Raw genomic sequence first — 57,671 nt, forward strand, 5'->3', positions numbered from 1 at the left:
ATGCGTTCGCTGCCTGTTCATCTCACCCACCTTTTCGAAAGTGAACGCATCTGCCAGAACGTTGCCCGTACTGTCGGCCGAGGATTGTGGCGATACTGTTCATGCACTTCGCTTCGCAAGTTATTGTCTTACATAGAACTATTACTGCGCGAAAAATGTTCCACCATAGCCAGATAGCGCGTCCATGAGATTACTTCTGGCTAAGCTTTGTGGCAGAACCCGGTTTTTGGCGGGTTGAAGCAGCCAAGGTGGCCGTTTTGATGGTTCCGTTGGCGATTTTGATCAGCCTTCGTACAATTGCTAAGATTGTGAGTATGGTATTTTGGTTTGATTGATCTTCGAATACATTAACGGGTTCTACAATCCGCGCCGCCGTAATCCAACATTGAAATAGAAAAGCCCTGTCGTTTTCGAACGGAAGGCGACTTAAACGAGCACTAGGGGCGGCACGAAACCATGACAGGACCAGTCAGGAGCGTCAGAACAAGGAAATTAAACTTCGGGCTAATGTCCTGGGTGTTTTCCAAACAAGGCCGCGTTCACACGGTTGGTGGGCGCTCTGATGTTAGAGCAGAATAATGAGTGGGTGATCATACGGCGCTACATGATACTAGAAACCGTCGCCACTATTTGCGACACTCTCCCCATGGACCCGGCAGCAATCGCCGCTCCGAAACTGCGGTCGAGCCGAAGCGGACGAGCAAAATTACACTATTCCGTCGGACATTATCAGAATTGCAAGGCATGTTGGACAGATGACAAGGCTTCAAATGGGATTATGGGCGGTGGTGGCCATTGTCGCTCTTGGCGCAACGGTAGTCGTCGTTTGCGGGTAAGTGCGGCGGACAAAATGCTGCATCTTCGGCGGTGGCCGAGTTGGGGTTCTCAGAACATGATATGGTCCTCTACCCAGCGATGAACGAAATTGCAAAAACCTTCTCGTTGTGAAAACCGCGCATCAGATACAGCTTGCTGAGATCAGGATGAGCCGATCTTCTTCTATGCTGCGGCGGGCGTATTCTTTAAGGTATGGGCTTGGGTCCGCTGATTAGCCTTGAACGACTTCCCTTAACGATTTTTCAATCTCTCCGCCGCACCAGACGTTACCGAAGCGCTCCCGGCTTTCCTCGGCTTGCGCAAAAAGCGCGCCCTGGGACCGGGCCTGTTTCACAAGCGTGGCAACATTCGGTGCCTCCGTGCTAAGAAGTGCGCGAATCTGGGGTAACCGCTCGGTCATCGTTCCCCAGAGTGTAGCGGTTGCGATATAACCGAGCTCGTTCTGGTTTACAGAAAGAAGATCCTGCACGACCGCTGCCTCCCAGATCCTCATCCAGCGACGTAAGCGAGGACGAAAGTGTGTCCAAGACTCTGTCGTCCACATCGTCTTGCCGCCATTGAGCGTCATTTCGTCCAAGACGTCATTGGCATCGTTTATAACCTTCAGCGCGAGCGCTTTCTGATGCGGCGCGCTTGGAGTCAAGTTGAATTGCTCGGCCAACCAAAGGCAGATCGCAGGCATTTCAGCGATCCCTTTGCCAGATGCATTGTCTACCAACAATGGCGGTGCCATGTGCGGGACGGGCTGATCGCTTGGGTCCATATCCATCATCGCACTGACCGCGTCGCTATCAGGCTCGTTAACTGTTGCACCAGTATGGGCGAGAAGCGCACGGACGAATTCACCGCGAAACGGCACAGGCCAGTAATAGAGGGTGAAGTTTGACATATTTAGCAGTTCCTTTTGATGAATGTGCGAATGGAATTCTGTTCAGCTAACCATTCAGAAAAATGGTCTGTTCAAACCTTGATCAAGTTGCCGCACATACATGGTTTGGCGTCTGAACCAACTCGTCTGACATGTTCGCCAGCTTACTGGGTGCGTTCAGTGAGTTCTCCGCAAGCGATCCGGTCTCCTGCATCACCAGCCGGCTGACTTTCGTAATCATCCAAGCCTTGGTGCATAACGAAGGCAGAGCCATCTGAGTCTAACAGGTCATTCTGCACGGATAAGAATGGCATAAAAACTTCTATTTCGCCAACTCCATTGGATTTTACGGTTAAGTTTGGCATGTCACCAGGGTGGGGGCCGCCGTCAACCATCACACCATGTTTGCGATCACCTGCAACATGCCCGCCAGCGGATTTAAAGTCCTCTGAGGAACAATCGCCAGTTTCATGTAAGTGAATGCCATGCACGCCTTCGGGCAAGCTGTTTAAAGTGAGCGTCGCCAAGGCCATGCCAGAGGGCAGGTCTTGTATGATTACGGCACCAAGCCTCTTGCCATCGCGATCATGTACAGTTGCAGTGACCTCCGCAGCGGCCACAGCTGCAGCTGACAAGCTAAGAGAGATTGCAGTTCCGATAAAAACTTTCATGGTTTCCTCCTTTTATTTAGCCAACGAGAACCGGCACACTAGTGATTTATCTATGTACGTTCATCCTTTCCCGGGTATTCGTTCTTCTCTGTCAAGGTGTAGACTTTAGAAACTCGTTTAAGGTTTTTGTTCGCATCTACCCCGCTTGAAACGACCATCAAACCATGTCCCGAGGGATCGTTTCGTTCCAGCTTTGACATCGCACCCGCGCCCCATTTTCCCAAGCGTCTAACTCGGCCGTAAGATAGAAATTTTCTTGGTCTGAAGTCAGGCAAGTGCGGGTGCGTGTTTCGATCAGCCATCCGTCGCGTTGCAGGGTCCGATACCATTCGGTTTCGCCAGTAGCAGACGTGAAATCTCCCGGTCTTGCACCATAGATTTCTACCGCCCGCGCCCCGACCGTTAGGTCAATTCGGTCCAGTCGCATCTTTCCTCGGTCGTCGGTGACGCGTAACTCCGTCCATTGTCGCCCTAGATCCTGATGGATGACCCATTCGTGCGCGGGTGGTGCCAATGAGGTTACCGAAGGAGCCGGTGATTGGATTGGCGCTCCGAATTCCAGCGCTTCATCGCTGACTTTGGGAGTACGACAGGGCAGTGTCAGCATGCTTTTTTCTGTGCGGATCGTCAAGCGCACAGAGGCGGGCGGAGTCCATGCCAAGGGCCAGTAAACGGTCGAGATCGACAGACGTACACGGTGACCTTTAGGTATCTTCTGCGCAACGTAGCACATTGGTACTCGGACTCGATAAAAGCATCCCGGTTTCAGCTCTTCAGGATGTTCACGGCTGTCACGGTGGGTTAGATTTAACATTCCATATGTGATGCGGGTTACTTGATGATCAGGCCGCATGTCGGACAGCCTCACCGCGACCATGGCTACGGGACAATCACTGGCCAGCTCCAATTCGACCTCTGGCGGCCCCAAAATATACATATCTTCTGTTAATGGATCGGACTGGAAAACCAACGCACCACCGTCGTCTGCGCGCTGATCGCTTGCCAGATCGGGACCATTGGCATAGGAACACCACTTGCCGGAATGTAGACCCAAAGTCACCGGCGACTGCACATCCAGGTTAACTTCTTCTTCCTTCTGCGATGGTATTTTCTTTTCGGGACGCAGATTTCGTCCTTCAGCGATCGTAAATCGTTCGAATGTGATATCTGGCGCGGGCCAAATGGTTTCTCCAACCCAGTGGCCCGGGCGATGATCGTATTCCGGATTAGGCGGAGCGCTATCCAGCATCCACGCAGTGATCATCGGGTCGTCCTCCACGCCGGTGTCTTTGCCCTTGAGCCAGCGGTCCCACCAACGCAACAACTCGGATAGAAAATCAATGGCCGGGCCCGGACGGCCGAAATGTGGATAGATATGGCCCCACGGGCCAACCATCCCTTGCGGGGAACGTCAAGGTTTTCCATGAGTCGGAAAACAGAGTTGGTATAGCCGTCCGCCCAGCCACTAACCGCAAAGACCGGTACCTTGATGGCGGAATAGTCCTCACGCACAGAGCCATGTCGCCAATAGGCATCGCGCCGTTGGTGTTGCAGCCAATTCTTCAGCCATAGGTCGGAGTTATCTAAACGTTCCAGCCACATGTCGCGCCAGCGACTGCCGACCAGCGCAGGGTCCGGGGGCATGGTGTTATAGGAGAACATTACCGACGCCCATGATAGGTTGTCGCCCAGCAAACAGCCGCCCATGTGGTGGATATCATCCGAATAACGATCATCAGTTGAAGACATCGTAACGATGGCCTTTAGTGATTCCGGCTGCATCGCGGCAATCTGCAAGGCGTTAAAGCCGCCCCATGAGATTCCCATCATACCAATATTACCATCGCACCAAGGTTGATCGGCGATCCAATGCAGTGCGGCAACGCCGTCGTCCAACTCGCTTTGCAAATACTCATCCCTCAGCACACCTTCACTTTCACCGCTGCCGCGAATGTCCAACCGGATACAGGCATAGCCGTGTCCAGCTAGATATGGATGGGTGTGTTCATCGCGAATAGCCGTGCCAAACCTTTTACGGTAGGGGATGTATTCTAGGATAGCCGGTACTGGGACGTTCTCCGAATTTTTGGGCCGCCAAATTCGAGCGGCTAGTCGGATCCCATCGGTTGAGGGAATGAACACATTTTCTTCTTCGATCACCTCGTTCGGAAATGTGCTTATCGTTTTCATCAATGCCTCCTGTTCGCGGCTTAGTCCGTGTCGTCCATTGGCTTAATCAGGAACACCAGCGAGTCCCGGCAACGTCTATATGCATCCTCAATGAACTCGGCGCTCTCGCCCCCAGAAAGACATCCATTAACTCGAACGAATAGCTGTCCTGATCGACTAGTTCAGAGAGGTTCTGACCCTCATTAACCAACAATTGTACCTTCAGGTCGGGCATCAATGCGCAGAGCTTGTCGATCTCTTCTTGGCACGGGACAGTGTGAACAACACCATTTGCTTCGTGGCTACGGACCATGAACTTGGCGGCCATAGGGCTAGTGCCCTTACGTTTAGGTCTGTCGGGCGTCTGCCCGAGCGCCAACTCAATGATTTGTTTGTGATGGGAGCAGCCATCGACGATTTCAAAAAGCGGAGCATGGGATTTTGAAAGCCGGGTGTTGATTTCCAGCAGGTTTAATGCACCGGTTTCGGGATCATGGAAAAACTCCACATTGAAAGGACCGTTGTCGAATCCCACCTGCGTGAGCACCTTGGTCACTTGTTGTTGCGCTGCTTCAACCACTTCCCCGGGCAACTCGGCGGGGTAGTAATAGCTTGATAAACTAGACATGTGGCGCCCGGACCGCCTGCTTTCGATGGCCCCGTAAATCGTTGTTTCGCCTTTGTGCCTATAGCCCTCGAGGGTGAAAAGCTGATCTTCCGAGATCAATTCTTCAGCAACAGCGTAATTACCATCAATTTTGTCTGTGGGAAGTTCTGCCGGATCAAGGTGCTTGAGAAAGGCGTTGAACGGTTCACCGTACCTATGAATGGCCCTGCGGCAAGCGCTGAGTGCTTGGGTTAGTTCCGAAGCTTCACGTACGCGATACCCAAGCATGGATGAATGACCCTTCACCGGCTTTAGCCAGAATGGAAACGGCAGCGGCGGCTTTCGCACGATATCTGGATCGAAAGGATTGATGGCAACCACGCGAGGCGTGTGATCTGGCAGAGCATCCTGCTGATATTGACGCATCCAGTATTTATGCTCGCAGCGTGCCACTGCTTCGGGCGATGCGGCAATCAATCCATGGTCACGGCACAGAAGACTCACCAATGCGGAGACGGGGAAATCAAGATGGCCAATTATAGCGTCCGGCGGGCGATCGAAACCGCTGATGATTGCCCGGGCTTCATTCAGCAAGGTGTCAAAATCGAAGGTACCGTTAGGTTGAACATCGGTACGGTGCAGAACCTGTTCCAACTGCCAGTCTTTTGCCTCAGGTATTCGACCAATCATTTCCTGATGAAAAGCGTCGGAGCCTACGATGCAAACAAGCTTCTTCGCGGTCTGGTTTCTCGTTGCACTCGCCATGATCGACGCCCTCTTTCGTACCCCCACATATCAAAACAACAGCCCGCGAATGAGAATGTTCCTTGCGGATTGCTTTCGTTCGCCGGGGGCAGCAGAACTCGGAAAAAAGAAGTTAGACGAAACAACAGCTTGATCCTCGCCAGGAACTCTTCGCAAAGATAAGGGTTTTCGTACATAGGAGTTCTGAGGTCAAAGTATCTAAGTTCCACTGAGGTCGCCTCACTGCGCAGAGGATTGTTTAAAAAGGGCGAAACATAGGTGAGGGTGAAGTTTGGGGTGCGAGGCCACCCGGGCTTGCTGGGAGGATTTGAGACCGAGACCTCGCACCCATGGTTAAGATTTTTGGTGCGCCAAGATGCTTGGTTGCACCTCTAACGCAATCTACAGGATATCTGTATTTATGGAGCGGGAAGACGAAGCCGATACCATTGCGCAGCAACTGTACGAGTCTACAGGCGGCGAGATTAGGTTAGCTCTTCCATTAGGTTTGGGCAAACCACTGACGCTGGTAGACGCTCTGGTACGTGGCGCCCGCAACGTACCAGAGCGGAAGCTGTCTATTTTTACGGCGCTCACCCTGGAGCGACCTCCATTGTCATCGGACATGGAACAGCGATTTCTTGAGCCAGCGCTCGACCGACTTTTCGGTGCCTATCCCGGCCCCCTCTATGTGAGGATGCTGCGCGAAGGGACTTTGCCGAGCAACGTCACGGTAAATGAATTTTTCCTGTTTGCTGGTCGATGGCTGGGGGTGGACGCAATGCAGCAAGCCTATATCGCAGCGAATTACACCCATGCCCGCGACGTTCTGTTGGATCGACAGCCCAATGTTCTGCTCCAACTGGTCGCAGAGAAAGGTGGTCAGTTTTCGCTGTCGTCCAACACCGATATTTCCGCCGATCTGTTTGCATTTCGCGCCGCGGGTAAGGTCGATTTCCAAGTGGCATTCGAGGTGCATCCCGAGATGCCTTTCATGCAGGGCGATGGTGCCGTAATGAACGCAAATGAGGCGGATCACGTCCTGCATGGCGTTCCCGACTACAATCTTTTTTCGGCAGTACGCCGCCCGGTCGAGGACGCCGCGCATGCGATCGGGCTGCACGTGAGCGGCCTCATCAGAGACGGGGGGACGCTGCAGATCGGCATCGGGGGCATCGGCGACGCTGTGGCGCATGCTTTGATACTCCGCGATGAAGGAAAAATGCACACCATCCAACGTGGTTGCCCATTCCCGCAAGGGGATCGACACGAGGCGCCGTTTCAAGAGGGCCTTTACGCTGTCACTGAAATGCTGGTTGGCGGGCTACTAGCACTTTTCGAGGCTGGGATTTTAAGGCGCGAAGTCGATGGCGCCGTGATTGATGCAGGTTTTTTTGTCGAAACGCGCGATTTTTACAAACGCTTGCGATGCTTGCCCGAAGATCAACGCGCGAAAATCACGATGCGGCCCGTGAGTTTCACCAATTCCCTTTATGGCGATGAGGAGGCGAAACGTGCTGCGCGCGTGAACGCTAGGTTCGTCAATGGGGCCATGCAAGTGAGCCTTTTGGGCGACGTCATGTCTGACACGTTGGACGACGGACAGGTGGTCAGCGGTGTCGGCGGGCAATTCAATTTCGTCGAACAGGCCTTTGCGCTGGAGGGGGGGCGTTCCATCATCACGCTTCCTGCCTGGCGAATGAGCAAAGGCAGACCGTGCAGCAACATTCGCTGGGCGATCGATACCGTGACAGTGCCGCGTCACATGCGCGATCTGGTTGTGACCGAATATGGTGCCGCCGACCTGCGCGGATTATCCGACGCGCAGGTGATCGGCGCTCTGCTGAACATATCCGATAGTCGTTTCCAGGACAAATTGATGGCCCAGGCCAAATCAGCGGGGAAACTTCCCGATGATTATGAAATCCCGAAAGCCCACCGCCAGAACTATCCTAAGCGGGTCCATGCATGGATTGAGGAGCATCGTAGGACGCTTCCAGCTTTCCCGCTCGGCAGTGACTTCGATGATATCGAGCGCGTTTTGCTGCCTGCGCTGGAAGAGCTCAAGATGCTTTCATCAACATGGCGAGGCAAAGCGCAGTTGTTGGCCGCATCGTTGTGTCTTCCGCCGCATGTGAAGGAGCGCGAGGCATTGTTGCGTATGGGGTTCCAGACCAACAAGAGCGTCGCCGCACGCGCCTTGCAAGGTGCGTTGAGACGGACGGTGCGCTGACTTCGCCTGTGCAGAGCTTCGAATTCATTCTCTGCTAAAGTCGCAGAACGGTAATTCGGCAACATCATGCTGCTCTCGAATGAACCTGGAACAAGCCAGCAAACCGGCTGTTGGGCCTACAGTACCAAGAGAAAGGAGAACGCCATGACTATTGCACGAGTAACCGAGATATCTGCAACGTCACCGGATAGTTTCGACGACGCCGCCAAGCAGGGTATTGAACGTGCTTCAAAGACGCTGCGAGGGATCAAGAGTGCTTGGATAAAAGATCAGAATGTAATGGTCGAGGATGGAAAGATTACGGAATTCAAGGTCAATTTGTCCGTAACTTTTGTCTTGGACGACTGACAGCTACTATCGTAGCTTGTCCGGGTTAGCATCTGAATAGATGCCTGGGCCATCTGACACTATTCTGGTGCCAGATGGCACCGTTTTTATGCGGACCGGAATTTTCCCGCCCGCTGCGTTTCTTCATTTGGGTCACTCGCAATATAAGTTCAATAAAGAATAAACATTCCGATCAGACACTACACTGATCAGCCTGCGACCATCATCGCATTGAAAAGGAGTAATACGGGGACAAGAGATCTGGTCGACGGTCACACAAGAGCTCTCCGACGTACAAGACATTGCCACCATAACCCGTGTCACGTTGCGCTTAACTCTCGCTGCCTTGCTGGGTGGCATGCTGGGCTAGAGCGCGAACTCAAGGAGCGCAATGCAGGGGTGCGCACCCATATGTTGGTGGCGGTGGGCGCAGCATTATTTTTGATCGGGCCGCTGCAAAGCGGCATGGAGATCGCCGATCTATCACGGGTCTTGCAAGGCATTGTTCAAGGCATCGGCTTTCTCGGAGCGGGTGCAATCATCGTGCGTACCGCAGAGCGAAAGATCCAAGGACTGACCACTGCTGCCAGTATTTGGGCGACCGCCGGGATCGGGATCGTAGCTGGTCTGGGTCTCGAGGCAATGGCCGTGCTGTCGACTGTTGTAGTATTGATTATCTTGGCCGTAATTCCTCAGATGACCCGACGCTGACACCCCGATGCGGCGGACATCAGCCATTGTCGAAGGCTAAGCGGAACAGAGCACTTCTGTGGGAAGTTTAGCTGTTGCAAGGGAAAAAAACCTGAATGTTCGTTCCCAAGAACAGGTGCCGGCGCTGACAGTCAACAGCGCGGCGTCGGGCCATAGCAAGAAGGCATGACTCACATGGACACTCCTTTGGAAATCGCTTGGCACAATGTCGAAAAATCGGAACCGCTTGAAGCGCGCATTCGTGAGCGGGTCCAGAAATTGCATCGCTACTTTGATCGTATCAACAGTTGCCATATCGTCGTGGAACGGCAGCATCGAAGCCAACATCACGACAAAGAATTCCATCTGCGGATCGAAGTCCGCGTGCCTGAACATGAAATTGTCATCAGCAATGATCCCGGTGACCGGCGGGATCATTTCGACCCCAATATCGTCATCCGCGACGCGTTCGACGCGATGGAGCGAAGGTTGGAAGGGCATTCCCAGAAGATGCGGGGGGATACCAAAACTCTCTCCGGTCCGCCCCAGGGCATCGTCGTGCGGATGTTCGACAACTATGGGTTTGTGCGAATAAGCGATGGTCAGGAAATCTATTTTGCGCCCAATGCTGTACTGAACTATGGATTTGAGGCTCTCAAGGTCGGATCGGCGGTAGAGTTGAGCGTAGCCGAAGGGGAGGGGGCCATGGGTCCCCAGGCCTCAATGGTACGGCCCATCAGTGAGGTGAGCCTCGAATCCGAACGGCGCGCAGCGCCCTGACAGATCCGCAGAACCATGGGTAGACCGTGCCTTGGGTCCGCCTTCGGTTCGCAAAAACTTTTGGGCGGAGCTGGCGTGAGGTTTCAGCCGAGAAAAGCCCCCTTCCTGTGTTGCAGGGATCTTTGAGCGAGGGCCCATGGCCCGCCTAGGCTGCAAAGAGGGAGCAACAGTAAAAAGGAGCAAGTATAAAGCTTATGAACAACTTCAAGGAAATGTATGTCGCCGAACTGCAGGAGGCCCGGTCGTTGGAGGCCCAACTGGTCAAGGCGTTGCCCGGTATGATCGACGACGTCAATGAAATTGACCTGAAACAGGTTTTGGAAGTCCACCTTACGGAAACGCAAGGTCATCTCGAGCGGGTAGAGGCTATCCTTCGGCGCCATGAGGCCGCGTCGGAAGAACATAAGGATCACTCCATGCAGCGGCTGGTGTCAGAAGCCGACAAATGGGCGGGCATGATCGAAGATCGCGATCAACGGGATGCGGGTATCATCGCCTCAGCGCAGCGGATCGAACACTATGAAATGGCAGTGTACGGCACCTTGGCCGCTTGGGCGAAGCAACTCGGCCTGGGCGAGGATGAGAAGGATCTGCGGGCGATTCTGAAGGAAGAGCAAGCTGTGGATCACAAGCTTACCGTGCTTGCTGAAAAGGAAATTAATCCCTTAGCAACATAGTCCGGCCAACTTGCCATGAGAGGATGACGTGAGCGTTGGTGCATTTTGCAGCGACTTAGCCCTTCTCGGTGTTGACCGCGCGAATGTAGGTGGACGCAAGATCTGCCCGGTCGGGGCGATGTACTGTCGGCGTGGCATTGGAACAATGCGTCCCGCCAATGGTTGTCGTCCTAGGTGACCTGTTCACCAAAGTTCTGGACAGCTTGCCTATGTGCATCGTCAGCAAGGACGCTGGACATAACTAAAATAACGCAAGGAAGGGGCACATCATGACTCCGCCAGACGCAAATCTCAAAAAGCAGGAACGTCGCCATATCGGCCCTTTGATTGGAATGGCCGCGGTGGTGATCTTTGGCATTGGTATTATTGTTTACTGGATGGGCGAGGAAGTCGCCACGGCACCCGAAGAGGCTGATACCGCAATCGAGGCACCCTCGACAGAGGATGGCGTCAGAAATATAGAGCCTGCCCCAGCTGAATAATCGGGAGCACTTTCCATGTGGCCCCTACGGGAGCGACGCCGCGAAATTTTGTTGCCCCAGCGTCGGAGCGACTTTCTCAGGACCGCTGCTTGCCAAATGCGATGAAGCGTTCGTTGCACATGAGGAATTTAGGAACTGTGCTGTGCGACAGCGCGTTGGCCCAAAAGTATGGAGGTCCATTCTGCACATGCCCAAATTCCGTCGGAACTATATCACTCGCCCCATTCACAAGTGGGCACGCAATGTATTACCCCAACTGAGCGCGACTGAAGCCGAAGCCTTGGAAGCGGGCGAGGTATGGTGGGAAGCGGAGTTGTTTTCCGGTCATCCCGACTGGTCCAAGCTTTTTTCGGTCACGGCACCCGAGCTGACCGAAGAAGAACAGGCATTCCTTGACGGTCCCTGTCAGGAATTGTGCAGCATGATCGATGACTGGGCGATCAATGAACAGGATGCCGATCTGTCGCCCGATGTCTGGCAATTCATGAGGGACAAGAAATTCTTCGGCATGATCATTCCGAAAAAGTATGGCGGACTTGGGTTCTCGGCCTTTGCCCATTCCGAGGTTGTGCGTTTCATTTCTACTCGTTCTGTTGCCGCGGCCGTCACGGTGATGGTTCCGAATTCGCTTGGACCGGGCGAGCTTTTGCACATGTTCGGGACCGACGCGCAGCAGGAGCACTGGCTGCCGCGTCTGGCCGACGGACGCGAATTGCCCGCATTCGGCCTGACCAGTGACGAGGCCGGATCGGACGCCAGCGCGATGATCGACAACGGCGTGATCGAAACGGGCACCTGGAAGGGCGAAGAGGTGCTGGGAATCCGACTGAACTGGGCCAAGCGGTACATCACGTTGGCCCCCGTCTGTACGGTACTGGGCCTCGCATTCAAGCTGCGTGACCCCCATGGCCATCTGGGCGGCGAAGAAGACATCGGCATCACCTGTGCGTTGATACCGGCTGATCTGCCCGGAGTCGAAACCGGGCGGCGGCACATTCCCAGCCAGACCATGTTTATGAACGGGCCGACAACGGGCAAGGATGTCTTCGTGCCGCTCGACAATATCATTGGCGGCAAAGAATACGCCGGTCGCGGCTGGATGATGCTAATGAGCGCGCTCGCCGCCGGGCGGGGGATTTCGCTGCCGTCGATGGGATGCGCCGCGATTGCGTTGTCGGCGCATACGACCGGAGCCTATTCCCGTATCCGCCAGCAATTCGGGCTGCCGATCGGTAAGTTCGGCGGCATTCAAACGCGGCTGGGACGGCTGGCTGCGGACAGCTATTCGATGGATGCTGCACGGCGGCTGACCTGTGCAGGCTTGGATGAGGGGCGTTCTCTTTCCGTCATATCTGCTATCATGAAGGCACATGCCACATACCGCATGCGCGACGCTATCAATGATGCAATGGACGTGCATTCCGGCAAGGCAGTGATCGATGGTCCATCGAATTACCTGCAAGCGCTTTACCGCGCCGTTCCCATCGGGATAACCGTCGAAGGAGCAAATATCGTCACTCGCTCGCTGATCATCTTCGGTCAGGGCTCAATCCGAGCGCATCCGCACCTGCTGGATGAGATGAAAGCGCTGAATATCGAGGACCCCGAGGAAAGCCTGACGGCGTTCGACAAACACTTCTGGAGACATGTCGGACATTCGACCAAGACCTTCTTCCGCGCTCTCGGTCGCGCATGGACCGGCGGGTTTCTGGCCCCTGCGCCCGACGCCGGCGCGGCAAAACGGCACTACCGCCAGATGGCACGCTGGTCCGCGGCCTATGCCTTGACCGCCGATATGGCATTTTTGACCATGGGCGGCGATTTGAAGCGCAAGGAGATGATCTCGGGTCGGATGGGCGACATTCTCTCCGAGCTCTATATCCTCAGCGCTACGTTGAAACGCTGGGACGACGAAGGACGGCAGAGCGGGGATCTGCCGGCTGTGGAGTATGCCGCCGAACGCGGCTTTGCGCGGATACGGCTGGCGCTGGACGAAGTTTTGATGAACTTTCCGGCCCGCTGGGCTGCATGGCTGCTGCGGACAGTGACCCTGCCGAGGGGCGGCGCGCCGGGTCCGGATGATGCTCTGACCGAAAAGGCCGCGGATCTGATCTATGAACCCTCCGCCACGCGCAGCCGGATCGTGGGCCGCCTGCACGGTGGCTGCAACCGCGACGGCATCGTGTTGCTGAACGACTGCTATGATGCCGTGATGGACACCGCCCCCCTGATGAAGCGCCTGCGCGAAGCAGACCAGACCCCGGATGAGGCCCTGGAGCACGGTACCATCAGCCAGGAGGATCGCGACCGTATCGCGAAGATGGAAGACCTTGTCCACAAAGTGGTTGCCGTTGACAATTTCACCCACGAAGAGCTGGCCGGGCTTTATCCCGGATTGGATGCGCAGGTGTCGCAAAAGGAGGCAGCAGAATGAATCGCCGGGTTTACCTTGTTGATGGCGCACGCACGCCATTCCTGAAAGCAAAAGGAAAGCCGGGCCCCTTCACACCCGTCGATCTGGCGGTGCAGGCGGGACGGCCACTGCTCGCGCGGCAGAGCTTTGACCGAAAGCTTTTGGATTTGGTGATCCTGGGCTGCGTCAACGTCGTCCAAGATGAGATGAACCCCGCCCGTGTGGCTGCCCTGCGGTTAGGATTGGGTGAAGAAATGGTCGCCTTCTCGATGCAGATCAACTGTGGTTCGGGCATGCAGTCGATCGACACGGCCTACCGCTATATCCGCGATGGCTTTCACGACATGATCCTTGCTGGCGGCGCAGAGGCGCTCAGCCACGCGCCGCTGGTATTGCGGCAATCCGCGGTCGAATGGTTCGCGCAGATGTCCCAGGCCAAGGGGCCCGTCGTCCGGGCTAAGGCGATAATCGGGCTGCGGCCCGAGTTCTTCAAGCCTGTCGTCGGTCTGGAGCGCGGGCTGACAGATCCAATCACGACGCTGAATATGGGCCAGACGGCGGAAGTGCTGGCGCATCGGTTCAATATTTCGCGGCGGAGCGCCGACGAATACGCCAACGACAGCCATCACCGTTTGGCCCTAGCCCAGAAGGAAGGCTGGCTAAAGGATGAAGTCATGCCTGCCTTTGACCGAAGCGGCAATGCCTACGAACACGACGATGGCGTGCGCCCGGACAGCGATCTGGAGGGGTTGGCAAAACCCAAGCCCGCGTTTGAAAAACCTTACGGCAAGGTCACGGCCGGCAACTCCAGTCAGATTACGGATGGCGCAAGCTGGGTGATCGTCGCCTCAGAGGAGGCCGTCGAGAAGCACAAGCTCGAGCCACTCGCGCGGATCGTGGACAGTGAATGGGCCGGTCTGAACCCATCCGTGATGGGCTTGGGGCCGGTACTGGCCTCGACGCCTTTGGCGCAGCGCAACGATATGGCGCGCGATGATGTGGATTTGTGGGAGCTGAACGAGGCTTTCGCCGCACAGGTGCTGTCCTGTATTGCCGCCTGGGATGATGCGGATTTCTGTCGTGAAGTGTTGGGACTAGAGGGGGCCTTTGGGCGTATCGACCGCAACCGGTTGAACATCGACGGAGGGGCGATAAGCCTTGGCCATCCGGTCGGCACTTCGGGCAATCGGATTGTGCTGCATCTGGTCAACGCTCTGCGCCGCCGGGAATTGAAACGCGGCATCGCAACCGAGTGTATCGGTGGCGGCTTGGGCGGTGCGATGCTGCTGGAGGTGGCATGATGACGGGACCTGTAATGGAACATCTGGGCGAAACGAAACTTGAGCTGGGCCCTGTGACGCGCGGCGAAGGCCCTTGGCTGCATGGAGAGGCAGACGGTATCGTCTGGCTGGCACTGGATCGGGGTGAGGGGCCGTGAACACGATCGGGCAGGACGTGATCGAAGGGTTGCAAAGCCACATCGAAGCGCTGGAACGTGACCAGCCTCGTGCGGTGGTGATCCGCTCGGCCAAGATCGCGGGCTTTGCCGTCGGCGCCGATATCACCGGTTTTGATGACATGGCTAATGAGGGGGCGGCCGAGATGCTCACGCATGGGCACGACGTGCTGGACCGATTGGAGGCGCTCGATTGCCCCACGATCTGCATTGTGCACGGCGCGGCCTTGGGGGCGGGGTTCGAACTGGCCTTGGCATGTGACTGGCGCATCGCGGTCGAGGGCGCGTCTTTCGGTTTTCCCGAAGTCCAGCTGGGCCTGCACCCCGGCCTAGGCGGGACGTTCCGCCTGCCGGCGTTGATCGACCCGGTTAAAGCGATGACTCTGATGCTGACGGGCAAGACCGCGCATACCGGCAAGGCCCGCAAGCTGGGCATCGCCGATGTGGTCACCCAAGAGCGGCATGTGGCGGCGGCGGTCGATGCGATCAAGGCGGGCGAGGTCGAGCGTGATGCCCCCGGCCTTAAGGCCCGCGCGATGGGATTTGATCAGGCGCGCAGCCTGGCCGCGCGGCAGATGCGCAAGGAGACCGGGCAGAAGGCCCCGGAGCAACACTACCCCGCGCCGCATCGTTTGATCGACATGTGGGAAGAGCATGGCGACGACCGGGCCGCCATGCAGCGCGCGGAGAACCAGAGTTTCGCGAAGTTGCTGGACAGCGACACCTCGAAGAACCTGCGCCGCGTGTTTTTTCTGCGACAGGACATGAAGAATGACAGCCGGGGCGAGGACGGGATCGATCATGTACACGTCATCGGGGCCGGTGCGATGGGGGCGAGATCGCCGCTTGGGCGGCAATCAAGGGCAAGACCGTGACGCTGGGCGATGTCGCACTGGATCCCTTGGCCGAGGCCGTCAAACAGGCGCGGGCCGTCTGCAAGAACAAGCATCTCTCCAACATTGAGACACGCGATGCGCTGGATCGCATGATGCCCGACCCGCACGGCTATGGCATCGCCCGTGCAGATCTGATCATCGAAGCGGTGCCGGAGAAGCCTGATCTGAAAGAGAAGATCTACAACGGATTGAAGGGCCGGATGAAACAGGGGGCGATCCTTGCCAGCAACACCTCCAGCTTGCGCCTAACCGAGTTGAAGGAGGGCGTAGCCGATCCATCGCGCTTTGCGGGGCTGCATTTCTTCAATCCGGTCAGCAAAATGGATCTGGTCGAAGTCGTGCGCCACGCCGATACCGCCGAGGATGTCATCTGCAGACTTGCCGCCTTCTGTGGCGAGATCGGCAAGCTCCCCGTTCAGGTCACCGACTCTTTCGGTTTTCTGGTCAACCGCGCGCTGATGCCATACCTGATGGAAGCGATGATGTTGATGGACGAAGGGGTGGACAAGGAGGTCATCGACACGGCTGCCATCCGCTTTGGCATGCCGATGGGTCCTGTCGCCCTGGCCGACCAGGTGGGCTTGGATATTTGCCTGCATGTCGCGGAGAGCCTTAAGGACGGGCTGGACAAACCGATGGCGGACATCAGCAACGGTCTTCGCAAGAAAGTCAAGCGGGGTGATACCGGTAAAAAGGCGGGGCAGGGGTTCTATGATTGGTCACAGGGCGCGCCGCACCCAAATGCCGATCTGGACAATGCCCCCGATGATCTGACAGACCGGCTGATACTGCCGATGCTGAACGCCTGTGTGGAATGTCTGCGGAAGAATGTAGTGAAGGATGCCAATGCCATAGATGGCGCAATGATTTTCGCCACCGGGTTCGCGCCCTTCCGGGGTGGTCCGATGCGTTACGCCCGCGCGCGCGGTGCCAAAGAAATACGCGAGCGACTAGAGGAACTGGCCGGGAAGCACGGAGAGCGTCTCACCCCTGACGTCGGTTGGCAAGACCTTTGAGCGCGCGAGACTACCGGAAGAAGCCGACGAGAACTTTGTTATGTCCGCTGAGATGGGGCTGACGCGCTTTTGTTGAGCGGCACTCAACAAGCCAGCGATGCCGAGCATCGAATAGACGAAATTTGAACTTGACCTCACCTATGATGCCTACTCGTTTGTAATTGATGTAGCTCCGTTAATGGGTGTGATCCTTTCAATGCCGCCCGAGATCGTCTCGACCGATCATAGGAATCGCAGGTTCCGGATGGTTTGTTTCGTTTGCGCCGGCGAGTTTTGAAAGCAGCATGCGCCGCAATGCGTGGTATCGGTATATTATGCGGCTGCATAAGAGGGGGCATAGAAGAGTTCGGCGCGCGTTTGGACGCAAAGCTCGGTAGGCTTTACCCGACGGTGCTCGTGATCAGAACCGTCAGCATAGTCGAAGTTGGCAAACCAAATTAATAAGCTACGTTGCAAGCAAAACTATTGACGTTTATCGAATTGGAAAAGTTTGGGACTATTCGATTAAAGTCGTTGCGGTATCCACGTCTGGCTATGACAATAGTAGACCAACAATTAATCTCCAAACTTGGACTAAAGCCGGCAACCCATCAAGTTCAACGAACTCCTTCCCTTGCTTGAACATAATTAACCCTATGGGCGTCTTTCGTAGCGAAGGGTGGATTCACAAACGAAGTGCAAATTCTGTACGAATACAGAGAGTTGCATGGAGTATGAAGAATGTGAACCCACTACTGTCACCTGAAGCTGGACGAACGTCGCAAGCTTGCAAAGTGGCTTGAAGCCAAAATGTCGATTTCAGAGATCGCGGATCGACTGGGTCGCGCCCCCTCCACGATCTACCGAGACATTAAGCGTAATCGGTACACGGACGGCGAACTGCCTGAGCTAAACGGGTATCACGCGCTCGTCGCTCAGGACAAATATGAGCAGCGCCGCGCGATTCATCGCAAGATGATCATTCACCCTGATTTGAAAGCCGCCATCGAAGACCGCTTGAAGGCTGGCTGGTCGCCCGAACAGATAGCCGGCAGGATGCGGCTCGAACGGCACCCGATCCGCGTGAGCCACGAGACGATCTATCGCTTTGCCTATTCCAAAGACGGTCGCGAGGAACAGTTCTACCGCCATCTCCCCGAGCATCGCCGCCGCCGTCGGCCGCGTGGTTACCGCAGGCACAACAGAGCCCACATATTCGACATTCAAAGCCTGTCACACAGGCCTGAGCGTGTCTCAGAACGCTTAGAATTCGGCCATTGGGAGTGCGACTTGATGATGTTCCGTAAGGAGCAGGGGAAGGTAAACGTGACGTCATTGGTGGAGCGCGTCAGCCGCTATGCCGTCGTGATACGCAATGAAGATCGACAATCCAAACCGATCATGGAGTCCCTGATCAACGGGTTGGTTCCCCTGCCCGCCGACGCGCGCAAGTCAATCACCTTCGACCGCGGCACCGAGTTCTCGGCCTGGAAATATCTCAAGGCTGGGATTGGAGCGGATGCCTGGTTGTCTAATCGCCGACCCACAGTCAAGCTTTTGATGCTAGAAAACAGTGGGCGTTGAAACGCCCTACAATGCCTTTCCCATTTCCACTCTTCGTTCAGCCGTCCACGACAGGGACGCCTCCTCGCATCTACCTATGACGCGCTGAGTTCGGTGTGCGAAGTCCTTTCCTTAGGCGACGACTTCGCGAGTCGGGATGAATTCTTGGCCGGTTCTAAGCATGGAATGCATGATGACGGCGAGTTTACGGGCAACGGCCACCGCCGCGCGCTTGAACCCAATGCGTTCCCTCAACTGAAGGCCCCAAGTTTTGAGATCACTAACGGTATCTGCCCGTGTCCTCGTAAGTAGCGAGGTCGCGGCCTCGTAGAGAAGCCCGCGAAGCCGATGATCTCCCCGGCGCGAAATGTGGCCGTCGAAGTCTACCTCCCCGGATTGGTAGCGGCGTGTGGTAAGGCCGAGCCACGCTCCCACAGACCTTGATCTCGGGAAATTTTTCGGGTTTTCGATGGCGGCCACATAGGAGATCGCCGTGATCGCCCCGATGCCAGGTATCGTCATCAGCAGACGAGTGCTTGGGCTGTGGCGCGCCGCATGTCGGAGTTGACGATTGAGTGCGGATACACGTTTGCGTATCGCGCGCCAAGTCTCGAGTAGCGGCAAAATGATCTGTGCCAACTCGACATACCCCTCCAGCAGTCTCTCTACGTTTGCTTCAAACACGACCAGGCCGAATGTCTTCATCAGGCCACGGATCTGGTTGGTCAACTGTGTTGTCATGGACAGGAGCTGCGTACGAGCTGCCACCAAAGACCGGATCAGCATCGACTCGAAAGACTTGACCCTGACGGCCTTGTAGAAGCCGGTTTCGGCAAGTCTGGCCAACCCTTCGGCATCGTTTGCGTCGGTCTTGTTCAACGTCGCGCCCAGGATCTTCTGCGCGTGACGTGCCTCAATGCAGATCGCTGGAAGCCCCTCCCCCTTTCAAGACATGAAAGAACCAAGTGGCAAGGGGGCCAGTCTCGAACACAACGGACTGGGGTTCCGGAGCATGTTTGCGTACTGTCTGTGCAATAGACGCAGGATCCGAGCGGCATTTTCCACGCCATATTCGATGGCCGTCTTCCCGGATGGCAATGGCAGTGTCCTTCAACGAAACGTCGAGCCCAATATGCTGACCCATTCTCAGTCTCCATCAGTTGCTTCAAACAAAACCCCTTTTGGGTCACGCTCTGGATCATACCGAAGGAAAGACATTCCGATGCCATGACGGGCCACGGTCGAAGCAGGGCGATTACCCCATGTTCTGCGACCCCTCCAGCCCCTGGCAGAAAGGCACAGTCGAGAACACTAACCGACGCCTTCGAAGGTGGCTGCCCCGCAAACGCGACATCCGGCAATGCACAGATCACGATATGAAGGTGATCTGTGATCGCCTCAACAACACGCCACGAAAGTGCCTTGGATGGAAGACCCCAGCCGAGGTCTTCCGCGAAAAGATATTGGAGGAAATGCGATAACATCCCTACCCTGATCCCAACAAGAGTCGCGGTTCACGTATCGCTCACACCCATAGCGCGCACTGCAAAGGTTTAAGCAGAGGGACGGACGAGCGCTTGTCTCACGGTCTTTAGAACGCACAAATTGCTCTTGCAACCAGCACGGTCCTGTTCTCTAGTATTTTCACATTCATGAACAACGGTGTTATCCATATGCAGGTCAGCGTCCGCGATAATAATGTCGATCAGGCTCTTCGGGTTTTAAAGAAAAAGCTTCAACGCGAAGGCGTTTTCCGCGAAATGAAGCTCAAGCAGCACTTCGAGAAGCCTTCTGAGAAGAAAGTTCGCCAACAGGCCGAAGCGATCCGCCGAGCTCGCAAAGCGGCGCGCAAGCGCTTGGAGCGTGAAGGCGTGATGTAGCTCTACCGAAACACATAACTTAGAAAATTGCCTTTAGGCGTGAGTTCCCATTTAAAGCAAATGGCTTTTTTTCCCGAGTGGGCTCAGTAGTTGACCTGCTCGTAGCCATATCTGCCCTCGTAATCCCGCCACTCGACGAACACCGAACGGTGGCGGACGCTCGGACAATTGTCGCCCCATCTCTCCAGCCCTACATGATCTTTCGGCAAGGTTCCAATTGATGAACGCTGCCAAGAGAAGTCTCCTTGTACTCCATAAGTTCCAAGTACAACGATCGCGCTCCGCTCGCAGTCCCCCTCGCTGCCTGCCTCGTATTGTCGAGCGTGACGCACATCAAAGATTCGTATCGAACGCACGAATTTAAACTCCGGACCGCTGATGTCGATGTCGGCGCGTTCTTGACCAAGCGTAATAGAAAAGTCACTCCTCTTATCAGCCGTTTCAACCCTTTCCGCCGGGAACACGCTCGTCGATGACAGGCCGACTTCCTGAGATGGGGCAACGGTAATCGTCTGGAGCAGCGGATGACGCGGTCTATCGAACAGAATGTCGAAGATACGGCCGCCATCTTTACCAGTGCCATTGATGTCATGGGATGCTCTCATCGGACAACGCCATATCTGCAACGGAGGCTCTACCGGCCAGGGTGTTATTCTTCGAATGAATTTAGCGCGGGCTCGTGAGCATGGCGCTGACGCGGGCCAGCCGCCCGAGAGACAAAGCAGGATCGCGCAATCGATCGGATAAGTTTGCGCCCTACTCCGCTCGACCGTTCCGAAAAAAGATGTGGAGCCAAGAGCGACAAGGACGACGAAACGAGTAAGCGCTTTGGGCATGAGTACTCTCCTACAGTTTTGGCAGGTTGACGGTCTCTCTGGATATTTTATATTCATTACACCAATAGTATATTTTTGAAAGACCTGCTCCGATGACTATCAAGGCCTGCTAGTTTGGGTATGCTCGCCGCCACTCGAAAGCGCTTCGAGGTACTCGATCACTTTCACTGGTGTCGACGATTTTGCCTCTGCCAGCACTTCGGGATGAAGCGGCGGCTCGATAGAACCGGCAGGTACCTGCTCGTCCAGCCAGAGCACCGACAACTCAGAGGAATTCCACAGGTATACCCATCCAACCGTGCGCTCCCGATCATTTCCAAACAATCGGGCTATGGGCTCTGCTTCTTCTTTCAACAGTCTCACCACGTTCTTCATTCCAGTTTGCAACGACCGAGCAGGATTTCGATCACGTCAGCCATTTTCTGGCCCAGTGGATGGCGATCGAATCACACTGCCTGTAGTTGCACTGTCGTGAGCCGCGAATTCACGATACGAAGCGAACGCCAGCGAAATAGAACGAAACGAACAACGGTACGCCCTTGATAAAAAATGGAAAATACTTTGTTCCTCCGTTGGATGACGGAAGTGACTTTAAGGAGTTGTTCAGACGGTTGAGCGCGGCCGGAGCGGGTCGGCCTACTGACAAAGATGGGATACCCTTGGGACCGTGGACACCCGAGCTTCTTGCTACCGCAATCACTCAGATCGAAGCCAACCGGTCCGGGATCGAGCTGCGAACAGTGCAGCTTTGGTACCAAGACAACGAGAAAGGAATCAGCGCCGAGAACATTCGATGGCTGGCAAGGGTGTTTGGGTGTGATGATCCGAAGGCGACCAGCGAGTGGCAGACGGAACTTAGTGTGGCCCGGGCCCGATTGGTAGCCAGGAGGCGAGCGCTGCGTGCGGGGTCAGACGGCCACGATGCGCATAGTCCTCCAGATACGGTTCAGAACGCGGCAATCGATGTTGGTACCGTGGTTCCGTCACCGTTGGCGCACAAAAGTGATGTTATTTCGCCGAGGCCGGGATTTAGCCTGGCGAGGACATCGGAGGCCGTGTTCAACCGGGGATCCCCTTTGGATTTGTCGGCATCGGTGTTCGCAGGGGCCGTGGCCCTTGGATTTTCCTCTTATTTTTTGGGCATTCACAGCATTGTTTATCCGCAGGCGAATGGTGTGATTAAGCAGGTTGGATACCTATGGGCGCCGAACTGGACACTCCTCTTCATGGTGCTCATGCCGCTATACTTCGTATTCGTGCGCGATTTAGTGGTCTTTTGGAGAGGCGCAAGGCGGTCACAGTTAAACCTTGAAGGTGAAGGGATCGCGAATGACGACATGTGGATGCGAAAAGTCGTGGCCTTTTCGGTGACGTATTGGGCAGCCTTTCTTGTTTGCTTACCTATAGCTACTGTTCTTCAGTGGATCGATAGGTGTTTAACCCCATTACTGACTCGCGATGCTGGCAATTACCCGGTGGAATGGGCTCGGTTGGCGATTGAGCGCCCCCACGTCATTTCGATACCGGAGGCGGTTGCGTTCACCGGGTTCGCCTATCTCTACATGGGTGTGGTATTTTATCTCTTCTTTGCGGGCTCATTTTGCTCTTCACAATTGTATACGATTTTTGGGAACTTGGACGAGATCCTGAACCTGGGGTAGATGGAGAATATCACTGGCAGTCCAATCAACTCGAACTCAAAATCATGCGCGGGATTTTCCGGTGCTGTATTCTGGGACTCTTGATTGCCTTATGCATGAAGCTCCAAAGCACTTTTATGCTTTCAAGTGAATCGACCATGGCGGGTTGGTTGACTCGCGATTTCCTGTCAGTCTTGGGAAATCATGAGAAGGCAAGCGACTGGTTCGAATACAGCATGCCGACGAACTATAGCAGCCTGCTGATCGTATTGGCGACCTGCACTGTGTTTTATATGGGCTTGTTCGAGTCCACGCCGCGTTGCGTCAGCAAGGAGACATTGGACATGGTCGAAATCAGAGAGAATTGGAATCATGTTGGCGCTCGTCGCCCTGCTGACCATCGTCTACGTCCTGATCGGTGCAATCGCTGGTTTCTCGATCTTGCTGTGCATCGGGCTGCTGTCTGCAATCTACGGCCTGATTTATCCAAGCATCGATACATGACGGGCGACTGACCAAGGAGACAAACAAAGTGTATCATAGCTGGCTCGATCGTTGGGATGAGCGACGCGCAGAGCGGGGGACGAAGTAAAGAGGCGGACAGATTTCGCTCTGGACACTGAACTTGCCTTCCCTGGCTCCGGACATCCGGCAGGTATCGAGGCCTTCTGTCAACTTGCAGACCAGGCTGTTGAGGACCCAACCTATTTCGATGAACCGGGTAACAACGACTTGGTCGTCGAACGCAAAGGAGATTGGGCCAAATTTCCTTCAGGAATTTCTACTGACGTCGCAGAGAACAATCTCGTCTGGGCGAAAGTAACAGAAAGCAGATCATTCGATAAAGCTTTGGTTGTGTTTCACCATTGGAATGCAAGCGCGCGGTATCAACAGATGGCGAACTTTTTCTCCCGGCGTGGGATCACGGTAGTCGAGATGGCACTGCCGTATCACTTCGAACGTAGCCGTCCCGGCGCCGATTATGCCGACTACATGCTAAGCCCGAATCTCGGACGGACGACTCAATCCGTGAGACAGGCGGTATGGGATGGTCGAAAGCTTATACGGTGGCTAAAGGAGCAAGGTTATAAAGAGATTTCTGTACTCGGAATGAGTCTGGGTTCCTGGGTTGCCGGGTTGATTGCCGCCCATGACAAAACTGTTTCAAAAGCTGCGCTATTTCTCACGGCCGGAAGTCTTGCGGACATGGTGTGGACCGGGCGCGCAACGCGAACGATTTGCGAGAGCCTTCAACCCGTGATCGAATTGGGCGACCTCAGAAGGGCTTGGGGACCACTAAACTTGGTAAACCATGCGCATCATCTGGCGCGGGACAATCTCGAACTTCAGGTAGTATTGGCCAAACGAGACAAGGTGGTGCTGCCGGAGCTTTCTGATAGGCTGATTCAAGGGCTGAAGCACGCCGGGGCCGCGCCCAGCATATTGAAACTGAATTGCGGCCACTATTCACTGTCCATGCCGCCCTACATTGTGTCGGCCGGCCGAAGCGTGGCTCGCATGTTGAAACCCGGCCCCTAAGCCGCTGACGTCGAGACTGGAACGGGTTCTCGGCTGAATTGAGCCCGTAGCCCAGTTATCGAATTCGGAACCCGCGACTCGGGCCAAAAGTTTCGCCCCGAAGTTATCGGTGAAGCGAGCCCAAGAAGCGCCCATATTCCTCGCTGACTTCGCGCGCTTCCTCGAAGGCGCGAGCACGCTCCTCGTCGAGGCAGCGAAAATAGTTCTGTATGTCGCGGAAGTAGAGCTCGAAGTCATGACGGAGGATGGTCACAAATTCCGCGACAACCTTCTGATCTCTTGGAACAAATGGCCGAGGCGGAGGGATGCATGGTTCGGCGAGCGCCGGACAACCGACAAGCGAAAGCAGACCGAATGTGCGCATCAAAGGCAGGATGCGCAACCGAAGATAGCCAAAGCCGCTTAAATCCTTGAACGAGCGCATGTTACGTGCCTAAAGGTATCGGATCAACGTATACCGCAAAAATTGTAATATACTATTGCGGTCATAAGTATACTATCGTAACTCTGGGCTTCAAGTAGGAATGCCTAGGGTCGCGCCATTGGAGAAAGCGTGAGCCGGGCCATGAACTGGGACATTGAAGCACCAAATGTGGTTACGGAAGCCAGGTTCCGCGAGCTCGTGGAAAGCGGCTACGGCGCAGAAATCCTGTGCCAAGAATCGGCACACAAGAAAGGCCCCAGCTATTACGGGGTCTGGATCATGCGTGTGGTCTCCAACGAAGGCGTGGAGAAGCTGCTGGTCACGGCCCGTACTCGGACGACCTATAACGACATCAAGATCCGCGAGTTCAAGACGATCTCTGGCGTGGTGTCTTTCTTCATTGGCCTTGGTTTTGCGCATGTCGATCTGCCGCTTGAGGCGGGACAAGCCGTACGCACAAACTTGCGCCGTCAGACAAAGACCCATCAGACAAGGGCGCTGGCAACTAGTCTCGTCTGTCTCTGGCTGGTCGCAGCACCTGCCTCAGCGCAAATGGTTCTTATCATGGAAAGCGACGGCTCTCTGACCCCGTCGCGGTCTCAGAGCGGTTTTGCCCGAAACTACAATGACGGCATCGGTCAGGGTTCGGCCTCCGATGGGATCGCGATCTACGGAGAGGTAGAGGCCGAGCAAGAGGGCGTCCAAGTCGCGGCCCTTGCCCGCCCGACTCCGCTGCCCCGCGCCGATGTCCTCTCCGGGATTCAGACCACGGCTTTGCGCTATGCCCGCCATCCTGGCCTGCGTCGCGCCGGGCTTTCCGTGACGGATTGGCTGGCTCTCTATCGAGCCAATATCGAGGTTGAGAGCGCCTATCGGCAGAATGCGATTTCAAGTGCAGGTGCCATTGGCCTTGGCCAATTGATGCCAGCGACGGCGCGCGATCTGGGCGTTGACCCGCGCGATCCGATGCAGAACCTCGACGGCTCCGCCCGCTATCTTGCGATGATGCTGGAGACGTTCGGCGATCCGCGGCTCGCGCTCGCAGCCTACAACGCTGGCCCGGATGCGGTCCGCCAGTATGACGGCATTCCCCCTACCGAGAAACCCTGAACCACGTGGCCCGTGTCATGGCCGTCGTGGCCCGATTGGAAGGATCAAATTCATGATGTCCCAACCTTTTTGGAATTCATTCCTCAAAACACTTATCGGCAATGTCACGAGAGCGCGCAGCGCGGCAGTGCATTGGCGATACCGCTTTTTCCAAACAAGTTGGATTTCAAACCTATTCGTCGCTGCGCTCGCCTCTTCCTGCTCGTTGCGGAACCGCCCTCGCGCAAAGCATCGATCTCTCACCGATCCAGAGCCTGTTGCAAGGGATCGTGGATGCGCTGACCGGCCCGCTTGGCGTTGTCATCGCGACGCTCGCTGTGCTCGGCGTCTTCTTGAGCTGGTTCTTCAACATCATCGATCTGCGTCAGGCGCTCTGGGTGCTTGTCGGCATCGCCGGTGTTGCTGCCGCTCCCACCATCGTTGCCGCGGTCTTTGCCGGTGGCTGAGCGCTCGCCCCTCTTTCTCGGCCTCGTGCGCCCGCCCAAGCTTCTGGGCCTACCCATCATGTACGCCATGGTCTGGCTCTTCGGCTCGGTGCTGCTCTTTGTCTGGGTCCAGCACATCGCGGTGCTGGGGGTGGCCGCCCTGCTCTACCCCGTGCTGTGGAAGGCCGCGGACTGGGACCCGCGCTTCATCGACGTGATGATGACAGCGCTGCAGGAAACCCCACCGACGCGCAACCGCTCCATTCACGGCGGTGACAGCTATGCGCCCTAACAATGCCTTGGATGAAGCAATCGATCTCCGCACCATGACGCCGGACTGGTATGCGCGCGAAACACGCCTCGCGCATATGCTGCCCTATGTCAGCCTAGTCGATGACCGCACCGTGCGAACGCGGGTGAATGAGCTTTTTCAGTGCATCCGGCTCGATGGGGTCAATAGCTACACGACGGATGATGCCTATCTCGACAAGGTGACGGCGCTTTTCGCCCGGATCATCGCGCAGCTGGGGCCGGAGTTCAGCTATTACGTCCACAAGGTCTCCAAGGCGATCACGCCGGAGCTCGAGCCCATACGCGAGGAGAGTTTTGCAGGAGTCGTTGACCGTCTCTGGCGCACGAAACTCGAAACCAGCGGGTTGCGCGACAAAACCCTGACGCTCACGGTCATCCATCGCCCACCTCCCAAAAGCGTCCTGCCCTTCCTCAATCGCAGCGCCCCTAATCGCCTCAAGGAAGCAACCGAGAAACGCCTGCGCCGTCTCGGCGAGGCCGTAAGCGTGTTTGTGTCAGGCCTGACCGAGCTGAACCCGCGCGTGCTGACTTCCGAGAGCGGCGAACTCATCGGCTTTCTGGGCGCGCTGAATACCGGCCAGGAATTGCCGCTCTACCCCGCAAACACCTACGGTTTTCTGTCCTTCAATGTCGCCAATACCCGCGTGACGTTTCAGGGGGATCACTTCGAGCTCTCGGAAGGGGTCGTCGGACATCGCTACGGCAAGAGCTTCACCATCGGAGAATACTCGGAAGGCACCTCCTGCACCATGTTCGACATGCTGAACCTGCCGGTCGACATGATCGTCACGCATTCCTTCACGCCGATCAATTCGAACCTCATGGCGGGCCGCATCAAGCGGCAAAAGCGCCAGATGCAAGCGTCTCAGGACGCGGCGCTCTCGCTGATGGAAGCCCTCGACATCGCCGCCGATGATCTCGAAGCCAAGCGCCAAAGCTTCGGCGAGCATCACATGGTCGTGACGCTCTTTTGCGACACGTTCGAAGAGCTGCAGACCCTCAGCGCGGAGATCGTGAACGCCGCCGCAACCGAAGGCGTGAAGATGATCGGCGAGCGGGTCGCCGCAAAGGCCCATTACCTCAGCCAGCATCCCGGCAACCAGCCCAAGCGCGTGCGTGCCAGCGCCGTCACCAACCGCAACTTCGCGGATTTTGCGGCCTTCCACCGAACACAACTCGGCAAACCCGCAGCACTTACCCCCTGGGGCCGGGTCGTCACATATTTGCCCACGCCCGAGCAAAGCGCCTACCGGTTTTCCTATCACGAGCAGGGCTCGCCCGACAAAGAACCGACCAGCGGCCATACCCTGATCATGGGACGGCCTGGGTCGGGCAAATCGGTGCTTTCGGCCTTTCTAATGACGCAAGCCCGTCGCGCAGGTGCCCGGATCTTCGTCTTCGATTACCGTCTTGGTATGGAGATGGCGGTCCGCGCCAATGGCGGGCGCTACGCGTCTCTGAACGCCGGTCAGCCCACGGGCCTCAACCCGCTCTGGACAGAGACCGATGCCCGCGGCACCGCCTGGCTCTCGGACTGGCTTGCCACCTTGCTCTACCGCGCTGACAAGCCCCTGACCCCGGCGCAGACCAACCGTATCCAGGAGGTCGTGCGCCAGAATGCCCAGGCCACCAATCCGGCCCTGCGGAACTGGCGGGATTTCGCGTCGCTTTTTGTGTCCACCGATGATGGCGGCGATCTGCACCAGCGCCTGCTCGAGTGGACCGAAGACGGCCGCTACGGCTGGATCTTCGGGCAGAGCCTCGAGGACACGTTCTCGCTCAAAGGCGATGTGGTGGGCTTCGATCTGACAGGCATTCTCGACAGCGAAGCCGACAAGGAGCGGATGGCGGTCCTGTCCTATCTCTTCCGCCGGGTCGAACGCGAGATCGAGGACCGCCGCCCCACCATCATCGTGATCGACGAGGCCTGGAAGGCGCTCGACAACGCATATTTCGCCGAACGGCTGTCGAACTGGCTCGTGACTGCGCGCAAGCAGAACACCGTAGCGGTGATGATGACGCAATATGCCAGCCAGCTTGAGCGCACCCGGACCGGCAAGACCATCGTCGAAGCCGTTCCGACGCAGATCCTGCTGCCCAATATCCGCGCCAGTGCCTCGGATTACGCCATGCTGAACCTCACGGAGAAGGAGCTCGACGTCCTTCTCAACACGGGCAGCAACAGCCGCCTCGCACTGATCCGCGACGATCAGGGCTCAATCGTCGTTGATGCCGATCTGAGCGCCCTTGGGCCCAATCTCACGATCCTTGGCGGCATGGAAAAGGGCGAAGCGCTCGTCGGCTCCGATTACCGCGACCGCCCAGATTTTTGGAGGCTTTCATGATTCGTATTCTTATCGCTTTGGCTGCGCTCGGCGCGCTGGCCTCCTGCACCCAGTATCGGGAGCCGCAGGCCAATTGCTTTTCCTTTCTCGCCTCGACGGGAGCGACAGCCCAGGATTGCCACTTCGCACCGCTCGGCGCGCCGGAGGGCGACGTTGAAGTCTAGCCTGCCTCATATCCTCGCATTTTGCCTGCTGCCCGGTCTCGCCTTGTCTCAAGGCGTGCCGACCAATGACAGTGGGCTGACCGCGCGTGACATCGTCGAGACTGGCGATCGCGAGGCTGACTTGGCCGTTCAGGCCGACAAGCTTGCCGTGCGCGAACTCATCGCCGAGATCGAACGGGAGCAACTGGAAACCCTCCGACGCATCCTCGATGCCCAGACCAGCTTCGGCGGTCAGGGATTGCCGGCTATGGTCTCGGGGCTGGAAAGCGGCAGCGGGGATCCGGACCGTTCCGTCGAGGCCGTCTATGGCAATGCCGAAATCGATCCCAACCCCGGCGGCGCACAGATGTTCGGGGATGCCGCCGAAAACATTGAGCAACTCATCATCCGCGTCGCCCAGGAAACCAGCGGTTTCGCGGGCGTGGGCCGCGCGGGCCTCTCCCCCGTTCAATGGCGCGCGTTGTTGCAGGCGCTCATCTGGCAGGAAAGCCGCTTCACCATCGGTGCGCGCTCGCCTGTCGGGGCCTTTGGCCTCACCCAGATCATGCCCGGCACGGCCAGCGATCTCGGGATCAACCCGGAATATTATGACAGCCCCTACCTGCAGGTGCATGGCGGCGCGCGCTATCTCGCAACGCAACTGAACACCTTCGACGGCAACATCATCAACGCGCTCGCGGCCTATAACGCCGGACCCGGTCGCGTGTTCGAATATGGTGGGGTGCCGCCCTTTGCCGAGACCCAGCACTACGTCCAAGTCATCCCCGAACGCTACAATCTCTACCTGAGCCGCATCGGCGGGATCGAAGCGCTTGGCACGATCGACCCCGCGCTTCTGGCCAATGCCAACCTCTCAATCACGGGTCATGGGGCGGCCTTCTATGGCAACAACTCGCCCGCCGCGATCCGCCAAGCCGCCCTACGCATTTCCGACATCGTCGAACGGATTTCCGAAACCGAGGACGTGCAGGAGAGCGTCGCGCTCAACACCTATGCCCGCGCCGAACTCGTGCGCCTCGTCGCTGCACGCATCCGGCTTCAGGCGGCACGCACCCGCGTCCTTTCTGCCGAGGAGCTGGCCCAGGCCAGCGCTCGCATGGCCGAAGGCGCGTTCATGGATTTTACGATCAGGGAGATTGAATGATGGGACATCTGCTCTTGAGGACAGCTTTGGCCACGACATTTGGCGTTGGCTTGCAGTTCAGCGTCCTACCCCTGCCGCAGCACAAGGTGTACCGGTCGTCGACACCCAGAACATCGCGCAAAACATCCAGCAGCTGCGGCAGATGATCGACGACGAGATCCTGCAGAACGAGCAGCTGACGCAGCTCCGTGAACAGCTCGGCCTGCTCACGGACCAACTCGCGGAGCTGCAAAGAACCTACGAGGCCCTCACCCGCCTCGCCGAGCTTCCAGAAATCATCCGCACCGAGATGGAAGACGAACTCAATGGCCTACTCGACCAGGAGTTCGGGGACATCCTCGCCACAATTGAGGCGATCAAGACGGGGGATTTCTCGGGCCTCTCGGGCTCCGGCGCAGGCGAGATCGAAACCCAGATGGACCGGGTGCTGGCCGACCTCGGCTTTGACGAAGACACCCTCTCGGAAATGGCCGCGAGCGGCAATCCCGGGGCCAACCGCGTGGCGACGCAGGCCACCACCGGCGCGCTCGTATCAGCCGCCGCCCAGAACAGCTATGAAGATGCGGGCCAATCGCTCGAGCGGGTAGACCGCCTTGTCGGGCTCATCGACGACATGGAAGAGCTCAAGCAAAGCGTCGATCTCAACACGCGCGTGACAGCTGAATTGGCCATCGCCCTGGTGGCAATGTGGCAGCTGGAAGCGATTCAAACGGTGGGCGATGGCACGGGCGGCGTGATCGATGCCGCCACAATCGCCGAGGAGCAGCGCTTCATGGATTTCACCTTGCCGGACCTGCGGGCCGAGTGATCGCGGAGGCATGACGGGTGGCGACTGAACAGGAAATCATCGAGGAAGAACTGGTCTACGGTGCCCTGCGCCGTGAACGGCTCTGGCAGCGTCTTGGCCTGATAGGCCTTGTCTTCGGCATCATCGGCTGTCTGAGCGCGGCAGCTGTCTCGATCCTCGATGTCGATCCGCCCCCCGTCGTTGTCCCCTATGATCCCGCCACCGGCTTTGCACTCCCCGAAGCCTCGGTGGGCGCTTCCTCGGTGACCGCCAACCAGGCGATCATCGAGGCGGAAGTGTTCCGCTATGTGACCGACCGCGAGGTCTACAACCAGCTCGACAACGACCTGCGCATCCGCAGCGTCCTGCGCCGCTCTGACGGGGCTGCCGAGAGCGGGCTACGCCAGATCTGGAACAGCGCAAATGAAAACTATCCGCCGACCGTCTATGGCCCCAATGCCCGGCTCGACGTGGAGATCCTCAGCATCAACCGGATCGGAACCAACCGCGCGACGGTCCGCCTGCGCAAGCAGCTGACCTCCATCAACGGCACCCAGACCGGGCTCTTCACCGCCACGCTTCTCTTCGAGTTCCGCCCCGAAACCCGTCGCTCCATCGATGAGGTCTGGACCAATCCCTTCGGCTTCACCGTCCTCGAATATTCCATCCGCTCCGACAGATTGGAGAACTGACGTTGTTGTTTATAAGATCGCTTATTTTTGTCATTGCCCTGTTGCCCGGCCTCGCCTCTGCCGAAGCCATCCCGCGCGGCGGTCCCAACGACAGCCGGGTGCGCTTGGCCACCTACCAGGAGGGTCAGGTCTACCGTCTCAGCGTGTCGCTCACCCATGTGACCACCATCGAGTTCGGCGAGGGCGAAAGCATCCGCTCGATCATCGCGGGCGACACCGAGGGCTTCGAGATCGACGGCGTCCCGGGCGGTCAGGCCTTCGCGATCAAGCCTGTGGCGCGCGGGGTGCATACCAATGTGACAGTCTATACGAACCGCCGGAGCTACTACTTCAACGTCCAGGAGGTCCGCAGCCCAACCTTCTACGTGGTGCAGTTCCGCTATCCGGAGGACGATGCGCGCCCGACCCGGGCCATCGCCGCCCAAGCGCCGAACTACAACTACGGCGCCAGCGCGCGGACCGAGTTCACGCCAACCCGCATCTGGGATGACGGGACGTTCACGTATTTCGCCTTTCCGAGAAACGCACCTGTGCCAGCGATCTTCCGCTACGCGGGCGACCGTGAACGCACGGTCAACACGCAAACCCCTGAGGACGGCGTGATCCGCGTCAGCGGCGTAAACCGCCAATGGGTCCTGCGACTTGGCGAAGAGGTGGTCTGCATCGAGGCGATCCCGCCCGCGGAGGCCGCCTCATGAGCGATACCGAGAATACCGAGCTGGAAAAGCGCCTCGCCGCCCTTGAGAAAGGCAGTGCCCGCGCCCCCACGGCGGCACAGCGCCGGTCGCCCCTTCTCGCGCTGATCGTGGTCCTCGTCATCGGCGCAGGTGGTGCCCTGTTCTATCTCCTCTCACAGCCCGACGAAGAGGAAGCCTTGCCGACGGCCACTCCGGACGTCTTCCAAAACGAAGGGGACGGCTTTGGCGCTATCGAGACCTTGCCCCCGCCCGAGCCCGAGGTTGTGTTCGTCGGACCAGACCCCGTCGAGCCCAACGCGGAGCTTCTGGCGCAGATCACCGCCCTGCAGGCTCAGATCGAGGAATTGCGCAACGCCCCTGAACCGGTCGTCGAGGAAGACACCGCCGCCGCAGAGGCGATCGACGCGCTGACCGCTCAGATCGCTGCGCTACAAGCCGCCTCGGAAGCCGCACAGCAACGGTTCCAGGACGAACTGACGGCCCGGGATCGCAACCTTGAGCAATTACGCATGGATCTGGAACTGGCCCAACTCGAGGCCAGCAGACCCCAACCCGCCCCAGCGGGTCCTACGGAGGATGAGCTGCGCGCACGCGAGCAAGAGCGACTGCGCCGTGAGGAAGAAGCCCGGCGCATGGCCGAACTGGAGCGCCGCGCCGCGGAGGAACGCGCTTTTCAGGAGCGGCGCATCGTCTCGCCCACCATCGCGTTTGGGGGCACGTCCGGAGCGAATGAAACGGCTCTGACCGAACGCACTTTTGGCGAGGTGACGGATTTCGTGCTGAACGGGGCGCTGCCCTCGACGGTGACGCAGGCTGAAGTGATCGCCAATCCCTCCAACACCATCATCCAAGGCACCATGATCCAGGCCGTCATGGAAACCGCCCTCGACAGCTCCCTGCCCGGCCAGACCCGTGCCGTGGTGTCCGAGGATGTCTACAGCGTCGATGGTGCGCGCCTCTTGATCCCGCGCGGATCCCGTCTCATCGGGCGCTACCGCTCGGGCGTCGATATCGCGCAGCGCCGGGTCACCATCGCTTGGGACCGGATCATCCTGCCCGCGGGCCAGACCGTCCAGATCAGCTCTTTCGGGGGCGATGAACTGGGACGTTCCGGTGTCACGGGGCTCATAGACACGCGCTTTGCCGAGCGTTTCGGGTCGGCCGCCCTGATCTCGCTGATTTCCGCAGCACCTGGTGCCGCCGCCTCCGAGGTCCAGGATGAGACTGCCGCCGACGTTCTTGAGGACGTTGGCGATGATCTGGCAGATGCGACGGACAGCGTCATCGGCGATTACCTCTCCATCGGCTCCGTCATCTATGTCGACCAGGGCGCCCGCGTCACGGTCATGGTCGACCGCGATCTGGAGATATTCTGAGCCCATGTCGCTGAGCTATCTCGAAACCTCGCTTGACGGGATCCACGCCGCCGCTCGCGACGATGTCATCGAGATCTGCATCAACCCTGATGGCACCTGCTGGGGAGAATTCCAGGGCGATCACTTCATGCGCGCGCTGGACCAGAGGCTGACCGGCGTTCAGGTCAGGGACCTCGGCAACCAGATCGCCTCATCAGCCAATACCACGATGAGCAAGGACCGCCCCATCGTCTCGGTTTCGATCACCTACAAGGGGCGCCCGATCCGCGCACAGGTCATCACCCCGCCCGCCGTGCTCTCGGCCATGTCGATCAGCCTGCGGTTCTTCTCAAGCCTGCCACTCGAGGGCATCGCGCTCGACTTTCTCTACGGAAAAGAGCGCAAGCTCGAAGACCTGCGCGTGGAAAAGAAGCGCGCCTTGCGCGCAGTGGTGGCCGCGGGTTTGATCGATGATGCGCTCGCCTTCTGCGTCGAGAACAAACTCAACATGATCGTCTCGGGCGGCACCTCCACCGGCAAGACCGTGGCCGCGCGCAAGATCCTCTCTCACGTACCGGCCGAGGAACGCATCGTCACCATCGAAGAAGCCGCCGAGCTTCTGCCGACCCAACCAAATGCCGTGACCCTCATCGCCAATCGCGACGCGGAGTTCCAAACTGCTGACGTGCTTCTGACCGCTACCCTGCGCATGCGGCCTGACCGGATCATCCTCGGCGAGGTACGTGGCAAGGAAGCCATGACATTCCTAGAAGCAATTAATACCGGCCACGGCGGGTCCATGACCACGTTGCATGCAGAGACACCACAGCTTGCGGTTCAGCGCCTCGCGATCGCAGCGCTCAAGACCGAGATCCCGATGACCTATGCCGACATGATCCAGTACATCGAGAATTCCATCGACGTGATCATCCAGGCCGGTCGCCATGACGGCAAACGCGGCATCACCGAATTCTACCTCCCCGGCGCAACTGAGATTGGAATTTCCCCATGAAGACGTTTGAATACAATATCCTGTCCTTTCCCATGACCCGCAAGACCAGCCTCTCCGACATGCAGGCCAGCCTGAACGAGAAGGGCGCAGACGGGTGGGAGGTGGTGTCGATCAGCTCCTCGGAATTCGCCAATATCGGGCACACCGTTTTCCTGAAACGCGAAACCACACCCGCTGAAGCCACGGCATGAGGCAGGCGGGCTGTACTCTCGTACTGACTGCGCTGGTCTTGGGCCTAACGTCGGCACCCGGCTTCGCTGAGCGCAATCTCGTGCCGACCCTCGAGCGCAACTTCACCGTCTGTCCAGACCGGCCCGCTGAACCTGTCTGGATGCAGGAGATCCCCTTGCGCCAAGCCTATCAGCGCGTGTTAGTTCAAGACATTTACCGCGCACAGAACCTCGAGCGGATTGTTGAGATCGGCAACTGCGACTGCGCGACCCGGTTCCCGTCCTGGGACGCGGCCGAGGCCGTGTTTAGTGAGCGCCACGAGAGCAACGAACGATGGGAGATGCTGCAAGCCTCGGAGGGCTACAACCGCCGCGCCAACGCCGCCCGCCCTGCAGCGAAGGCAATCTGCGACGCCGCAGGCAATTGGTAAGGCTGATCCCCGATGAGTGTCGTCACCTACTTCGTTGAAACCTCCCAAGCCTATCTCGACACCGCCGCTGAGACCCAGTTTGGCGCGGTTGCGGCAACGGTCGGCACGCTCCTGGTTTTGGGGACAACGCTGGTGGTGATCCTCGTCGGCACCAACATGATCTATCAATATCGGGCCATGGATGGGCACACAGCCTTCTGGCTCGCGGTCAAGATCGGGCTCATCGGGATATTCGCGACCAATTGGATGCAGTTCAACGCGTTCTCGTCAGCCATTCTCTATGGGATCGACAGTATCGCGGGTGCGCTGGTAGCCTCCGTCGGCGGCGGCAGTCCGGGGCCCTCTGGAACTTTCGCCGAAGAATTCGACCGGCTGATCGCGGAACTGGGCAACTATTTGAACGCTGCCGGGTCCGAACTGAACTGGATGGCCGGCGCCATGCTCGACATCGTCGGTGTTCTTCTGCTCTCAATCCTCGGCGGACTGGCCGCCTTCATCCTCGTGGCCTCCCGACTGATGATCGCGCTTCTGATCGGGATCGCCCCGGTGATGATTTTCCTGACCCTCTTCGAGGTCACCAAGGATTATTTCGCGCGCTGGCTGTCCGCGCTGATTTCCTTTGCGCTATACCCCATCGTCGTCGCAGGCGTGTTCGCAACGATCACAGGCGTTTCCTCCGCGCTCATCGGCGAACTAGGCGATCCCGAAGGGGCCTCAAACATCGGCGCGCTCATCCCCTTCTTCATGATGGTGCTCATGGCCAAGGGCTTCATTATCGCCACGCCCTTCATCGTCCGCGCGATCTCCGGCAACATCATGATGCCCGCCCTCTCCGGAGGTCTCGACGGCGGCTACAGCTTTGCCCGCGCCGCCATGGGAGGCCAGCAGGCCTACAATCGCTACCTCATCGGCGGGGCCAGTGGCGCAGAATACGCAGCCCTCAGGGCGCGGCAGTTCTTTGGCGTGCAGCAGATGCCTGCAAGGCAAGGCATGGGGCAGACGGGTTCCGGAGGCGGCACAGGATCCACTGACGCAGGGTCCAAAATGCTGGCGCAGCTGGCGAGACTGGGTCGACTTGGACGACGGTGACGGCGCTAGCTGGACGATAAAGAGTTGATCAGCGCCATGGACCAGTTTTCGCAAGAGCGGTCATTCGCGACACCTCACGAATCAGGATGCCTCAAGCACATGCTTACGTCGGAAAACTCGCACTTGCTCACACATTTCACGACAGTTCTGGCATGTGCTCGGCAATCAACGCGTATGTCAACTGTTCACCACGCTTGCTGAGTTTCTCGATCCACTCCTCCGGCATTGTAGAGAAGTCAGTAGGATATCCATGTACGTCTTCTCGTGAAACGAGATCCGATGGCGGAAACGCGAGGCGGGAGTCATCCTGGCCGAGAAAAGGCATGGCAAACCCCTTAATCTGTCCTGACGACTTCAAATCGAATAGACGCTTCACGGCTGCGTTTTGAGCCCTGTCGAAGATGCTCGTGAACGTGCTTGTAAGGCGCGCCATGAAGAATTGGCTCGGTGGATCAAACCGAAGACCGTATCCCGCGCGGCAGCAGATGATTGTGTCCACATTAGAGACGTTTAGACTTATGGAGGAATCTCGATCCGGCCAAAGCGGCGCAAGGCCCAAGTTGTCATATGCCCCGCCGTCAGTCAGGGTAACGTGTTCCTCGCGCCGCGATCCGTCAGGCTTGTTGAAGGCGAGACGTTCATCAAGCGCTGGCAGAAACAACGGATATGCCGCAGAGGCCATGACTGCATGTGCAAGAGTCGTCTGTGAACCGGCAAGTTCTCCGAGACGCCAAGATCCCGACTTCTCCCGCGAGAAATAGAAAGCCGAACCCGTGCGCAAATCCGCGGCATTGATAATCAGAAGTGGGCGCGTCAAGGGCAATTGCCGCAACTTCTGACCATGAAAGACATCTTCGTCCAAGACCCTACGCAAGATCGTCGTCCTGCTCGCAAAACGCGGCATGGGTGCGCGCAACTTTTCTAGGCTCCAGCGCTTTCGCGCTGTCGTTGGCAGTAACAGAGCAAGGAGGCGCGGTCCGGTCGCGATCGCCAAGATGGCGACGTTGATCACTCCAAGAAGGGCAGCACAATAGACCGCTCGCAGGCCTTCGGTAGTTGTGAACACTTTACGCAAGGCGGGGCGAACCAAACCGCGGGCAAGTAATGATCGCACTTTGGTCTCGAAGACCGTGAAAGGTTCGTCATTGGCCGCGTAGAGTGCGCCAATGACGCTTCCCCCGGATACCGTCGAGATAACCCGAACTTCGTCAAGAATCCCCAAGTCATGCAAGGCGCGCAGACAGCCCAGATGAAACGCAATGGCACGGGATCCACCGCCTGAGAGCGAGAGGCCGATTGCGGGCTTACTCATTGACCCGATCCGTCAGCCAGCGGAGAAGGTTCTTTATTTCGGCGCATGAACACAACAGCGAGTTCAGCCTGCCCGGCAATCAACATCAGTCCGGGCAAGGTATCCATGTCAAATATGGTGGCGAGCCAATTGATCTGGGATAGGTCCGTAACACTCGGCATCACCCCCGCCAGTGGCGGGTGTGAATGCCACTCACCGACGTAGCGCAGCTGTCCCTGTGTCTCGGCCATAGATCGGTCGATCATCTGTTGGACACCGCCGGTGCCCCGGACGAACCCGGTCGGCGATCCGATGCTGTCAGCAGGTGCTTTGGCGGCATCGGCAAGGTGTATTTTCCGCGCAGGAATGTCGACGACACCCAGCAGAATACCTCCGGTCTCGTTCGGCAGGCAATCATCTCGCATCGCGGCGATGCGTGAGCGGAGTCCGCCATCGAGTGCGACCTGCCAGCCATCGACATCGAAGCGACGCACATCCTCCGCAGGATAGGAAACGTGCCGGACTTCGCCGCCCGCTCCGAGTGACCAGATGCGAATGACCCCATCATCAGAATCGGCGGCCCGTCCCAGACCTTCCGCAACCAAGCCACTTAGGGCCATGACGCGCGATTCAGGGATCAGGTTTGTGATGGCACGGCAGGCGCCAGTGTAGGCGAATGTCCGTACCGGGGTTTCCAAATGACCGGCGAGAGCTTCCTCGCGGACGATGTGCCCCAGATACTGCGCTTCCAGATCGCGCAACGTGACGCTGCGATCTTTCGGTTCGGCCAGTAGAACGGCGGCATCGCCCGCCGGGCTGAAAAAGATGCTGAACCGCCGAGCCTTGGAGTGATGGTCAGAGAGGAAGCGCTCAGCCAGCAAAGAAGCGGATGCATCCACGATGATATCGGCATCATCGAGCGCGCGATCAACATCGTCATTCCGCTGCCCTTCGACCCCGATCTGGGCGGTTATCGCCGTGGCCACAGTGTCTTCATCGTCAAGTATGCTCGCCAGCGCCCCGGCAAGCAATTCAGATTTGCGTCTCGTGACGTCGCCGCCGAAGCCGACATGACGAGCAAGGTTGTGTGGAAGCAGGACGTCATCGTCTATCACCGTCCAGCAAAAGCGCCCCTCTCGGGCAAGACAAGGAGCGACATGGGCACCGATCGCGCCCCCTCCGACGATCACAGCTTGGCGTTCATCCGGGATGGTGCGGCCCGCAAGCCGGGTCGCAAGGTCTCGGTCAAAGGTAGCGTGGACTTCGACCGGAAGCACGGCCATCGCGATGAGGGCAGCCTCATCCACAGCTCCCGCAGTCAATGCCGGAACGAAGCCGGCGGCACCCCCCTGATCCCTGCTTTCAACCTTGTGGGCAATTCCGAGCGCGACCGCGAGGTCACCAACCTTCTCAGCAGTGACAAAGGCCCGCATATCGGTGCCCTGTTGTGTTCCGTCTGGTGAGGCAATCGGCATCTCGACGATCACGGCCAGGCAGGAATTGATCCGCGCAGCATTGGTCTGCGCGTCGTTCAACCAACCAGCGAGGCGCGTGCGCAGGTCGGCGAACAGGTCGATCCCGCGCACCGTAAGCAAGTCGGCAAGGCTGCCAAGATTACCTGGCGCGAACGAAAGCCGCACCATCTGCGCCGGAAGCACTCGGTATGCTGCCACCGTCAACGGCAAAGCCAGTGTGCGCCCCTCCAGCTGGGAACGCGGGACCACGCGCATCAGCGTGCCCGTGTCGTCAGGGACAGCGACGAGATCCTGTGTGTTGGCGTTATCGATCAACGCACGGGACATAATGATGTTGTAGCCGGTCCCGAACATAAGCGGGTCGACCGGCTGCCGGGCGTCATGCAAAGCGCCCTCGGCAGCTCGCCGAAACCAGGCAAGGATACGGTGGACAAGCTCGGCCGGTGTCCATGTGAGGCGCGCTTCCGCCCAACTTCGGTTATCGATACAGATCGCGCGGGTGATCCTTCGGCAGTGAGATTTTGGTGGGCAGTGTCGGGAAAATCACTCCGCAACACGTAGACGAATGGCATCGTATCGCCGCCAGCGAAGCGAACGCCAATTCGTTCTGTGCGCCGGATTGGCACGACGCTCTGCTGCGGTCTGCCGGTCCTGAAGGTGAGTTCTACAAGCTCACCGGCCCCTCCCCTGCGTAGTGCTAACACGGCAGCGAGCTCGGCGGCATGCCGGTCGACAAACCGCGCAAACGTTGACGCTGCCGAAGAGGTGAGGTCATCGACCTCGATCACTTCGTCGAAGGATGCGGTGAGCCAGGCTTCGACGTCCATTAACCAGCCCTGGGCGACGCCGCCGCGGCGGTTCCAGCAACCATCGGCGCGGCAAGCGCAAGGGCGAAACCAAATGCCGTGATCTTGTATGCGAAGGGCGTAGGGTCACTCTTCGACGGGTACTCCATCGTCACGATGAATTCGCCGTCGTGCGCCACAGTGATCCGACGGTGATAGTTTGCAGCCTGCCGGTGCGGGGGCTGGACGTCGTCGTCGGCCTTCGAACCTTTCACTGGGATCGGCCAGGACGGAGAGATGATGTCGCTGCCGGGTTGGCGCTGATCCTCGAACAGCCACTTGACGTTGGGGTCAGGGACAGTCTCGTTCGAGCCACGCTCTGGCCCCAACGACTTATAGGAGCAATGGTGCGGCAGCTTCATCAGATCCCAAGCGAGCCTGTCCTCATTGCCGTGCTTCCGGCTAACCTGGATGATCGCAGCCAGCGTCTCGTAATTGACGTCTGAGGCGAGAAGCAGCCTCGTCTTCCGGCCGCCCTCGACAAAGGTGGCCTGCATGACGATCGAATCTTCGTTGCGGTCGACGACAGTGTTTTCATCTTGTCGCCAGCCAAACGGGCAGTGCACAAAAAACTCTACCTTCTCTGGTCCAGTCAATGTGTACCCAGGCACGAGTTTGCCAGCATCCACAATCAAGTGCTTGCGGCTTTCAAAGTCGATCCCTTCCGCCTCCATCCAAGCCTTCAGCCGTTCGGGGCGAGAGAACACTCGAATACCCTTGCCCTGACGCAAACGGTACCGTGCCTCCGCACGGACCAACCGCGCATCATCCTTCAAGTTCTCTTCAAGGATTGCCGCTGCAGGTACCCAGAGCTCCCTGATCTTTACGCGACCCTTGCCTTGGTAGAGTGCAGCATGATCCAGCCAGAAGAAGTCACCGAACCCCTTACAGTGATCGGCGTCAGTGTGCGTGATGCAAACCGCATCGAAGTAGTCGCGGCCCGCTTTATCCAAGTCGCGGCGAAGTGTCGTCGGCAAGTCGCAACGCTGGTCATCCTCATCGCCGTCGCAACGCATTGCGGCGAAGTCGATCAGGATCTTGCGCCCATCGGCAAGGTCGAGGCGGGCGGTGTCGGCGTTGCCGAGCGGAAAGAAGTTCACCAGAGCCTGCATTTCACTGTCCTCATATTTTTGCCCGAGCAGATTGGGCAGTTTTTTTGACCTCCAGCCCCGTGCTGGAGTCTAGCCTTTCGGCGGATAGGGATCGTTCCCATAGGAATTGGCATCGCGGATCTGGCCATTGGGCCGATGGATGACGACCTCGCCTCGCTCTCGGATCGCCGTGGTGCGTGCGGCCGCGCTCGCCTCTGCCTGAGTCGCATGCGTGGATCCGACCCGGGTAGCGCCCTCACGGCGTGCAGCCCAACCATCCCCGTGGCGGACCACATGAATACGCTTTGACATCGAATTCTCCTTATTTTCCTGACTCGCCTCAATTCGAAACTGTTGACCCCGGCCCTTCGGCATGATTCAAGTGTTTCACAGACTGGTATAGGCCAGAAGCCTCGCCAAGTAAACAGTCGTCGCACCACTAATACCAGTCTACGAAACACTAAGGAGGGCACATGAATATCAACGAACTCGCCCCACTAGTCTTAAGGCGACGGGAAACATGGGGGTTAGGGCTGCCGCGAAGGAGATCGGGATCAGTCCGACCACACTCACGAGGATCGAAAAAGGGCATGTGCCAGACGTGGGCACGCTCAACAAACTCAGCGAATGGTTGGGGGAGGAGCCTTCGAAGTTCACGGGCGTTGGAGACCTTCAAATCGCATTCAAGAACAGAAAAGCCGTCCCGCAAGCGACCGCCCTTGCTCTGGCTGAACTAATCACCCAGGCTTCGCGACAATTCGAACAAGACGTCGATGCTCGAGGACACTAAGTGGCATTCAGACGAGGGTTCAAATCTCAATGTGAGCGGCGATCGGTCGAGTTTCGAAAACAGTTTGGCCTGTCGGATCACGACGCGCTGTCTGCCGACCGATTGGCAGAAGAGCTTCGAGTAACTGTTTGGTCCACCGATGAAGTTGATGGGATATCAGAAAGCGCAAGGTCGGTTCTGAGCGACGAGACTGATCAATCGTGGTCCGCCCTCACGATGAGATTAGGCGCGGCCCATCTTGTCGTTCACAAACCGGTTTCATCTAAAGGTCGTCGCAACAATGTGGTGATGCACGAGCTGGCGCACATCATCTTGGGCCACGAACTCGCATCAGCCTGCATCCTAGAGGACGGCTCGCTTGTCCCGGGAAACTTCGATCAAGACCAGGAAGACGAAGCCGACTGGTTGGCCGGCGCCTTGCTGCTGCCCCGGCCCGCCCTTTTGTCTATTCGTCGCCGTCGGCTCTCAGACCGTGACGCTTGCAAAGAACATCTCGTCAGTCCGGACATGCTGAAGTGGCGGTTTCGGATGACGGGTGTAGACTACCAGCTTTTGCGCCGCCACACGTAGCATTCTTTGCTCCCACTCCAAACGAAGGTCAGCTTTCGTTCCGGATTGCCAATTCATTTTCGGTTTCCACGAAAGCCCGATTCCAGTCCTGCCCGACAGACAGACCAAGCTCGCCAACCTATCGAGCAACCAGATTTTCACCACCGTCCTCTCGCAGCATCGCTTCCATGTCGTCCAAGCCATCGACGGCGGAGCGCATCTGCGCCTCATTTACTACGCTCGCTGCCTCTGCATCGGCGACCTGGCTCCCAAAATCCATCTCCATCTGACGCTGTTCCTCGGCGATGACGGCTTGAACGACGGGCGAGGTTTTCTTTGGAACGCCGTCAGTTTGTCGTGACAGTTGCCCCCAGACGCCTGAGCTGAGTTTTCCACGACGGCTTCAGGTCCACTTGGTCCGTTCGCAGGCGGCGTCATCGGCATGGCGCGCACACTCAGCGGCAGCTTACCCTGCGACCCACCTCCCCCCGGCTTCGGAAACGGCAACTCTCCCGTCTGTGCCGCATGGATCGCCTTGAACAGCCGATCGTCAAAATATTGGATCCGCTTCGCGCGGACCGGCATCTGGGCATCGATGACCATGACGATCTCGTCGAGCGGTAGGCGGCGCGCCTCATCCTCGGGCAGGAGAGAGCTTTCTTCGGTCCGGGTGGACTGGCTGCGTCCTTCAAAGGGGTTCTTGCCGATGGACTGGGAGCGCGTGACGACGGTCTTCGTGGTCTTACCGACCGCCTTGCTCAGCTCTTCGACGGTCTTCTCATCCGAGGGCGTGAGATAGAGCTTCACGCCCGCATTGCCCTGCAGCGCGCGACGGGTGTTCTCGCCGTAGATTTCATCGAGGGCGGGGATGGTTTGGGTGACCACGGCTAGGTGACCACGATAGGTCCGCAGGGTCTCGATGCTCTCGACCACGATGGGCATCTTGCCCAAGCGATTGAACTCGTCGAGCATGATCATCACCGGCCAGGGCTCATCCGGCCCGGGATCCTTCTCCTGCATCGCCGACAGCAGATCAGAGAAGAAGAGCCGGATCAGCGGCGCGAGGGGTTTGACCATCAGAGGCTGGACCACGAGATAGACCGAGAAGGGCTTCTTGCGGATTGTCCGGAAATCAAAGTCCGAGACCGCTGTCGCCTCATCGATCGCCGGGTTCTGCCATTGATCCAGTCCCGAGGTCATCAGAAGCGAGACATAAGAAGTCAGCGTATCGTTGTTGGTCGAGGCCAACCGGGTGAAGATCAGCTTGGCGGCCCGGTTGTCCACCTCGTGGCCCCGCGCGAAGTATTCCTTCTGCTTGTTCCCGCCCGAGGCCGCGATGCGATAGATCTCGCCCAAGGTCGGGCGCTTGCGCTGGAAGGCCAACAGGCCTGCCGCCACGAAGAGATCGATCCCGCCTTTGAGGAGGCCCTGCACCCGGTCGTTGTCGCTTTGCAAAAAGAGCGTCGCCAAGAGCTGCAATTCCATCTGCTGGCGGGCAGGATCTTTCAGTTGATAGATGCGCAAGAGCGGGTTGTAGCGATGCGTGCGCTTGCCCTCCCAATCGGTGGGGGCAAAGCGATAGACCTTGTCGCCTTGGGCTGCGCGGTGTCGGGCCGTGGCCTCAAAGCACTCGCCCTTCACATCGAGCGTCACGGCGGAGCCTTGCCAGGTCAGCAGGTTCGGAATGACAAAGCCCGTGGTCTTGCCACGGCCCGTGGGCGCCACGATCAGCGCATGGGGGAAGACCTTGGAGCAAATGTAATTGGCGCGGGAGCCGGGCGGCCCAAGTTTGCCGAGGATGAACCCGGTCCCGGGCGCCCCGAAGAACCCGTTGGCCTTCATCTCGCGCGCGGTCTGCCAATGGGTCTGGCCAAAGCGTGTGAGGGCGGACCCTGAGAGGGCGAGGCTCAGCATCAGGCCGGCGGCGGCGAAGCTGCCGACGATCAGGTGAATAAGTTGCGCGTCCTCCGGGCGGCGATCGAGGATCGCCAGATAGTTCTGCGCGATATAGGCAAAATCGATCTCGGCCCCGAAGCCGAGATCCTGGTAGGTCAGCACCGCCGAGGCAATGGTATAGCCCATGGCCCCTGTCACCAGCGTCACGAGCAGGGCGCCCGTGGCGATCCGCGCTTTTCCCATGGAGGCGCTCAATGGACCTGTCCCCGCTCGGTCTCGCCATCCACGTCTGTCGCGCGGTGTTTTTCATACTCGGCGTCGGCAAGTTCGTCGACCACCTGGCGCAAGGCCTCGGTGTTGGCCGTCGCCGCATTGGATTGCAGGTAGACCTTGGCGACATAGAGCCGGTCGAGACGGTCCTCGAGAACCTTGTCCAGCGCATCGGCATCGCCGGATGTGAGCCGGCCCAATTGGCGGTCATCCAGTACCCGCGCGATCTCGCCGCGGAAGGCGTCCCGCTCCGCCTCGGTCTCGAAGGGCGCGGACAACTCCCCCGCCCGCTCATGGTCCAGGACACGCGCAATCTCGTCTGCAAGGCGGTCGGCACGGTCAGACAGCGAAGCAGTTTCATCGCGGGCTGCGAGGGGTGTGTCGCGCGTTCCAGACCCAAGCCCGTCGCGCAACTCGTTTTCGCGGCGGACCTGATTGATGACCTCCGTGTCACGTATCTCGACGACGGCCGCATAGGTGGCGCCAAGCCCGCGGGCGAGGTGGGACGGCATGTCCGGATAGCGCGCGCGCAAGTCATCCGTGACAGCATCGGCAACAGGAGTGCGGGCATCGCGACCCTCCATGATCCGGTCGACCTCGCGGGTGATCTCGCTGGCGCGGGCCGCATCGGTGATGGTCTCCCTGTAGGGCTCAGACCGGTCAATCACATCGCCAGGGCGTGCGAGCAGATCCGGGTGTGCCTCGAGATACGCGCGCTGCTCCGTCTCGATCCGGCGCTCCGCCCGTGAGACAACCTCCCAGTCCCGGTCCTCGATCTGCTGCGCTGTCAGACCCTCGGCGCGCATCTCCTGACGGATTGTCCCTTCCATCGCCCGCACCGCGTCCTCGTGATAATGGAACCGCTCGCTGATCGGTTCCGCTTCCACGACGCCGTCCCGGCGCAGCACGTTTTCCCGTTCCAGAAGCGTGCCAAGCGCGACATGCACGTCATTCAGGATGTCGCGCGCCTGTTCCAGATCAGCGCGGCGTTCGAGGTTCAGATCGCGCGCCTCGGCCACCTTGGAGAGGTCATCGGCGATCCATTGATGCTCGAGCGCAGCATTTGAGGCGCCCGTCTCGATCCGGGCCACCACTTCCGATGTGCTGATCCCGGTGCCCCGCAGGGCCGCGTCGATCCGCGACCGCAGTCGCGGCTCTGCGAGGCGTTCGAGCTGGCTCTCTTGGATGTTTGCCTCTGAGTAGACCCCACCCTCCGACGGCACCTCAGACAACGTGCTCGAACGCAATCCGAGCGGCTGCATGTGCTGGACCTGCGTCTGGATCTCGATGAGGCGTTTTTCCAGCACGGGACGTTCCGAGTCAGACTTCTCGGCGATCATGCCCTGCACCCGCGCGAGCTTTTCCGCATAGAGACTTCTCAGATCCTCGAAACTTTGATCTTCGGCCATATACACATCTCCTGTTCGGTCCACCTGCCCGCCATGCGCCAGCACCTCGCCCGCGCGGAAGAGTGCCGCGGCAATATCCTCGCGGGCCTCCCGGGAGGCTTCCGCGGCAAGCGAATGGTAGACGGTTCTGGTGTTAGCGATCTCCGCCAGCGTCCGGATCAGGTCCTGTCCCACGCGTTCGCGCTCGCGGGGCGCGCGCCCCTCTTCTTTCGCGGCGTAGACCTCGCTGGTCCGGGCTGGGTAATGTACAGCCCCGCGATCCACCCGCCGCGTGGCCTCCAGGCGCACGCCGTACTTCTCCGCCTCCTCGACCATGGCGAGGCGGAAGTCGTCATAGTTGAAGCGATGGGTGCGCCCGAGGAAGAAGAACTCGCCTTCTTGCGACCGGCGGTTCAACACCAGATGCGCATGGGGGTGATCGCGATCCTCATGCACCGCGATGATGTAGTCGAAATGCCCCTCATCGCTCTGGAAGAACCGTTCGGCCACATCCGTCGCGATGTCGCGCACATCCTCCCCGCGCGTGCCCACGGGAAAGGACATGAGCATATGGGTGGTCTGTCCCAGCTTGGGTTTGAAGCCCGCGTCCCACCGCTTGGCAAAGCGTTCGGTGAGGTCCTTGATGTCACCCGCCTCGAGCTTCGTCTTGCCATCGAGGAACCCGCTACTGTCCACGATATGGGTGGACTTGGTGGTGAGGTAATCGAGCTGATTCATCAGCTGCGTTTTGGTGTGCGTGCCCCCGCCCCGGATCGCCTTGAAGACCGCTGGCCGGTGCCCGGCTGCCGCGCGCACAAGCTGGCTCTGCTTGGCGACATGCAGCCCCTGCATCGAGCCCCTTATCCGGCTCCAGCCGTCCCGGAAAACCTCCCCGGTGACCGCGTCAACCGCATCATTCAGCCGCATGGGCAAACTCCCTTAGCGCGGCCGTAGCCTCGAGCTGCATCGCGTCGCGACGACGGCGCAGGAGCAGATCGATCTCGTCAGCGGAATCGAGGATGAACCGCGCCAGCACGCGCATCTGCGCAAGGCGCAGTTCGGTGAACTCGGCACTCATGCCGCCATTCGCCCCCTGCCGCTGCCGGTTGGCCCGCGTCATCTGCTTGGCGATCTGCGCGACCCCGTTGCCGACCTCGTGCAGCGAGGCGCGGTAGCGCGCCATCTCTGCTGCCATCTGCGCGTCCGGAACGAACACCCCACCTGCCGCCTGAATGAGCCGCCGCAGCCCCTCGGCCCTGCTCTCGATCCCCGCCTTCGCCAACACCTCGTCGAGCGCCTCAAGCTCCGCAGCCGTGACCTTCACACTGACCGCTGAGACCGGAATTGCGGCATCCGTCTGGCGCTCGGCATCGGCTTTGAGCGTGTACTGGATCGCCCGCGGCGACACACCAAACCGCTCAGCGAGCACCGAGGTGGAAATGCCTTCCGCAGCCTCGCGAACGATCTCCATGCGCTCCGCATTGATGAGGCGTTTTGAGCGAGACATGCGAAGAAAGACCCCCTATTTCCTGCCACCTTCCACCAAGGCTGCCCCTACCTTACGATAATATACCAAGCTGTCAATTATATACTTACGTTGCCTTCAGTCTCAGGCAGCCTTGGTGTCCGCTTCCCCCGCGGCCCGCAGGGACGCGGCTCTGCCGCCCTCACCACCGGGCGACCCACCTGTCCAATGGGTCCCCTTCCCCAGCACCGCCCGAGGGTCTGGCCGAACACGCATGTGTTCGGACGGAACCGCGGGCGGGCGCAAACCCCACCGACAGGGCGGACAGGCAGGGTCAAGGAGGGCCAGATTTGGCTTGCCAAATCTCTGCCGCAAAAACCGGGAGGCCCTGGCCGATAGGTTTTTGCGGATGGCCCCCTTGAGGCTGACTGGCCGGTCTGTCGCGGCCTGATCATTCCGGGGGGGGTGCGTCCGTTGAACGCGCAGCGACCGGAAGCACGGCGAGGTCGCTGCCGGCGATCACCCGCGCCGGTGACGGCATCCCTGGAACAGGGACAGGGCCGCCTGATGGCGGCCCATCCTCGTCAGAGGATTTAGTCCTGGGGATCCTTCGCGCTCGGCGGGAACATCACCAGCTCCGAGACCGCGACGGGGAAGTCGAGCTTGAGGCTGAAGAACTCCGAGCCATCCCCGTTACGGGTGTTGCGGAACATCGCACCCACGCGCTGAAAACGGGTGCGCTCCTGGCCATCGGTATCGGTGAACTTGACGGGGACGGTGGCGACGTAGTGGTTGGTCATTTGGGTTACTCCTTATTGCGATGAGGATCACCCAGCACGGGGGCAAGAGGACCGGTCGCAAGCGCAAATGCGGAGGGTCCGCGGCCCCGCCATGGAAGCCGTATTTGTGCTTGCCGAAGCGTGAGCTGAGGGCACGGACGGGCCGACCCCGTGCGATCCACATCTATGAGCAAAAAGGAGTGATCCGGATGACCCTTGCCATCACGCCGCAGCCATCCTCCGCCGATTCTGGCCGAGGTGCTGACGGAGCCCGCCCACGTGGATGCGATGTTCCGAAACACCACCCGAAGGTTGTACAGGTCTTCAGCCTCATGTGCGATGTCTCGACCCCTCGGTTTTGCGCTGCTGACGATGTGCGAGGTGCGCACCATCCCCAGCCCATACCGATGCGGATGGGCCGCACTCTGACGGGCTGGGTAGAGGGATGACGGTGCTGGATGCCGTGAGCTGCCGATCAAGTGTGACCGATCGCACGCGCCATGAGACATGACGAAAGGGCCGCGCCAAGCACGACCCCGTTACGGCCATCACGCGCCCAAGCTGTCGAGCATCCCCCTGGTATCAGGCATTCGCTTCAGCGAGTTGCCGATGTGCTCCCGCCAGCGCGGCCCAACCTCCATTGCGGTGGCATAGGCCCGAGCCAGATCATCGGGCCGGTCCTCGGCCATCGCTTCGATAAGGAAAGCCGCCTGCTCGCGGTCCTTCGCGGATTTCAGGCTCCCTGCCCCATCGCGGCGCCGGTCGGCAATGATCAGTTTGTGGACTGCATAACGCTCCGGGCGGGGCACCTGCACCAGAACGCCGGATCTATAGATAGCCGCCGCGTGGATCGGCTCAGCGATCAGGAAGTTGAGATAGTTCAATCCTTGGGCGTTCACGCCCAATGCTGGCAGATCACGGATGGTCTCATCTCCGAACGCCGGTGTGAGAAACTCGACCAACTGGCCGCTGCCACCCTGGGCCCATCGCCATGTCCGACCTTGGTCAAGAGCTGGCAGAGGATCGAATTTGAGCGCCGAGAACGTCTCGGCAAGACCCGGGTCGACCTGATCCTGCAACGCAACGCTGAGCTTCTCGAACTGCGCGATGTCGATGTCGCCAGTATTGGCCATACCGCCAATTGGCAGACGGATACCAAGCTCGCCTTCATAGAGGCGAAATGCATTGGTTCCGACGATGGTGCCACCCAAACGGAAGGTTCCGGCTGCGGCCATGGCTGACAGGATGGAACCGGTCGCCCGGTCGATGGGCGTCATGCCTTCCGCACGCAAGAGCCGGACAAGCCGCGACCGTTCCGCCTGCCGATCCTTGGCCGTTGCGCGCAGCTCTTCGATCCGGTCGATGCGCGCGCGCGTCTCGTCGCTGTCTTCGCCGATATAGATGAACCGCATCTCCGTCCCGACACGGCGAGCGGCATACCAATAAGCCTTATCCCCACGCTCCTTGAGCGTGGGCTTGCCTTCGACACCGGACAAGGCGTCGTCCTTCAGAAGACGCACCAGGTCGGTATAGGCGCTCATCGCGATGCTGCTGAGTGGGGTCATGCCTATCATTTCCAAGTTTTGCTTGGCATTCATATACCTATCAAAACAGGAAATTGCTAGGCAAAGTGATTTGGAGAACGTCCACACCCATAAAAAACGACGAAAGGGCCGCCCGAAGGCGACCCTCTCTCTTCAATCCTGCGACGCCTTCTTCGCCGGGTCCGCAACCCGCATGACCGTCAGGCCTTTCGCTTCCGCCTTCTGCCCGAGGTTCAGCGCGACCCCGTTGCCGCCGAAGAGCACAACCCCCGTCGCCGCGAACTTGTCGTCCAGCATTTCGTCGTTGCACTTGAACGGTGCCGCCCGCCCATGCGCGGACCAACGCGGATCGAAGCGCGCCTGCGCGACCCCGCGTGCCCGGGCCCATCGTGCCGCGATCATCTCCGCCCCGTGCTTGCCACCTTTGTGGCAGAGGAAGATCTCCTGGTTGCGGTTCTGCCTGATCCGCTCGCGAACCTTGTCGAGTGTGTTGAAGATCACATCGACATCGGTCCAGTCGGTGGCGCCTGAGACAATCAGGGGCACCCCCTCGACTTTCGATTTCTCGGCGGTTTCGCGATCATGCTGTTCGAGCAGCTGCCGGGCCTCGAAGACCGCCCCAGTCTCTTGCGCCCGGACACTCGCCCGCGAGCCTGCCGCCGGGATGAAGGCGTGACCCGTCTCGATCTCGTAGCATTCCGCCGCCGCCTCGCTCATCACCTCGATGGCGCTGACAATCTCGCGCAGCTGCACAAAGCGCGCCTGCGCCTCTTCGAGTGCGGTCTCGGCGATCTCCGACCCGTCGTGGGACTTTGCCAGCGCGCCGATCTTGTCCGCAGTGCGGTCGACCTCCTTGCTGAGCGCCACCTTGCGCCGCTGCAGGATCGTGGCGAGCCCATGGGCGAGCGGTTCGATTTCTGCCTCGAGCCCAGTCCCGCGCAGCGAGCCAAGCAGAGCCTCGAAGCTCTCGCGGATGATGCGGTCGGTCAGGAAGTGATCCTCCGGGATCGGCAGGTGCGCGTCCTTCTCGGTCAGTCCGAAAAGTTCGATGGTCTCGTAGGTGTTTGCATTGTCGTAAGCCATGTCTGGTCTCCAGTATTCGGTTGTGGAGCCACCACGTGAGTGTGGGGCATGGCCGAATGCCTGGTTTCCGAATCTGCCCGGGTCAGGGACGGCGCAGCCGCCGGCTTGCCGGGCGCAAAAGTTTTCTGCGTGCAGCACCCGACACATGCGCGCCCTCACACACGGGACCGCCCCCTGCCACGGGCACCGCCCTCGCCGAAAAGTTTTGCGATCCTTGACGCGGGCTGATTTGGGGGCCATCCGGAGGATATGCTTCCGCACTCATGTGTGTGTGTGTTGACGGTAGGTTTGACCGACCTGAGCAGGCAAACGGCCTGACCGGACGCGGGAGACGGATGGAGCGGCGGGATCGTTTTGCCGCGCAAAACAGACCAGAGCGCAATCCGGCGGAGCGGCTAGGGAGGGACGTGCTCGCGAGGCGGGCAAACCGGGACGCCAAGCGCAACGCCGCGGTGAGGCCGCATGGCCGAATGCGCGACGGACCGAAGGGCCGTTCTCCCCTGCGACTTGGCGTACCGAGCAGGAGAGGCAGCAAGGCTCTGGCCGAGGTTGATGTGCAGGGGCTACGCTTTAGGCTATACGGATTACTTCTCCAAGCTTGCGACGTGATCGGACAAAAACCGGTCATTCGCTGCAAATGCGAGGCTCTATTCTCAACGTTGTGATAGCCGGCATTCAATCTGAAAAGCCACAACTGAGACAAACACCTCAAATCGCTCGAATGGACATGTTCATAGCACGCGAAGTCACATGCCAAGAAAGGGGCGCGCATGGCACCATCGGAGGTATAGGTGAACACCCTATGAGCGCTTCAAATTCACCATGATATCGTTGGACCAGAATGGTTTTCCCACCGAGGAAATTATGTCGCGGTCATCAAGCCAACCGACAAGTTCGCTGTTTTGATTGGTCCTCTTGAGCGTAGGACGCGCATATCCAGTCTGGATACTGGAATATGGTTGAGGAAGCTGCGCCAAGACCTCACGAACCTGGGACTTGTCGAGCGTTTCGTGGAGAAGGTTGAGCAACTGGATCTGCGTGCTGACTGGCTCAGCGTTCACGATAATTGCTTTGACGATATCAGCAGTAAGTACGGGCAAGGTGGAACTTGTTTCCAAAAGGATCGGCCCGACAATACCGGCTCGCTCGGGAAGGCTGGGAAGCAAGCTTAGATCCATCAATTCGATAATCGCGCGTTTCTCACCATCAGAAACATCGGCACCAAGCAACCGTTCACGGAAGTCGTCGTCGATCGAGAAAGCACTGGGGTCCTGAAGATACGAGGCTATGTTCTCAGCGACAAATGCCGTCTGAAGATCGACTTCCCCCTCAAGTGCGGCCAAATTCCCAGCATCGAACGTGATACGTTGCTCTTCGATTAGAATTCGGCGCTTTCCGGTACTGACAGCTTCCGGGAATTTTTTGAACTCTTTTGGAAGTGCCCGAACATATGCCCGGTAAGTCTCATCTTGTAGATTATCTGCTTCGATCAGAAACTGACGAAGAGGATAAGCTTCCTTTGTGTCGGGTAATGGAACTTCCAAAAGGGCTGAGCGAATTTCATTCTTGCCAAGAAATTCAGTAAGAGCAGCGCTATCAAAAACCTCCGACTGAATGAAACCAAGACAATTCGACCACGAAGGTGCGATCTGGGCCCCACGAACAACAATACTCTGATATCGCTCAGGTACGACGTCGAGCTCTGGTAACTTTTTCACTTGGCGTAGGACGAAAGTTTCGACGGCTTCGACATCAAGTGCATCTCGGTCTAACACAGCCAATATCGCTTCGACATCCTCTTCGACGTTATCGTCCATTTCCAACAGCACGTTTGAGAAGTATTCAGCAAAATCGCTTTCCACCCGATCGAGTAGGGGTTTGGCTCTAGAATTTCGAATCCTGGAGTAATGCCGCTTACGCAGGGCGGGTCCAGTTTCTTCTCCGAGGATAGAGCCGAAGATGTACTCAAAGTTCGCAGCGCTCAAATGGTAGTGGCCAAGCTCGTACAACGTCTGGACGACCTGTGGATATTCATTGATCGCAGCAAGATCCTTCGTCTCGATTCGCAGTTCCTCGAGCTTGGCTGGGTCGACTCCTTCTAGAAGGTTGAGGATTTCATGGATATTGTCAGCCACGAACGTGCGGAGCTCAGCATGCTCTTCCCGCTCTCGAGCTAGAAGGGCAGGCGGAAGGTGTTCGATTATGCCCGCGATGTGTACGACTGCGGATGGATCTTCCATTGCCGCGGGGACAAAACCCCGCCAAGCCTCGACCAACCGCTTCATGAATTCGCCAACCTGCGATCCTGACGCATAGTAGGCTTGGAAGAACTCTTGCTGGTTCGGAAACTCATTCGCGAGGTATCCGAATACCTTCCCGAGCCGATCTTTGTTCTCCTCGGTCTCCAGAAGCGCGTCAATGAGTCGGACGTTCAGTGCATAATCGAGGCCGAAATCGTCCTCCCTCATGCCCGCAATGACTTCACTTGGGTTATCGATCGGAAATCCTGGTTCTGGTGTCTGGAAGGCTCTGATCTGGATCAGGAACTTGTTGTCGTTTGGTGATAATCGCCCCGAATGGAACAGGGACGTGTATTGGTAGTAGCTGTCGTCGAGATAGCCCTCCAAAAGCAGGAAACGGGCGAGCTCGCCGCCGTCACCGAGTTCCTGGAAGAGGCCCTCAATCTCTTGACTGCTGGACCGCAGCAAGACGTTGAACTTGCTCGTACGAATAGTCTTGATCTGTTTTCGCAGATCGGCAATTCGCCTGACCGCAGCCTTTTTCTGTGAGTCCGCCTTGTTCTGTATCGATTGCACTCGATCGGCATAGGTTGCTTCTGGATCGATGCTTGCTTGCAAACCAGAAATGTTTTGTTGGCGTCGGCCTTGGTTGAATGTGTTATAGTAAATGCTCTGTGTATTGATGAGCTCATCGAATTCTTCGTACTCGGATAGCTTGGCAGGTGCCACAAACTGTTGTCCATTCCTACCGACGCCGGACACATTGGCTGGTAACGACTCTAGGAGCGCCATCGCGTAGATCCGTCTAAGCTCACGGATGTCCCTCGGGACCTGCTTTTCAGCCGCTTCGATGCCGCGTTCAAGCTGCGCGATCTCAGATCGATGACTTTGTTCGCGAGCGGCGATGAGTTCGTCCTTGCGCCCCAAGATTCCGGCAAGATGTCCTTCGCCGCGGTGGAGCCTTTCAAAATCCCTCGGGTAGACGTTCTTATAGATCAGCACGGCAAGAAGTTTTGTGGCGTCGAGAACGTTTTCGCCATCTGTTTCCAAGTTCGCGACGTAGATCGCGTACTCGTTGAAGATGTTGTGGATGAGGCGAAGGTCACTTAGATAGCGCGACACTTCGCGTAGGAATTGCTGATCGAGACTTCCGTCCAACTCCAGCCGACTGCCCTGCGCCAGAACCATATCGATCGAGTTCGAACTGTTGATGATTGGAATGACTGGGATGATGAACTCGAAGAACTTGGTCCGGTCTGTATTAACAAACATGTCGTCGCGTAGTGCATAGAGGAATCTAACCTTACGCTTTACTCCCACATTGCCGTTTACGAGACTGTTGATCTCGCGAAGAGTGACAAAGATGTCGGAATCCTCGAAACGATCTAAATCCTCCACGACGACGAGGTCGTATCGAGTCGACTGGAAGAAGTATATAATCTCATCAAGGTGACGATTGAGGATAGAATCCTGATCCTCCGAGGACGGCCTTATTTCAATGTCTTTCAGCGAGATGCCTTTTAGCGACAAGCCAAAGCTGGCCACGTAGAAGTGATGGATTGCAGACCAAAGAAATATCAGCGCGAAAGCTGCTATCGAGATGTCTAGCCAATTCGTGAAATCGAAGGGCTTGAAGTACGATCCGTCAAAAATCCCGTTGCGGTTGTGAAACGCATGCCAGACAGCGAGTATTCCGGAAAGAATGTAAAGTGAGCGGAAGATCGACCAGAAACTTGGCGATTGAATGCGTTTGAAGCGCGAGAGCGGCAGTTTGTCTGCATCTGCGCCATAGAGCAATTGCTGGAGTATGCTCCGCTCAATCTCCTGCCTGGTCACTGTGCGTTGTTCATCGCCTGCTTCGGGCAAAAAGGCGGCAAGCGAGATGTGCAAGGCCTTGCGGGGATAGGATTTCAGGAACGAACGGATGATACTGCTTTTGCCAGAACCATAAGGCCCAGTAAGAGCGATGTTTGAAACGTCAGGGCTCTCAGTCGCGAACGCCAAGGCGGCCGAATACACCCCTCCTTGGTCTGCTTCATCGGTGGGGGCAAGATCGACGAACTTCGCGGGCCCCTTTCCAGATGCAGATATTCGGCGCAACGTCTCGGCTAATTTGAAGAGCTTATCGGAGATCCAGAGGAAGATTTTGGCGCGACTTATATACATGAAAAACAGTCTACCATGTCCACAAAATTTTCCCAGCCAAGTTATGGACTTAGTCGACAACGCTAGTGAAATTCTGAAGCTTGGCGCGGCCGCAGCGAAATCGCGCTTCGTCCCGAGTCTGTGAGTTCGCTCATCTCCAGATTTCGCACGCGCGGCAAATGGCCGATAAGCGGGCTGCGGATGCAGCATCTTGACTGGTCGGTGAACGTAGGCATTGGGTCGATCACGTCTGGCGTACGGCTTCAGTCCAGATCGACGCCGCCGAGGCGCGGCGCATGTACATGCGTTCGGATTAGGAACGCAGCGCCCGCGCCCGCGATGGCGCCGAAGAGATGTGCCTCCCACGAGACGCCGGGTTGGCCCGGAAGAACGCCCCAGAGAATGGAGCTATAGAGGACACCGACCACCAGTGTAGCGCCCAGCGTGATCAATGAGCGATCCACGAAGCCGCGCGCGACGAGGAAGCCAAACCAGCCGAAGACCAACCCTGACGCACCGATATGGATGGCGGAGCTTCCGAACAGCCAGACGAGTCCGCCGCCGAGGCCGATCACCACTGCGTTCACAGGCAGCAAGGCCCTCTTGGTCGTGGCCACCAGCAGCCCACCCATCACCAGGAGCGGCGGCGTATTGGCCATAAGGTGCGCGAAGCTTCCATGCAGGAGGGGCATGGTGATGACACCATCCAATCCGCTGACGTGCCGGGGGATCAGGCCGAAGGCCGGGTTCAAGCCGTAGCCGGTGATCCAATTGACGACTTGGACCGCCCAGAGCAGTGCGACAAAAGCGGCAAGCGCCGCGGCGCGCTGGAAGAAGGCGCGCATGTGATCCCGGTTCATCATGTTGGCGACAGTAGACGTCACCACAGCACCTTCAACGGCTTTCGCGCGCTGCACAGGATGCCCCTTCCAGGAAAGGGGGTTTGAGGCGGCCAACCTCGGTAGGGCTCAAGCCAAGAGAATGGCTCCGATCTTAAACGGTGTTCCCAGGCCGCCGCGGCATGATTTCACGCTCGGGGCGCTTCAGGGCTTCGGCGTATTTACGGGCATTGTCGTCAATCGTGCTGTGCCAGAGCTTTGAGACAAAGGCCTGGGCGTCTTGAACGGTCATGTCTTTCAGCGAAGAAGACAGCACCATGAAGAGCTCATCCTCACTGATCACAGCGGCACGGTGCATGGCTTCCGCGTAGAATTCGGGGGCGTTCAGAACCTGCTCGCTTAGCGGCATCCGCGCGAGGTTCTCTTCCGGGATCGCCATGAAGATCGTGTCCTGCAGGTCGGTCAGATACGCACGCCGCGAGGTGGACACCGGCTTTCCTGCTGCCCTGGCCTCCAAATATCCCTGCCTGGTCTTGTCGAACTTCGACTTGGCAAATGACATGATGACATCGCGCTTTCGAGCGGGTAGCGCGAATCCGGTGCAGCGCTCGATATGGGCGAGAAGATCTTCAACCTCTGCCTCAAAATCAAAGCTCTCGAACCATGGAACCGTTACTGCTTTAGCCGCCACGCGCCCGCCCTCGATATTACGTTAATATATTATTGTATCGCATTTGCACCTGATCGCAAGCGAGTGGCGTCCTTCACGCAAACGGACACAGAAGAAGGGGAGCCGTGTTCCCACGGCTCCCCTTTCGGTTCAGATTGCCTAATCTCGCGCGCCGATCACGCGACCAGCGACAGCCCCGCGCCTGCGTCCTGCGGCTGCTCACCGCTGTCGATGAACGGGATGATCGAGAAGGTCTGGCCGCCGCGCTGTTCTTCGTTCTGCACGGCGTTGACGCGCAGGTCGCCATCTGGCGTGTTGATCAGCAGCGACAGGTAGTCATTGCCCGTGCGGCTGCTTTTCGCCATCCACGCCGAGCCGACGCGGATCGGTGTGCCCCGAGGCGAGCTGACCTCGATCCGGTAGTCGGGGTGGGTCTCCTCGGATTTGTAGCTGTTCTCGATCAGCATGAACTCCAGATCGAACATCATGTTGGCGATGTAGCCGGTGAAGGCGTTGTCGGCGTCCATGGCGGTGAGCTCGCCCGAGATCGAGCCGGATTTCATCAGGCCGTTCGAGACCAGCGGGATGATCTCAAATTCGCCGCTTTGGGCCGCACGCGCCTCTTTCGTCTGCACTGCGTTGACCCGGAACGGGCCGAGGCCGACATCGATCTGCATCGAGATGTAGGGGTTGCCGCTGGTATTGCCGGTCTCGTTCCAGGCCGTGCCGATACGCACCTTGCGGCCTGATTTGTTGACTGCCGTCACGTCAAAATCCGGGCTGCGTTCGGACATCTTGGCCCGCGCCTCCAACTGGATGGCGATATCGAAACGTGTCGAATGGATCATGC

Annotated in this window: 50 protein-coding genes and 9 pseudogenes (2 of these 59 only partly in view); 35 read left to right on the forward strand and 24 right to left on the reverse strand. The window is 58.3% G+C overall.

Annotated elements, in window-relative coordinates:
• Positions 1 to 21, reverse strand: the beginning of a protein-coding gene (locus CUR85_RS17915; RefSeq protein WP_280323017.1) for a phospholipase D-like domain-containing protein. It extends 1,521 nt beyond the left edge of the window; only the first 21 of its 1,542 coding nucleotides appear in the window; the start codon lies at positions 19 to 21; its stop codon lies off the left edge, out of view.
• A 452-nt stretch (positions 22 to 473) separates the two neighbouring features.
• Between CUR85_RS17915 and CUR85_RS17920 the strand changes: the two are divergent.
• Positions 474 to 637 (forward strand): annotated as a pseudogene (locus CUR85_RS17920) (transposase); the annotation flags it as partial.
• Between the two features lie 411 nt (positions 638 to 1,048).
• On the opposite strand, the gene CUR85_RS17925 reads toward CUR85_RS17920, so the two are convergent.
• The 5 genes from CUR85_RS17925 to CUR85_RS17945 all read right to left on the reverse strand — a co-directional run bounded on the left by CUR85_RS17925 (position 1,049) and on the right by CUR85_RS17945 (position 5,917).
• Positions 1,049 to 1,726 carry a glutathione S-transferase gene (locus CUR85_RS17925; protein ID WP_280323018.1) on the reverse strand — a complete coding sequence of 226 codons (678 nt, stop codon included), beginning with the start codon at positions 1,724 to 1,726 and terminating at the stop codon, positions 1,049 to 1,051.
• A gap of 143 nt (positions 1,727 to 1,869) precedes the next feature.
• Positions 1,870 to 2,376, reverse strand: a complete 507-nt coding sequence (locus CUR85_RS17930) for a superoxide dismutase family protein (protein WP_067937579.1) — start codon at positions 2,374 to 2,376, stop codon at positions 1,870 to 1,872.
• A 157-nt stretch (positions 2,377 to 2,533) separates the two neighbouring features.
• Positions 2,534 to 3,751, reverse strand: a complete 1,218-nt coding sequence (locus CUR85_RS17935) for a CocE/NonD family hydrolase (protein ID WP_280323067.1) — start codon at positions 3,749 to 3,751, stop codon at positions 2,534 to 2,536.
• On the reverse strand, positions 3,637 to 4,566 hold the full coding sequence (locus CUR85_RS17940; protein WP_280323019.1) for a CocE/NonD family hydrolase: 930 nt from the start codon (positions 4,564 to 4,566) through the stop codon (positions 3,637 to 3,639). The genes CUR85_RS17935 and CUR85_RS17940 overlap by 115 nt, the downstream gene beginning before the upstream one ends.
• A gap of 46 nt (positions 4,567 to 4,612) precedes the next feature.
• Entirely contained in the window at positions 4,613 to 5,917 is a 1,305-nt protein-coding gene (locus CUR85_RS17945) for an ATP-grasp domain-containing protein (RefSeq protein WP_280323021.1), read from the reverse strand.
• Positions 5,918 to 6,317: 400 nt separating this feature from the next.
• Between CUR85_RS17945 and CUR85_RS17950 the strand changes: the two genes are divergently transcribed.
• The 12 genes and pseudogenes from CUR85_RS17950 to CUR85_RS18005 form a co-directional block, all read left to right on the forward strand.
• Positions 6,318 to 8,129 (forward strand): acetyl-CoA hydrolase/transferase C-terminal domain-containing protein, encoded by a 1,812-nt coding sequence (locus tag CUR85_RS17950; protein WP_280323022.1) that lies wholly within the window; start codon positions 6,318 to 6,320, stop codon positions 8,127 to 8,129.
• Positions 8,130 to 8,195: 66 nt separating this feature from the next.
• Positions 8,196 to 8,477, forward strand: coding sequence for a dodecin family protein (locus CUR85_RS17955; protein ID WP_280323023.1), 282 nt, complete (start codon positions 8,196 to 8,198; stop codon positions 8,475 to 8,477).
• Between the two features lie 378 nt (positions 8,478 to 8,855).
• The gene (locus CUR85_RS17960) at positions 8,856 to 9,167 is read left to right on the forward strand and encodes an MgtC/SapB family protein (RefSeq protein WP_280323024.1); all 312 of its coding nucleotides are present in this window, start codon (positions 8,856 to 8,858) and stop codon (positions 9,165 to 9,167) included.
• Positions 9,168 to 9,341: 174 nt separating this feature from the next.
• Positions 9,342 to 9,926, forward strand: a complete 585-nt coding sequence (locus CUR85_RS17965; protein ID WP_280323025.1) for an HPF/RaiA family ribosome-associated protein — start codon at positions 9,342 to 9,344, stop codon at positions 9,924 to 9,926.
• Between the two features lie 194 nt (positions 9,927 to 10,120).
• The gene (locus CUR85_RS17970) at positions 10,121 to 10,603 is read left to right on the forward strand and encodes a YciE/YciF ferroxidase family protein (protein ID WP_280323027.1); all 483 of its coding nucleotides are present in this window, start codon (positions 10,121 to 10,123) and stop codon (positions 10,601 to 10,603) included.
• Between the two features lie 269 nt (positions 10,604 to 10,872).
• Positions 10,873 to 11,085 carry a hypothetical protein gene (locus CUR85_RS17975; protein WP_280323029.1) on the forward strand — a complete coding sequence of 71 codons (213 nt, stop codon included), beginning with the start codon at positions 10,873 to 10,875 and terminating at the stop codon, positions 11,083 to 11,085.
• A 187-nt stretch (positions 11,086 to 11,272) separates the two neighbouring features.
• Entirely contained in the window at positions 11,273 to 13,519 is a 2,247-nt protein-coding gene (locus CUR85_RS17980; RefSeq protein ID WP_280323030.1) for an acyl-CoA dehydrogenase, read from the forward strand.
• Positions 13,516 to 14,799 carry an acetyl-CoA C-acetyltransferase gene (locus tag CUR85_RS17985; RefSeq protein ID WP_280323031.1) on the forward strand — a complete coding sequence of 428 codons (1,284 nt, stop codon included), beginning with the start codon at positions 13,516 to 13,518 and terminating at the stop codon, positions 14,797 to 14,799. Before CUR85_RS17980 ends, CUR85_RS17985 begins: the two co-directional genes overlap by 4 nt.
• Positions 14,796 to 14,936 (forward strand): hypothetical protein, encoded by a 141-nt coding sequence (locus CUR85_RS17990; RefSeq protein WP_280323032.1) that lies wholly within the window; start codon positions 14,796 to 14,798, stop codon positions 14,934 to 14,936. Before CUR85_RS17985 ends, CUR85_RS17990 begins: the two co-directional genes overlap by 4 nt.
• Positions 14,933 to 15,829 carry an enoyl-CoA hydratase-related protein gene (locus tag CUR85_RS17995; protein WP_280323034.1) on the forward strand — a complete coding sequence of 299 codons (897 nt, stop codon included), beginning with the start codon at positions 14,933 to 14,935 and terminating at the stop codon, positions 15,827 to 15,829. Before CUR85_RS17990 ends, CUR85_RS17995 begins: the two co-directional genes overlap by 4 nt.
• Positions 15,826 to 16,866 (forward strand): 3-hydroxyacyl-CoA dehydrogenase family protein, encoded by a 1,041-nt coding sequence (locus tag CUR85_RS18000; RefSeq protein WP_280323035.1) that lies wholly within the window; start codon positions 15,826 to 15,828, stop codon positions 16,864 to 16,866. Before CUR85_RS17995 ends, CUR85_RS18000 begins: the two co-directional genes overlap by 4 nt.
• 741 nt (positions 16,867 to 17,607) lie before the next feature.
• Positions 17,608 to 18,420: pseudogene (locus CUR85_RS18005) on the forward strand (IS30 family transposase); the annotation flags it as partial.
• Positions 18,421 to 18,540: 120 nt separating this feature from the next.
• Here CUR85_RS18005 and CUR85_RS18010 read toward each other — a convergent pair.
• A pseudogene (locus tag CUR85_RS18010) lies at positions 18,541 to 19,552 on the reverse strand (IS110 family RNA-guided transposase).
• A 106-nt stretch (positions 19,553 to 19,658) separates the two neighbouring features.
• Here CUR85_RS18010 and CUR85_RS18015 point away from each other — a divergent pair.
• Together CUR85_RS18015 and rpsU are read left to right on the forward strand one after the other, a co-directional pair.
• Positions 19,659 to 19,889 (forward strand): annotated as a pseudogene (locus CUR85_RS18015) (transposase); the annotation flags it as partial.
• A gap of 192 nt (positions 19,890 to 20,081) precedes the next feature.
• Positions 20,082 to 20,288 carry a 30S ribosomal protein S21 gene (gene rpsU / locus CUR85_RS18020; protein ID WP_174857891.1) on the forward strand — a complete coding sequence of 69 codons (207 nt, stop codon included), beginning with the start codon at positions 20,082 to 20,084 and terminating at the stop codon, positions 20,286 to 20,288.
• Positions 20,289 to 20,371: 83 nt separating this feature from the next.
• Here the strand turns inward: rpsU and CUR85_RS18025 are convergent, their stop codons facing one another.
• Together CUR85_RS18025 and CUR85_RS18030 are read right to left on the reverse strand one after the other, a co-directional pair.
• Positions 20,372 to 21,124 carry a hypothetical protein gene (locus CUR85_RS18025; RefSeq protein WP_280323036.1) on the reverse strand — a complete coding sequence of 251 codons (753 nt, stop codon included), beginning with the start codon at positions 21,122 to 21,124 and terminating at the stop codon, positions 20,372 to 20,374.
• 99 nt (positions 21,125 to 21,223) lie between these two features.
• Positions 21,224 to 21,499, reverse strand: coding sequence for a hypothetical protein (locus CUR85_RS18030; RefSeq protein WP_280323037.1), 276 nt, complete (start codon positions 21,497 to 21,499; stop codon positions 21,224 to 21,226).
• A 164-nt stretch (positions 21,500 to 21,663) separates the two neighbouring features.
• On the opposite strand from CUR85_RS18030, the gene CUR85_RS18035 reads away from it, so the two are divergent.
• The 3 genes from CUR85_RS18035 to CUR85_RS18045 all read left to right on the forward strand — a co-directional run bounded on the left by CUR85_RS18035 (position 21,664) and on the right by CUR85_RS18045 (position 24,303).
• Positions 21,664 to 22,785, forward strand: a complete 1,122-nt coding sequence (locus CUR85_RS18035) for an RcgA family putative transporter (RefSeq protein ID WP_425520177.1) — start codon at positions 21,664 to 21,666, stop codon at positions 22,783 to 22,785.
• A gap of 351 nt (positions 22,786 to 23,136) precedes the next feature.
• Positions 23,137 to 23,268 carry a hypothetical protein gene (locus CUR85_RS18040; protein ID WP_280323039.1) on the forward strand — a complete coding sequence of 44 codons (132 nt, stop codon included), beginning with the start codon at positions 23,137 to 23,139 and terminating at the stop codon, positions 23,266 to 23,268.
• Between the two features lie 108 nt (positions 23,269 to 23,376).
• A complete protein-coding gene (locus CUR85_RS18045; protein WP_425520185.1) occupies positions 23,377 to 24,303 on the forward strand; it encodes an alpha/beta hydrolase family protein in 927 nt (308 codons plus the stop codon).
• Positions 24,304 to 24,406: 103 nt separating this feature from the next.
• On the opposite strand, the gene CUR85_RS18050 is transcribed toward CUR85_RS18045, so the two are convergent.
• Positions 24,407 to 24,727 (reverse strand): hypothetical protein, encoded by a 321-nt coding sequence (locus CUR85_RS18050; RefSeq protein WP_394450951.1) that lies wholly within the window; start codon positions 24,725 to 24,727, stop codon positions 24,407 to 24,409.
• 141 nt (positions 24,728 to 24,868) lie between these two features.
• Between CUR85_RS18050 and CUR85_RS20425 the strand changes: the two are divergent.
• The 15 genes and pseudogenes from CUR85_RS20425 (at position 24,869) to CUR85_RS18120 (ending at position 36,461) form a co-directional block, all read left to right on the forward strand.
• Positions 24,869 to 25,236: pseudogene (locus tag CUR85_RS20425) on the forward strand (hypothetical protein).
• A gap of 43 nt (positions 25,237 to 25,279) precedes the next feature.
• A pseudogene (locus tag CUR85_RS18055) lies at positions 25,280 to 25,893 on the forward strand (lytic transglycosylase domain-containing protein).
• A gap of 107 nt (positions 25,894 to 26,000) precedes the next feature.
• Positions 26,001 to 26,283, forward strand: a pseudogene (locus tag CUR85_RS18060) (TrbC/VirB2 family protein).
• Positions 26,276 to 26,554: a VirB3 family type IV secretion system protein gene (locus CUR85_RS18065; protein WP_008327373.1), complete on the forward strand. Its 279-nt coding sequence runs from the start codon at positions 26,276 to 26,278 to the stop codon at positions 26,552 to 26,554. The pseudogene CUR85_RS18060 and the gene CUR85_RS18065 overlap by 8 nt, the downstream one beginning before the upstream one ends.
• Complete coding sequence (locus CUR85_RS18070; protein WP_425520178.1) at positions 26,544 to 28,919, forward strand: VirB4 family type IV secretion/conjugal transfer ATPase; 2,376 nt, start codon at positions 26,544 to 26,546, stop codon at positions 28,917 to 28,919. The genes CUR85_RS18065 and CUR85_RS18070 overlap by 11 nt, the downstream gene beginning before the upstream one ends.
• Positions 28,916 to 29,083, forward strand: a complete 168-nt coding sequence (locus CUR85_RS18075; RefSeq protein WP_280323044.1) for a hypothetical protein — start codon at positions 28,916 to 28,918, stop codon at positions 29,081 to 29,083. Before CUR85_RS18070 ends, CUR85_RS18075 begins: the two co-directional genes overlap by 4 nt.
• Positions 29,073 to 30,227: a lytic transglycosylase domain-containing protein gene (locus tag CUR85_RS18080; protein ID WP_280323045.1), complete on the forward strand. Its 1,155-nt coding sequence runs from the start codon at positions 29,073 to 29,075 to the stop codon at positions 30,225 to 30,227. The genes CUR85_RS18075 and CUR85_RS18080 overlap by 11 nt, the downstream gene beginning before the upstream one ends.
• A pseudogene (locus CUR85_RS18085) lies at positions 30,227 to 31,035 on the forward strand (type IV secretion system protein). The gene CUR85_RS18080 and the pseudogene CUR85_RS18085 overlap by 1 nt, the downstream one beginning before the upstream one ends.
• A 17-nt stretch (positions 31,036 to 31,052) precedes the next feature.
• Positions 31,053 to 31,706, forward strand: a complete 654-nt coding sequence (locus tag CUR85_RS18090; protein ID WP_280323046.1) for a VirB8 family type IV secretion system protein — start codon at positions 31,053 to 31,055, stop codon at positions 31,704 to 31,706.
• Positions 31,707 to 31,708: 2 nt separating this feature from the next.
• Entirely contained in the window at positions 31,709 to 32,404 is a 696-nt protein-coding gene (locus CUR85_RS18095; RefSeq protein WP_067261115.1) for a TrbG/VirB9 family P-type conjugative transfer protein, read from the forward strand.
• Positions 32,401 to 33,780, forward strand: a complete 1,380-nt coding sequence (locus CUR85_RS18100; RefSeq protein WP_067261116.1) for a TraB/TrbI/VirB10 family type IV secretion system protein — start codon at positions 32,401 to 32,403, stop codon at positions 33,778 to 33,780. The genes CUR85_RS18095 and CUR85_RS18100 overlap by 4 nt, the downstream gene beginning before the upstream one ends.
• Positions 33,781 to 33,784: 4 nt before the next feature.
• On the forward strand, positions 33,785 to 34,771 hold the full coding sequence (locus CUR85_RS18105) for an ATPase, T2SS/T4P/T4SS family (RefSeq protein WP_280323047.1): 987 nt from the start codon (positions 33,785 to 33,787) through the stop codon (positions 34,769 to 34,771).
• Positions 34,768 to 34,962 carry a DUF4177 domain-containing protein gene (locus CUR85_RS18110; protein ID WP_093743713.1) on the forward strand — a complete coding sequence of 65 codons (195 nt, stop codon included), beginning with the start codon at positions 34,768 to 34,770 and terminating at the stop codon, positions 34,960 to 34,962. Before CUR85_RS18105 ends, CUR85_RS18110 begins: the two co-directional genes overlap by 4 nt.
• An 80-nt stretch (positions 34,963 to 35,042) precedes the next feature.
• Positions 35,043 to 35,372 (forward strand): hypothetical protein, encoded by a 330-nt coding sequence (locus CUR85_RS18115; protein ID WP_280323049.1) that lies wholly within the window; start codon positions 35,043 to 35,045, stop codon positions 35,370 to 35,372.
• A 12-nt stretch (positions 35,373 to 35,384) separates the two neighbouring features.
• Entirely contained in the window at positions 35,385 to 36,461 is a 1,077-nt protein-coding gene (locus tag CUR85_RS18120) for a TrbL/VirB6 family protein (RefSeq protein ID WP_093743715.1), read from the forward strand.
• A gap of 136 nt (positions 36,462 to 36,597) precedes the next feature.
• On the opposite strand, the gene CUR85_RS18125 is transcribed toward CUR85_RS18120, so the two are convergent.
• From CUR85_RS18125 to CUR85_RS18140, 4 genes are all read right to left on the reverse strand, one after another.
• Positions 36,598 to 37,773: a patatin-like phospholipase family protein gene (locus CUR85_RS18125; protein ID WP_093743716.1), complete on the reverse strand. Its 1,176-nt coding sequence runs from the start codon at positions 37,771 to 37,773 to the stop codon at positions 36,598 to 36,600.
• Positions 37,770 to 39,731 (reverse strand): anti-phage 6A-MBL system cap2_3 protein, encoded by a 1,962-nt coding sequence (gene cap2-3, locus CUR85_RS20430; protein WP_343245496.1) that lies wholly within the window; start codon positions 39,729 to 39,731, stop codon positions 37,770 to 37,772. Before cap2-3 ends, CUR85_RS18125 begins: the two co-directional genes overlap by 4 nt.
• Positions 39,732 to 40,053: 322 nt before the next feature.
• The gene (gene mblB, locus CUR85_RS18135) at positions 40,054 to 41,184 is read right to left on the reverse strand and encodes an anti-phage 6A-MBL system MBL-fold protein (protein WP_093743718.1); all 1,131 of its coding nucleotides are present in this window, start codon (positions 41,182 to 41,184) and stop codon (positions 40,054 to 40,056) included.
• A gap of 69 nt (positions 41,185 to 41,253) precedes the next feature.
• On the reverse strand, positions 41,254 to 41,538 hold the full coding sequence (locus CUR85_RS18140) for a DUF2188 domain-containing protein (protein ID WP_425520179.1): 285 nt from the start codon (positions 41,536 to 41,538) through the stop codon (positions 41,254 to 41,256).
• 145 nt (positions 41,539 to 41,683) lie between these two features.
• Between CUR85_RS18140 and CUR85_RS20630 the strand changes: the two genes are divergently transcribed.
• Both CUR85_RS20630 and CUR85_RS20435 read left to right on the forward strand, forming a co-directional pair.
• Positions 41,684 to 41,953 (forward strand): helix-turn-helix domain-containing protein, encoded by a 270-nt coding sequence (locus CUR85_RS20630; protein ID WP_425520180.1) that lies wholly within the window; start codon positions 41,684 to 41,686, stop codon positions 41,951 to 41,953.
• On the forward strand, positions 41,954 to 42,523 hold the full coding sequence (locus CUR85_RS20435; protein ID WP_093743721.1) for an ImmA/IrrE family metallo-endopeptidase: 570 nt from the start codon (positions 41,954 to 41,956) through the stop codon (positions 42,521 to 42,523). It abuts the gene before it with no gap.
• Positions 42,524 to 42,641: 118 nt separating this feature from the next.
• Here the strand turns inward: CUR85_RS20435 and CUR85_RS18150 are convergent.
• The 10 genes and pseudogenes from CUR85_RS18150 to CUR85_RS18195 form a co-directional block, all read right to left on the reverse strand.
• Positions 42,642 to 44,641 (reverse strand): annotated as a pseudogene (locus CUR85_RS18150) (type IV secretory system conjugative DNA transfer family protein).
• Between the two features lie 8 nt (positions 44,642 to 44,649).
• On the reverse strand, positions 44,650 to 46,983 hold the full coding sequence (locus CUR85_RS18155) for a relaxase/mobilization nuclease domain-containing protein (protein WP_280323050.1): 2,334 nt from the start codon (positions 46,981 to 46,983) through the stop codon (positions 44,650 to 44,652).
• Entirely contained in the window at positions 46,970 to 47,563 is a 594-nt protein-coding gene (locus CUR85_RS18160; RefSeq protein WP_343245495.1) for a helix-turn-helix domain-containing protein, read from the reverse strand. Before CUR85_RS18160 ends, CUR85_RS18155 begins: the two co-directional genes overlap by 14 nt.
• A 551-nt stretch (positions 47,564 to 48,114) precedes the next feature.
• Positions 48,115 to 48,321, reverse strand: coding sequence for a hypothetical protein (locus CUR85_RS18165; RefSeq protein WP_007120662.1), 207 nt, complete (start codon positions 48,319 to 48,321; stop codon positions 48,115 to 48,117).
• Between the two features lie 527 nt (positions 48,322 to 48,848).
• Entirely contained in the window at positions 48,849 to 49,898 is a 1,050-nt protein-coding gene (locus tag CUR85_RS18170; protein WP_425520182.1) for a nucleotidyltransferase family protein, read from the reverse strand.
• Positions 49,899 to 49,997: 99 nt separating this feature from the next.
• Complete coding sequence (locus CUR85_RS18175) at positions 49,998 to 50,927, reverse strand: DUF2493 domain-containing protein (protein WP_280323052.1); 930 nt, start codon at positions 50,925 to 50,927, stop codon at positions 49,998 to 50,000.
• An 800-nt stretch (positions 50,928 to 51,727) separates the two neighbouring features.
• The gene (locus tag CUR85_RS18180) at positions 51,728 to 55,333 is read right to left on the reverse strand and encodes a YobI family P-loop NTPase (protein ID WP_485129818.1); all 3,606 of its coding nucleotides are present in this window, start codon (positions 55,331 to 55,333) and stop codon (positions 51,728 to 51,730) included.
• Positions 55,334 to 55,575: 242 nt separating this feature from the next.
• Positions 55,576 to 56,157: a rhomboid family intramembrane serine protease gene (locus tag CUR85_RS18185; RefSeq protein WP_280323070.1), complete on the reverse strand. Its 582-nt coding sequence runs from the start codon at positions 56,155 to 56,157 to the stop codon at positions 55,576 to 55,578.
• A 148-nt stretch (positions 56,158 to 56,305) separates the two neighbouring features.
• Positions 56,306 to 56,842 (reverse strand): hypothetical protein, encoded by a 537-nt coding sequence (locus CUR85_RS18190; RefSeq protein ID WP_280323054.1) that lies wholly within the window; start codon positions 56,840 to 56,842, stop codon positions 56,306 to 56,308.
• A gap of 155 nt (positions 56,843 to 56,997) precedes the next feature.
• Positions 56,998 to 57,671, reverse strand: partial view of a DUF736 family protein gene (locus tag CUR85_RS18195; RefSeq protein ID WP_280323055.1) — the 3' portion only. Its footprint extends 55 nt past the window's final position; the window shows 674 of its 729 coding nt (coding positions 56-729); the start codon falls outside the window, past its right edge — the gene reads right to left on this strand; its stop codon occupies positions 56,998 to 57,000.

This window comes from Sulfitobacter faviae (assembly GCF_029870955.1).
GTDB classification, from domain to species: Bacteria; Pseudomonadota; Alphaproteobacteria; order Rhodobacterales; family Rhodobacteraceae; genus Sulfitobacter; species Sulfitobacter faviae.

Excerpts from the sequence above, each read along its gene's own strand:
- CUR85_RS17925 (WP_280323018.1), bottom strand. The coding sequence starts at position 1,726 with ATGTCAAACTTCACCCTCTATTACTGGCCTGTGCCGTTTCGCGGTGAA.
- CUR85_RS17930 (WP_067937579.1), bottom strand. The coding sequence starts at position 2,376 with ATGAAAGTTTTTATCGGAACTGCAATCTCTCTTAGCTTGTCAGCTGCA.
- CUR85_RS17940 (WP_280323019.1), bottom strand. The coding sequence starts at position 4,566 with ATGAAAACGATAAGCACATTTCCGAACGAGGTGATCGAAGAAGAAAAT.
- CUR85_RS17945 (WP_280323021.1), bottom strand. The coding sequence starts at position 5,917 with ATGGCGAGTGCAACGAGAAACCAGACCGCGAAGAAGCTTGTTTGCATC.
- CUR85_RS17950 (WP_280323022.1), top strand. The coding sequence starts at position 6,318 with ATGGAGCGGGAAGACGAAGCCGATACCATTGCGCAGCAACTGTACGAG.
- CUR85_RS17955 (WP_280323023.1), top strand. The coding sequence starts at position 8,196 with ATGCTGCTCTCGAATGAACCTGGAACAAGCCAGCAAACCGGCTGTTGG.
- CUR85_RS17965 (WP_280323025.1), top strand. The coding sequence starts at position 9,342 with ATGGACACTCCTTTGGAAATCGCTTGGCACAATGTCGAAAAATCGGAA.
- CUR85_RS17970 (WP_280323027.1), top strand. The coding sequence starts at position 10,121 with ATGAACAACTTCAAGGAAATGTATGTCGCCGAACTGCAGGAGGCCCGG.
- CUR85_RS17975 (WP_280323029.1), top strand. The coding sequence starts at position 10,873 with ATGACTCCGCCAGACGCAAATCTCAAAAAGCAGGAACGTCGCCATATC.
- CUR85_RS17980 (WP_280323030.1), top strand. The coding sequence starts at position 11,273 with ATGCCCAAATTCCGTCGGAACTATATCACTCGCCCCATTCACAAGTGG.
- CUR85_RS17985 (WP_280323031.1), top strand. The coding sequence starts at position 13,516 with ATGAATCGCCGGGTTTACCTTGTTGATGGCGCACGCACGCCATTCCTG.
- CUR85_RS17990 (WP_280323032.1), top strand. The coding sequence starts at position 14,796 with ATGATGACGGGACCTGTAATGGAACATCTGGGCGAAACGAAACTTGAG.
- rpsU (WP_174857891.1), top strand. The coding sequence starts at position 20,082 with ATGCAGGTCAGCGTCCGCGATAATAATGTCGATCAGGCTCTTCGGGTT.
- CUR85_RS18025 (WP_280323036.1), bottom strand. The coding sequence starts at position 21,124 with ATGCCCAAAGCGCTTACTCGTTTCGTCGTCCTTGTCGCTCTTGGCTCC.
- CUR85_RS18030 (WP_280323037.1), bottom strand. The coding sequence starts at position 21,499 with ATGAAGAACGTGGTGAGACTGTTGAAAGAAGAAGCAGAGCCCATAGCC.
- CUR85_RS18040 (WP_280323039.1), top strand. The coding sequence starts at position 23,137 with ATGTTGGCGCTCGTCGCCCTGCTGACCATCGTCTACGTCCTGATCGGT.
- CUR85_RS18050 (WP_394450951.1), bottom strand. The coding sequence starts at position 24,727 with ATGCGCTCGTTCAAGGATTTAAGCGGCTTTGGCTATCTTCGGTTGCGC.
- CUR85_RS18070 (WP_425520178.1), top strand. The coding sequence starts at position 26,544 with ATGCGCCCTAACAATGCCTTGGATGAAGCAATCGATCTCCGCACCATG.
- CUR85_RS18075 (WP_280323044.1), top strand. The coding sequence starts at position 28,916 with ATGATTCGTATTCTTATCGCTTTGGCTGCGCTCGGCGCGCTGGCCTCC.
- CUR85_RS18100 (WP_067261116.1), top strand. The coding sequence starts at position 32,401 with ATGAGCGATACCGAGAATACCGAGCTGGAAAAGCGCCTCGCCGCCCTT.
- CUR85_RS18105 (WP_280323047.1), top strand. The coding sequence starts at position 33,785 with ATGTCGCTGAGCTATCTCGAAACCTCGCTTGACGGGATCCACGCCGCC.
- CUR85_RS18110 (WP_093743713.1), top strand. The coding sequence starts at position 34,768 with ATGAAGACGTTTGAATACAATATCCTGTCCTTTCCCATGACCCGCAAG.
- CUR85_RS18120 (WP_093743715.1), top strand. The coding sequence starts at position 35,385 with ATGAGTGTCGTCACCTACTTCGTTGAAACCTCCCAAGCCTATCTCGAC.
- CUR85_RS18125 (WP_093743716.1), bottom strand. The coding sequence starts at position 37,773 with ATGAGTAAGCCCGCAATCGGCCTCTCGCTCTCAGGCGGTGGATCCCGT.
- mblB (WP_093743718.1), bottom strand. The coding sequence starts at position 41,184 with ATGCAGGCTCTGGTGAACTTCTTTCCGCTCGGCAACGCCGACACCGCC.
- CUR85_RS18140 (WP_425520179.1), bottom strand. The coding sequence starts at position 41,538 with ATGCCGAAGGGCCGGGGTCAACAGTTTCGAATTGAGGCGAGTCAGGAA.
- CUR85_RS20630 (WP_425520180.1), top strand. The coding sequence starts at position 41,684 with ATGGGGGTTAGGGCTGCCGCGAAGGAGATCGGGATCAGTCCGACCACA.
- CUR85_RS18155 (WP_280323050.1), bottom strand. The coding sequence starts at position 46,983 with ATGCGGCTGAATGATGCGGTTGACGCGGTCACCGGGGAGGTTTTCCGG.
- CUR85_RS18160 (WP_343245495.1), bottom strand. The coding sequence starts at position 47,563 with ATGTCTCGCTCAAAACGCCTCATCAATGCGGAGCGCATGGAGATCGTT.
- CUR85_RS18165 (WP_007120662.1), bottom strand. The coding sequence starts at position 48,321 with ATGACCAACCACTACGTCGCCACCGTCCCCGTCAAGTTCACCGATACC.
- CUR85_RS18170 (WP_425520182.1), bottom strand. The coding sequence starts at position 49,898 with ATGAATGCCAAGCAAAACTTGGAAATGATAGGCATGACCCCACTCAGC.
- CUR85_RS18175 (WP_280323052.1), bottom strand. The coding sequence starts at position 50,927 with ATGGCTTACGACAATGCAAACACCTACGAGACCATCGAACTTTTCGGA.
- CUR85_RS18180 (WP_485129818.1), bottom strand. The coding sequence starts at position 55,333 with ATGTATATAAGTCGCGCCAAAATCTTCCTCTGGATCTCCGATAAGCTC.
- CUR85_RS18185 (WP_280323070.1), bottom strand. The coding sequence starts at position 56,157 with ATGCGCGCCTTCTTCCAGCGCGCCGCGGCGCTTGCCGCTTTTGTCGCA.